Below are 56,001 nucleotides of genomic sequence, written 5' to 3'. Positions count from 1 at the left end.
CGGGGGCGGCCGTGGACGGGGACATCCGGCCGACCAGCAGCCGGCCGTCGTCGGTCGGTTGGAGGAGGATGACGGACAGCGAGGCCGGTCGGCGCGCGCCGGGCACCCACCGGAGCGCGTAGTGCCGGTACGTCACCCGTGACCAGGAGAGGACGGGTCGGCCGGGGGCGTCCCACGCGACGCCGTCGCACGCCACCACCGGTCCGTCGAACAGGGCGGGGTTCCTCCGGACGGCTTCGTCCCAGGCACGGTCCCTGGCCTCCCGTTCCCCGGGGGAGAGTCCGGGGGAGGGGACTTCGACCAGGCGCAGCCGGTGGACGTCCAGGACTTCGGCGGGGGTGGGTGGCAGCGGTTCGCCCATCGGCCCATCGTGCCAGGCGCGTCGCGGCCGCCGGTCCGCACGACACGTCGCGGGGCGCCGGCCCGGAGCTGCCGCCGACGGCAGCAGGCAGGCCCGGTGCGGGCCGGCCGGGGCGGCGGGGCCGGCCCGGGGCAGGAGGCGCCGCGGCCGGTGGGCCCGGCAACTGACCGGTCATCCGCTTGTGCTCTACTACCTCCTCGCCGCACCCGGCGCCCGGCCCGTACGCCCGAAGCGGCGGGCCCGCCCGTCCCGCACCAGGAGTGAACCGCCCGATGACTGCCACCTGCCCCCAGTGCACCGCCTCGGACGAGGCCGTGGCCGTGCCGGAAGCCCTGGCGGACGCCGGACGGCCGCTCGACGAGCCGGCCCGTGCGCTGCTCGCCGCGCCGCCCCTGCTGCCGCCGGAGCCGGAGGGGGCGGGCGGGGGTGCCATCACCTGCTACGTCCTGGCGGGGCTCGTCGGCCTGTTGCAACTGCGTTCCCTGGTGGCCGAGAAGAGTCAGGACGAGGAGGTGCGCGACGCCGCCTACCGGGCGGGTGCCGTGCTGGGCCCGTGGATCGTGGTGGCGCTGCTGCTCGGCATCGGTGTGACCGTGCATCTCGCGCGTCGCCGCGGCAGGGCGCCGAAGGCCCTGCCGGCGGGGTCGCCGGCGCAGGAGGGGTGGTCGCCGGAGCTGCGGGAGAAGCGGAAGCGGCAGCACCGGGTGTGGGAGGCGGCGTGGCTGTGCCGTCGTTGCCGGGTGGCGTTCTTCCCGGACGGGGTGGTGCGTCCGGACTTCCCGGCTTCGCCCGCGATACCGGTGGGGGAGTTCCCGCTGTGGGTGGTGACCGCCGCCGAACGCGCCTTCGGCCCGGAGGCGATGGCTCCCCGGGCCTGACGAGGGCCGTAGCCCGTCGCTCCTCCGGGCCGCGTCGCTCCTCCGGGCCGCGCTGCCCCTCTCGGTCAGGGCGCGGTGCCGAGTTCGCCGTTCCGGAGGGCGGTGACGAAGGCCTGCCAGGCTTCGGCGGGGAAGGCGAGCGCGGGTCCGTCGGGGTCCTTGGAGTCGCGGACGGGGACGGTGCCGGGGAGGTTGAGGGCAGCCTCGACGCAGTTCCCACCGTTGTTGCTGTGGGTGCTCTTGCGCCACCGGGCGGGGGTCGGGTCGACGGGCATGGTTCCGGGTTCCCTTCTCTGCAACGGGCGTGTGGTCGTCAGGAGTCGTGTGCGGCGGCCTGCCGTTCGGCGACGGCCGACCAGACCTGGCGCGCCAGCGCGTCCGGGTCCAGTGAGCCGTCGACGACGAGGTGGCAGGTGCGCCGCGCCGGTTCGATGTGGCGCTCGTGTGCGTCGCGCCGGTGGGCCAGGTAGTTGCGGAGCAGGATCTCGACGGGGAAGCCGTCCCGGACGCACTTGCGCTGGATCTTGCGCGCGAGCCGGAGGTCGGCCGGCAGGTCGACGAAGACGTCGAGTCGGTTGCCCGCCGTCCGGGGTGCCACCCGGTGGGCGAACAGGCCGTCGACGATGACGACGGCCGCGGCCGCGAGGGCGGTGTCCGTGTCGCGGGCGAGGCGTTCGGCGTCGATCGACCGGGGGTCGCCGACGTCCAGGCGCGGGATCCCGGACTCGTCGGGCTCCCAGACGCCGCGGTCCTGCGCGGTGACGTAGTAGTCGTCACCGTGCAGCACCTCGACCGGAGCGGCGGCGACGGCGGCGGTGGCGGCCAGGGCGGCGGCGAGGGTGGTCTTCCCCGCGCCGGCCCCTCCCGTCAGGGTGAGAAGCATCCGATCCCTTCCGGCCGCGCTCGGGCGACGAACTGACGATGCTTCATGGTGCCACGAGCGCAGCCGTGTTCGGGGTGTGCGGACGGCGCCGGGGTCGCCCCGGTGTCGCCCGGCAGCGCCCGCGCGACGATCAGCATCAGCGGGCCGGTCGCGAAGGCGGCCACGACCGACAGCACCGCGAACGCCGCGCCGCCGGCGTCAGCAGGTCGGGGGCTTCTCGACGCCGGTCCGGGGTGCGGAGGCGGGAGAATTCTGCGAGTTCTCCGGCGGAGGACGTCAAGACGGCGTCGGCGGCTCCGACCACCCGGTCGACGGGCCCCGCCGGGGCCCGCGAACCGCAGGGAGCACGCGATGAAGTTCCTGATCAGCATGCACATCAACCCGGCCGTGATGGACGCGCTCACCGACGAGGAGAAGGCGGCGATCGGCGCCGGTCACGGCAGGTTCATCGAGGAGTTGAAGGAGTCCGGTGAGCTGATCACCACGCAGGCGCTCGTCGATCCGTCGCAGGCGGCCGTGGTGTCGGTGCGCAACGGGCAGCCGGTGGTGACCGACGGGCCGTTCCTGGAGGCCAAGGAGCACCTGGGCGGCTTCTACCTCGTGGACTGCGAGGACAGGGCCCGGGCGATCGAGCTGGCGGCGCGGATCCCGGACGCCGCGCTCGACGGCTTCGGCATCGAGGTGCGGCAGGTGATGTTCGCCGACGGACACTTGGAGGCATGACGGCACCCGACTTCGAGGACCTGCTGCGCGAACTCGCGCCGCAGGTCCTCGGCACCCTCGTCCGCAGGTACGGCCGGTTCGAGGGGTGCGAGGACGCGGTGCAGGAGGCCGTGCTCGCCGCCACCCTGCAGTGGCCGGCCGAGGGCCTGCCGGACAGCCCCCGCGGCTGGCTGGTCACGGTCGCCCACCGGCGGCTCGTCGACCAGCTGCGCAGCGACCGGGCGCGCCGCGAGCGGGAGTGGGCGACGGCCGCCGAGGCGGTGCCCGGGGTCGTGCCCGAGGCGGTGCCGGACACCGACGACACCCTCGTCCTGCTGTTCCTGTGCTGCCATCCGGCGCTGACCGACGCCTCGCAGACGGCCCTGACGCTGCGGGCGGTCGGCGGCCTGACGACGGCCGAGATCGCCCGCGCGTTCCTGGTGCCGGAGGGCACCATGGCGGCCAGGATCAGCCGGGCCAAGCAGCGGATCAGGGCCGCCGGCAGTTCGTTCGCCCTGCCGGACGGTGCGGAGCGCGAGGAGCGGCTGAGGGTCGTGCTGCACGTGCTCTACCTGATCTTCAACGAGGGCTACACCGCCTCCTCGGGCAGCGAGTTGCACCGCGCCGACCTCGCGCGCGAGGCGATCCGGCTGACCAGGACGGTGCACGCGCAACTGCCGGGGGACGGCGAGGTGACCGGGCTGCTCGCGCTGATGCTGCTGACCCACGCCCGCCGGGAGGCGCGGACGACGCCGGGCGGTGACCTGGTGCCGCTGGACGAGCAGGACCGGACGGCGTGGGACCGCGCCCTGATCGACGAGGGCACCGCGCTGGTCAAGGCCGCGCTGGCCGGTCCGGTGCTGGGGCCGTACCAGCTGCAGGCGGCGATAGCGGCCACGCACGCCGACGCCGCGAAGGCGGAGGAGACGGACTGGCGGCAGGTGCACGCCCTGTACCTGATCCTGGAGCGGATCGCGCCCAACCCGGTGGTCACCCTGAACCGGGCGGTCGCGCTCGCCGAGACCGAGGGCCCGTCGGCGGGGCTGGCCCTGCTGGCCGCCCTGGACGGCGACGCGCGGATGGCCGGGCACCACCGGCTGCTGTCCGTGCGGGCGCACCTGCTGGAGCGGGCCGGCGACGCGGCGGGCGCGTACGAGCAGTACCGGCGCGCGGCGAGGGCGACCGCGAGCCTCGCCGAGCAGCGCCACCTGGAGTCCCGGGCCGCCCGGGTGCGGCCGCCGGCCCGGGAGGGCGCTCTCCGAGGCACCCTGGTGCCGCCGGAACGACTCTGACAGCATCTCAGCCGAGATGAACGGACAGTAGGCGAATGGTTCATCTCGGCTGCATCAACGTAGTCGTCGTAGAGCGTCGAGAAGATCTGAGGCCGACCATGAAGACCTTACGCAACAACGTCCCGAATCTGGTGACGGCCGTGCTGTTGCTGCTGGGCCTGATGACCGCCGCGACCGCGCAGGCGCAGGCGGCCCCGCAGAAGCTCGCCGGAAGCGCGACCGTATGCTCCAACTCGCCGATTCCCACAGGGTGGGTCATCACGAGCTCGTACAGCAGCAGCGGCTGTCCGGGTACCGGCGTCGCGTACACCATCGCCGACACGACCGGGCTGACCTACGCCACGGTGTGCTCCATGTCGCCGATCCCGGCGGGCTGGGCCGTGACGAGTTCGTACAGCAGCGGCGGGTGCATCGGCACCGGGTACGCCTACTCGATCGCCAATCTCGCCAACCAGAAGAACGCCACCGTGTGTTCGTTCTCGCCGATTCCGGCGGGCTGGGTGATCACGAGCTCGTACAGCAGCGGTGGGTGCGCGGGGACGGGCTATGCGTACTCGCTGGCCAACACCGCGGGCCAGAGCTACGCCACGGTGTGCTCGATGTCGCCGATTCCGGCGGGCTGGGTGATCACGAGCTCGTACAGCAGCGGCGGGTGCGCGGGCACCGGCTACGCGTACTCGCTGGCCAACACCGCCAACCTGACCAACGCCACGGTGTGCTCGATGTCGCCGATCCCGGCGGGCTGGGTGATCACGAGCTCGTACAGCAGCGGTGGCTGCGCCGGCACCGGCTACGCCTACACCATCGCCAAGCTCACCACGCAGACCTACGCCACCGTGTGCTCGTTCTCCCCGATCCCGGCGGGGTGGGTCGTCTCCGGGTCCACCAGCACCAGCGGTTGCGCCGGCAGCGGCATCGCCTACAACATCCGCAGGGTCTGACCGTCCGCCGCCTCTGACCGCGCACCGTCGACGTCCTGCGCCGAGCTGACGGCCCGCACCACGTGGTGCGGGCCGTCACCCTCTTCCGGATTCCGGGGTCCGCCGCTCGGAAGGTGCGGAAATGCGGGAGACAGGTGCTCGGGGCGCGGGGTAGAAAGGCCGCGTCCTCCGGAAGGGACCGGGGGCGGGAGCGTCGGAGGACGAATGCGGGCTGCGCGGTGAAGTTGAGGACCACGGTCCACCGGGTCAGGACGGGCCGGGGGGAGTACCGGGTGGTGTCCGTCAGCCCGCGGGAGGGCCGGGCCGCGCTGTACGAGAGCCGGTTCACGATGGAGATGTACGTCGACCGCGCGGGGGCCGGGGTCCTGGCCACGGCCTGGGCGCTGGCCGCACGCTCGCGGCGCTCGCTGGTCCACCTGCCGCTGCGGACCTGGGCCCGCGGACCGGCCGGGATGTCGGAGTGGGTGCACAACGGGCTCGGACTGGACCTCGTCCTGCTCCAGCGCGACCTGGGCTTCCCGCCCTCGCGGTGGAAGGAGGTCCGGGCCCGGCTGGGAGCGGGGGCGCCGCACACCGTCGACATCCCGGAGACGGACTTCCCGGCGGAGGACGGGATCGACTACGCGAGCCACCGGCACGCCGGGTGGCGGGACGGGCTGCGTTTCGCCCTCACCGCAAGGACGTTGTTCGTCTCGGGTACCGCCGAGGCGTTCCGCTGGTCGGGATCGCGGGTCAGGTCGTTCAGCACCGAGGCGCCCTCGGCGGCGGCCGGGTACTCGGCGGGCGTCCACTACTGCGTCGAGCTGGACCACGAGCCCGGTCAGGGCCGGGGCAAGGGGTTCTGGACGCCGGCGAAGACGGATCCCGGCATGCTCCACATCGAGTACGCCCCCGGCTGGCACACGGCCTGACGGCCTGACGGGGCGACGGCGACGGCCCCGACCGGTCACGCAGGTCGGGGCCGACGGGGGAGCGGGCGTCAGACGGTGCCGAACTCGCCGTCCTGGACGGCGGCGACGAAGGAGTGCCACGCGTCGGCGGGGAAGACGAGGGCCGGTCCCTGGGGATCCTTGGAGTCGCGCACGGGAACGGCGCCGGGGAAGCTCGCGGAGACCTCCACACATTGACCGCCGTTGTTGGAGTACGACGACTTGAACCAGGTCGCGCTGGACAGCTCGGGGTTCATGGGGCTAGCTCCTTTCGAGCCTTGTGGATCAGTGCCAGGGAAGCCGACTTGGGCAGGGCCTCCACCACCAGCTGATCGTACTCCCTCTCCCACGCCGTGACCGTTTCGCGAGCTCGTTCGAGGTAGCCGCGTGCATGTGATTCGGCGTAGCCGACAACCGATCCGTCCGGAAGGTCAAGCAGGGTCACTGGCATTGTGAACGGGAGGTTCTCTCCCAGGGCGAAAGGAGCCACCTGGATGGTGATATTCGGCCGGGAAGCCAGCTCCGCAATACGGTCGAGCTGCTTGAGCATGACGGTCCGTCCGCCGATCGGCCGCACCAGGCAGTCTTCGTCCAGAACCACGTGGATCAGCGGAGGGGTCTTCCTCTCCAGCACCCGCTGACGGGCCGCCACGAACTCGACCCGCTGCTCTGCCTCGGACTGCGTGATCGCACCGCGCTGGACGGCTGCGAACGCCAGGGCTTCGGCGTACTCCGGCACCTGGAACAGCCCCGTGACGATGGTCAGTGCGAACTCCCGCAGACGGCGGCACTTCGCCTCGGCGTCGGCGAACTCGGGGAAGCCCTCCAGCAGACTCGCCTTGGAGTGGCGGCACCACAACTCATAGAAGGTGCCGCCGGTTTCGAACACCTCATCGGCTTTAACCGCGAATTTAGAGGTTACTGCCTTCTTCGCTCGTTCTACGTACGAGACCATGGCGTTGGAGTAGCCCATTCGCCGCCCCAGCTCGGTCTGCGACCATCGCATGGCCCGCCTCGACCTGCGGAGTTCTATGCCGAAGCGGATGAGTGGAGTTGAAATTGCGTCAAGGTCGATGTGGTTCATGAGCATTGCCACCAGATAACCCGTCGGAACGGTCAAGGTTAGACCCTGGTCATCGTAAGCACAGTCGGGCCACCATGGCTACACCCCGTGAGAGATCCGGGACCCTGCGCTACCAATGGAGCCAACATGCCCAGCTGCCGCCGTATGCCCGTTTACACTCCCGTGGTTGGCGAGGTGGTGCGCGACCTCGGCCACCGGGCGCCGGCCGGTGGGACCGTCGAAGGGGTCTACATGGACACCCTCAACGGCCTCGCCTACCTCCGCCACGAGGCCGGCGGCTGCGAGTGGACCACCAAGCCCGAACACGTCCAGGCCCTGCCCGAGCCCCGCTACCTCACCGTCCAGCAGCCCAGTCGCCCGCGCGCCAACGACGCGGCGTGAACCGGGCGTTCAAGCTGGTCGCCACCGCCGTCGGCGTCCCCGCGCTCAGTGCCCTCGCCGCCGCCCTCGTCTGCTGGCCGATCCATGACGGCCCTCTCGGACCCCAGTTGCTGATCTTCGGCCTCATCCTCGCCACCGGCATCAGCGCCGGACTCCCCGCCTGCTTCGCCTGGCTCTCGCCCGACCGGTGGGACGGCCCCGACACCACCCCCTGAACTCCCGCGTGCCGGTGTGGTGCGCCACGCGGGAATCCCCGGCCCGGCGTACGCCCCCCAGCGCGAGCCGGGCCGGGACCACCCCACCCACCGAGCCTCAAGCCCCAGTCTCCAAGCCCCGATCCAGGAGCCCGCCTTGCTGAGCCAGCTGCCCGACATCCTGACGAACCCGCCCCGCCGCCGCCTCGACCACCAGGCCCTCGTCCTCAACCGCGACGGCGCCGTCCTCCTCGTCGCCACCGCCTACACCTCCGGCCTCCACCTCCCCGGCGGCAGCGCCGAGCGCAACGAGCTCCCGCACCTCGCCGCGCGCCGTCACACCGAGAGCGACACGGGCCTCGTCCTGTCCCTGCGCTCCGTGCTCGTCACCGACTACACCGAAGCCGCGCTCCTGCCCGAGGGCATCACCTTCGTCCACTGGGGCGGCCGCCTCACCTCGGCGCAGGAGGCCGTCGTCGCCCGCCACCGTCCGCCCCACACCGTCGCCGGTATCCACTGGCTCCACCGCGCCCAACTCCCCGACGCCATGGCCCCCGACCAGTGCCGCCGCGCCACCCAGGCCCTCGACGCCCTCGCCAGAGGCGCCCACCTCCCCTTCCTCCTCCGCGGCACCCCCGCCGACTGACACCGGACAGACCCTCAGGCCGTGGTGCGCAGCAGGACGGTGCAGCCAGTGCGGCGGGGGCTGTCGGCCGGGGCTGGTCACCTGGTCTCCGGACTTTGACCGGCTCCGCTGTCACGCTTCCCGCACCACATCGGATGTCCACCCGCGGGGGTCGGTGGGAAGTACTGTCGGCCCTGCGAACCCATGCGGTCGGAGCGCCGGGCGGTTTCGTTCGGATCGCCGACCGGAGCAGAGGAGGATGCCCGCAACGCGGAGGCCGGCGAGGTGGACGGTTGCGGTCTTCTCGTAGCGGGTGGCGATGCCTCGGCCGGTTGCAGGTGCGCCCTGCCGGTTGGCCTTCTCCGGCGGGCGGACCCGTCGCGGCCCGGTCCGGAACTCGAAGGCGATCGCGTAGGTCACCCAGGAGTGGTCGCGCCACCGGCCACCGCGCCTCGGCGTCCGGTCCGGCAGCAACGGCTCAATCCGTGCCCACCGCGCGTCAGTCAACGGCGCGCCAGGGCAGCGAGCGGCATGGTCCGGACGAAACCGCCCGGCCGGCTGGTCGCGCCCAGTTCATGATCATAAAATGGCCTGACCAAATGTCAGCCATTCAGGAGTTCACTCGTGCGCAAGCTCGTGTACTTCATCGCCGCCACCTTGGACGGCCACATCGCCGCCCCTGACGGCGGCGACCCGACCGGCCCGGACGGCTTCTGGCCGGTCAGCCCGGACTACCTGGAGCAGTTGGTCACCGAGTATCCGGAGACACTCCCCGGTCTGGCCCGTACCGCCCTGTCCGTCACCGCCGAGGGCACCCACTTCGACACCGTGCTCGAAGGCCGCCACACCTACGAGATCGGGGTCAAGGCCGGCATCGACGACGCCTACCCGCACCTCAGGCACGTGGTGTTCTCCCGCAGCCTGACCTCCGTGCCCGGCGCCGCCGTCGAGCTGGTCGGAACCGACCCGGTCGAGAAGGTCCGCGAACTCAAGCAGGAGGACGGCAAGGACATCTGGCTCTGCGGCGGCGGCGAACTGGCGGGCCTGCTGTACCCCGAGATCGACCGGCTGATCGTCAAGCTGTCCCCGCTCACCACCGGCGCCGGGATCCGGCTGCTCGGCCGTGACACCGGCTTCGACGTCCGGCGGTGGGAGCTGACCGCCCACACCGTCCTGCCGAGTGGCGTCCTCTTCCTCACCTATGACCGGCCCACCGCTGCGTGACGTGCCCCGCGGTCGACGGCGACCCGCTTGACGCTGGTCCTCGGCCCGTCACTCCGGACGGAGTGGCGGGCACCGTGCGGCTCGGCGCGCCGCCGTGAGCCGACCGCTGATTCGTCAGTCGTCGGCTTCGGCGTGCTCCTTGAGGAAGGCGCCCGCGTGGGCCGCGGCCTCCTCGGTGGTCGCGTACCGGGTGCCGTCCTCGGCCGCGCCCGGCGTGCCGTCGGCTCCCGTGCCGGTCCACCGCCAGCCGCCGGACGGATCCTGGACCAACTCGGCGGTTCCCCCGAAGAGTTCGAGGGTGCCCGGGGGTGCGGTGGTGGGTGTCGGGCGGCTGACGGCCTCGGGCCACTTCTTGCGGGCGCCCTGCCGGGTGATGCCCCAGACGGCGCCCAGCTGCTCGTAGCTCGCGCCGTACGAGCCGGCGGTCGCCGCCGCGTGGGCCGTCAGCCGCTTGACCTCCGCGTCCACCACCTTCCAGGCGGCGAGGACGGAGAGGGGTACGTCGACGGGCTCCGCCGCCGCCCACATGCGCTCCGGGGGGAGTCCGGTCTCCCGGGCACGGATGGCCGTGGCCAGCGGGTTCAGCGCGTCGTACAGGGCCTTGACGAGTTCGACCTGCTCTTCGGGCGTGATCTCGGGTGGCGTCATGCGACAACCATAGTTCACGGCGGCGTCGATGGAAACAAAAGTTACCGATGGAAATCTGGTTGTCACCCGCATCTCCACTGCCTCCGGTCTCAGGCCCGGCCCTCCCAGCCCGCGGCCCGCGGTCCGCTGCGCGCGGCGCCCGAGGGCGGGCCAGGCCCCGAAGACCGGCAGCGTCATGACAGCGGACGATTCGGCCCGAGGCCCCCGGTCCGCCCCCGGCCCGCGGGCGGGACCCTGCTCCCGGTCACGATCCCCTCCCCGAGGCTGGACCGGACCGGCAGCCGCCCTTGCCGGCGCTGCCGCACCGGACGGCTGTGCGAGTCTGTCCCGTGGCCGGGAGGCCGGACGCAAGGGGAACAGACATGGCCAGCAGCCGACAGACCGGACCGGACGACGCAGCGGAGTCGCCGCACATCGGCGACGCCGAGCCGCCGTGGTCCCGCAACGACGCACTCGTGACCGCCGGGGCCTGCGGGCTGAACCTGCTCAGCTACGCGTTCTTCCACGCCCCCGACGAGCCGCACGAGGTGAGCGTCGTCGGATTCGCCCTCGTCGCGCTGGCGGCGATGCCCCTGCTCGTCCGGCGCCGGTACCCGGTGGCGGCGCTCGCCGGCGTGCTGGTGCTCGACGCGGCGGCGTCCCTGGCGCTGTCGCTGCCCGTCCACTTCGGCGCCGTCCTGGTGGTCGCGCTGTACTCGGCGGCGAGGGCGTGTTCCGGCCGGGTGACGGCGGCCGCTGCCGTCGCGACCGCGTCGCTGACGCTGCTGAGCCAGAGCGGCGGCGGGGTCCCGTCCTGGGGAGAGGCCGTCAGCCCGCCCCTCTCCACCCTGATCGTGGTCGGCGCCGCCCTGGCGGTCAACCGCTGGCAGCAGGAGGTGGCGGCCAACCGCCGGCTCCTCGCCGACCGTGCCGTGGCCGAGGAACGGCGCCGCATCGCACGGGAGTTGCACGACATCGTTGCGCACCACATCACCACCATGCAGCTGATGGCCGGGGGAGCCCGGGCCAACATCGGCAGGCCGGAGGTGGTCCGGGAGGCCCTCGTCACGCTGGAGTCCTCCGGGCGGCTCGCGCTGCGCGAGATGCGCCAGCTCCTCGACGTGCTGCGGGCCGACGACGAACCGGAGGCCACCCCCTCGCTGCCCCAACCCGGCGTCGAGGACCTCGGCCGCCTGGTGGACGAGTCCCGCCTCGCCGGACTGCCGACCGAGTTCACCGTCCGAGGGCCGGAGCGCCCGCTGCCGCCGACCGCCGGCCTCACGGTGTTCCGGATCGTGCAGGAGGCCCTCACCAACGCCCGCAAGTACGCGGGGAACGCCAGGGCGTTCGTCCGGCTGACGTACCGGCAGGACCGGGTCACCGTCGAGGTGTGGGACGACGGCGGGGGCGCACCGCCGCGGACGGAGGCTCCGGCGGCCGGCTCCGGCGGCTCCGGTGGATACGGGCTGATCGGTATGCGCGAGCGCGTCGCCCTGCACGGCGGCACCCTCGCCGTCGGCCCGCAGGCCGGTGGGGGGTTCGCCGTGCTGGCCGAACTGCCGCTGGCGGCGGTCGAGCCGGTCGAAGCGGTCGAGGCAGCAGAGGCGGGCGAGCCGGTCGGGCCGGTGGAGACGGCTGGGCCGGTCGGGCCGACCGGGCCGGCCGTCCGGGGGGACGCTGCGCGCCTGTGACCGGGAGCCGTCCCCGGCCCGGCCGTCCCCGTACCCGTACCCGCGGAGCAGGAAGTCGGACTGGCCGACTTCCTGCTCCGCGGGTACACCGCTCGCGACCGCGGACCGGGACGCCGCGCCGCCTCAGCGCTGGGCGCGGACGTCCTCCGGCGGGGCGATGCCGAACTCGGACTCCAGCAGGTCCCTGATCCCGTCCGTGCCGTCGACCTCCTCTACGGTGGTCGTCCCGTCCGGCCCGGTCCGGGTGAGGGTCGTCGCGTCGAGGCTCAGGTGGCCCGTGGCGAGCGTGCGCTGGACGAACAGGCGGCGGAACGGCGAGCGCGGGTGGGTCGCCACGTGCCAGTTGGCGATCCCGATGTCGACGGCGGGGGCGCGGTCCAGCGTGAAGGAGACCAACTCCTCCCAGCCGTCGGCCGTGTCACCCGCCGCAGCCGCAGCCGCAGCCGCAGCCGCCGCGTCCGTCCGGGCCTGGAGCACCCAGACCGGCGCGGGGCCGTCCGCCTCCTCCAGGACCAGGCGGTTGAACCGCCCGAGGCCCTCCCGCACCAGGCCGGGGATCATCGGCAGCGGCTCCAGCAGGGAACGGGCGGAGCCGAAACCCACGTCGACCAGGTGACGGCCGCTCTCGCCCGGCACCCGGACCGCCAGCACCATGTGGGTCCGCGGGCGTACCTCCCCGGGGCGTGCGCCGAGCCGGACCCGGCCGGTCAGCCGGGTGACCTCGAAGCCCGACTGCTCCAGGACGGCGGCGAACAGGGTGTTGTGCTCGAAGCAGTAACCGCCGCGGGAGCCTTCGACGAGTTTGGCCTGCAGGTCGGCGAGGTCCAGGGACGGGACCGTGCCGACGACCACGTCGATGTTCTCGAACGGGATGCCGAGGACGTGCGCGTGGTGCAGGGACCGGAGGGTCGCGACGGTGGGCGCCTGCTCCCCGTCCCATCCGATGCGTGCGAAGTACTTCTCCAGATCTACGGTCATAGGGCCACGGTACGGACCGGGCCGGGCCCCCGGCTTCCGCCTCCGGTAGCGATCTTGGTGGACCCCGCGACCTAGGACCTGCCCACCCGCCCGCCGGACCTACGGGCCGGTCCCCGAACGGCCGTTACACAGACGATGGACGGCCGTGACACGACCGGCCGGGGACCGCGACACGGCCCTCCTACCGTCACTCGGGACGCACCGGCCGCACCGGCCGGGACCCGCGTCATGACGAAGGAGAGAACCGCATGACCAGCCGTATCCGCCGGTCCCCCGCCCGCCGCGTGCTCGCCGTCTGCGCCATGACCGGGGCCGCCCTGCTGGCCTCCGTCTCCGGCGGGCAGGCGTGGGCCGACGGCGCCCCGGCCCCGGCCCCGGCCACGCCCACCGCGGTCGCCCCGGCGGCCCCGGGTGCTCCGGCCACGCCGACCGCCGTCCCCTCGGCGAAGGCCGGCTCCGGCGGGCCGGCCGTCGCCCCGGCCACGCCCACCGCCGTCCCCTCGGCGAAGCCGGGTGAGGACCGTCCGGCCGTCGCCCCGGCCACCCCGCCCCACCCGGCCCCGGCTCCGGCCAAGGAAGGGGCCCCGGCCGGCGGCGCGCCGCAGGTCCGCGAGGTGCCGAAGGGCGCCGCCCAGGCCGGTGACGGGTCCGGCTCGACCGGCTCCTCCGGCCTCATGCTGGCCGGCGGCGGCACCGTCGCGGCCGTCGGCGCCGCCGCACTGGGCTTCGCCGTCCTGCGCCGCCGGTCCGGTGCGCGCGGCTGACCACGGCCCCGGGCCCTCCGGGCGTCCCGTCGTCCCCGCTCCCGACACGACTGTTCGGGGCGGGGACGACGGGGCCCCGTCCCGGAGCGGGTGGCCCGGGGTCGACGAAGCGGCCGACGGCGGCCGGCACGCCGACCGGGCCGCCGCCCGTCACCGCGGACGCGGCCGCAGCCACGGCGGACACCGCCGCGCCCGGACCGACGGGCCCGGTGCGGCCGGGCTCCGCCGGACCGCCTTCGGCGCGGCGGGCCTGATCTGCGTGGTCCTCGGCACCTCCATCGCGTTCAACAGCACCCGCACCCCGGTGGTGCGGGTGGAGACCTCGGCCCGCGAGGCCACCGGCCCGGCGGCCGGCTCCGGGAGCGCCGGGACCCTCGGGACCGGGACCGCCACCGGGGCGGCGGCCACCTCCCCGGCCGCCGCCCCGGGCACCTCCTCGTCCGCCGCGCCCCGGAAGCCCTTCACGGCGTCCGCGCCGACCCGCCTCGTCGTTCCGGCGGCGGGCGTCGACGCCCCGGTGACCGGTCTCGGCCTGAACCCGGACGGGACGGTCGAGGTGCCGGCGGCCGACCGGGCCGACGAGACCGGCTGGTACCGCAACGGACCGACACCGGGGGAGACCGGCCCGGCCGTCCTGATCGGGCACTACGACACCGCGCACGGCCCGGCGGTCTTCCACGGCCTGCCGAAGCTGCGGCCCGGCGACCTGATCCAGGTGCGGCGGGAGGACGGCAGCACGGTGGACTTCCGGGTCCGTTCGATGCGCCAGGCCGCCAAGGACCGGTTCCCGACGGAGGAGGTCTACGGCGACACGGCGGCCCCCGAGCTGCGGTTGATCACCTGCGGCGGCCGGATCGGCGCGGACGGCCACTGGACGGACAACATCATCGTCATGGCGGACCTGGCCGACCCGGCGGGTCCCGCCGGCTGACGGCGCCGTCCGGGACGCCGGTGGCACCCGCGACAATGATCACCACGACGGACCGGGACGGCCGGAACGACCGGCACACCCGGCACGACCGGCAGGACCGGGACGACCGGGACGCCGGCAGTCGTCGGTACCCCGCCCGGCGGCCCGCGAGCCGCCGGGCGGAACCGCCGACCGCCGTCGCGGCGACCTACCACCGGGGACGAACCGGCGCGTCGCCGCAGACCGGAGCAGGCCGCCGCCGACCGGAGCAGACCGCCACCGACCGGCGCCGACCGCCGCAGACCGCACGAGACAAGACCGGACCGGACCGGACCGGACCAGGAGGACGAGAACCGACCGTGGCAGCACCTCCTCCACCCCGTCGCGGCCGGTCCGGCGCCGCACCACGGGCGGCCCTGGCCGCCCTCCTCGCCGTTCTCGCACTCACCCTGCCGGTCGGCTGCGCCGCCCCCGGCGGCCTGCGCGACCACGGCGCGGCCCAGCCGGTGACGCCGCCCCCGGTGCCGCAGCCGCTCTGGCCCGGCCTGGCCACCGTGCCGCCGCCGACCGCGCCCGCGGCCGGCACGGGCCAGGCCTCGGAGCCGCCGCCCCAGCCCGTCCCGGGCGTCACCGCCCCCGGGCAGGACATCACCGCCGTCGACGTCCACGGCCTGCTCGCGAAGGACCCCGGGGTGAGCCAGGACGAGCGGCGGGCCCTCGACGCCTGTCCGGCCTGCGAGCTCCGCAGCCCCGAGTACCGCGACCTCACCGGCGACGGACGCCCCGAGCTGATCCTCGCCGTCGGCACGGCGGGCACCGCCGGACCGGTCGTCCTGCACGTCTACACCCTGACCGCCGACGGCCTCGTGCCCGTCCTGAGGGTGCAGGCGTTGGCGAGGTTCAGCGCGGAGACCGTCGGTACGGACCTGCGGCTGCACGAGTCGACCAGCGTGTGGGTCCGGACCACCAGCCACTACCGCTGGGACGGTGTCCGTCTCGGCCTGGTGGAACAGACGAGCCAGGACCTCGGTCCCGTGCCGCCCAAGCAGCCCACCCCGGAACCGGAGGCGCCCCCGACCCCGACGAAGGGGCCGGTCGTCAAGCCGCCCGTGACGCCCTCCGCCCCGGGCCCGGCCCCCGCGGCGCCCACCCCGACCGCGCGGCCCACGGCGGACTCCGGTGCGGCGGTCTCCCCGCGCGCCGGTGCCTCGCAGGCCGCCCCGCCGCCCGCCCAGCCCGTCCGTCCGACCACCGCGGCTCCCCCGGAGGCCAAGCCTTGACCCGCGCAGCGCCCACCCACCCGCACATCCTGATCGTCGAGGACGACGAGGTGATCCGGGAGGCGACCCGGATGGCCCTGGAGCGCTACGGCTTCACCGTCTCCACGGCCGCGGACGGCCTGGAGGGGCTGGAGGTGTTCCAGGCCGTCCGCCCCGACCTGCTGCTGCTGGACGTGATGCTGCCGCTGCTCGACGGCGTCGGCCTCTGCCGGCGGATCCGCGAGGAGAGCCAGCTGCCGATCCTGATGATGTCGGCGCGCACCGACCCGGTGGACGTGGTGTCCGGCCTGGAGGCGGGCGCGGACGACTACGTGGTCAAGCCGTTCGAGAGTGCCGTGCTGGTGGCGCGGATCCGTACCGTGCTGCGCCGGATCCGGGTCGTCCCGGCGGCGGAGGCCCCGGTCGCAGAAGCCCCGGCGACGGAGGCCCCGGCGGCGCCCCTCACCGGGTCCCCTGCCCTCCCCGCCGCCGCCCCCGTCCCCGCGCCCGCCGCCGTGCCCGCCGCCCCCGTCGCCGCGCCGTCGCCGAGGGCGGTCGTCCGCAGCTTCGACGGCATGGAGGTGGACACCGACTCCATGGAGGTCCGGGTGAACGGCCGACTGGTCCCGCTGACCCCGACCGAACTGCGGCTGCTGCTGGAGTTCACCGCCGCGCCCGGCATCGTGCTGGAGCGGTCGAGCCTGCTGGAGCGGGTGTGGGACTACGAGTGGGGCGCCGACACCCGCGTGGTCGACGTCCACGTGCAGCGGCTGCGCGCCAAGATCGGCGGCGGGCGGATCGAGACGGTCCGCGGTTTCGGCTACAAGTTCCGGCGTCCCGAATGACACTGCGCCGCCAGATCGCGACCGCCGTCGCCGCCATCTCCGTGCTGGTCGCGGTGGCGGTCGGGCTGCTGGTCCACCAGGCGATGGTCCGCCAGCACGTCGACCAGGCCCGCCGTTCGGCGCTCACCGCGCTCGACTCGGCCCTCGCGTCCTACAAGCGGGGCGAGGCGGTCGGGGGCGGCACCGCGCTGGACGACCCCGCGATGCCGGACCGGCTGCGCACCCTCGCGGCGTCCGGGCGGCACGGCTCGCTGCTGGCGACCGGACCGCGGGGCGGCGAGGAGATGTGGGCGGCGGGCGGCGTCCACGACGGGGTGCTCTCCGTCCGGGTCGACTTCACGCAGGACCGGGAGGCGATCGCCGACCTGGACCGGATCATCCTGATCGCCGTCGTCGCCTCGGTCTTCACGACGGTGCTGGTCGGGGTGCTGGTCGCGGACCGGATCAGCCGGCGGCTGCGGACGGCGGCGACGGCCGCCCGGGGGATCGCCGCCGGGCGCACGGACACCCGGATCGGCGAACTGGTCGACGGCCGGGACGAGGTCGCCGACCTCGCGGCGGCCGTCGACCTGATGTCCCGGGCCCTGCACCGCCGGCTGGAGGACGAGCAGCGGTTCACCGCCGACGTCGCCCACGAACTGCGGACCCCGCTGACCGGGCTGGTCACCGCGGCCGAACTGCTGCCGCCCGGCCGCCCCACCCAGCTGGTGCAGAACCGGGTGCAGGCACTGCGCTCGCTGGTCGAGGACCTGCTGGAGGTGTCCCGGCTGGACGCCGACGCCGAGACGCCGGACCTCGCGGCCGTGCCGCTGGAACGGGCGGTGCGCCGCACCGTCACGCTCACCGGCCTGGACGTGGCGGTCGAGCTGAGCGACACGGCGGCCGCCGCGTCGGTGCGCACCGACCTGCGCCGGCTGGACCGCATCCTGGGCAACCTGCTCGTCAACGCCGACCGGCACGGCGGCGGCACGGTCCGGCTGCACGTCGACGACGCGCGGATCACCGTCCGGGACCACGGCCCGGGCTTCCCGGACGAACTGCTCCGGGACGGGCCCCAGCGCTTCCGCACCAGCGTGCGCGAGCGGGGGAAGGGGCACGGCCTCGGCCTGACCATCGCCCGGGGCCACGCCCGGGTGATCGGCGCGGAGCTGACCTTCGCCAACCACCCCGACGGCGGCGCGGTCGCCACCCTCCTGCTGCCGCCCGCGGCGACACCCGGCGGCACGGGCGACGCCGGGCGCGGCACGGCGGAGCCGGAGGGGGCCTGAGCCCGCGCGCCCGGGCCGTCGGGTGCGGGCAGGGCCCGACCGCCCCGGAACGGGCCGGAGAAAAAATTCTCTGTACCCCCTGCAACCACTCCGGGCCCCATGCGTCTGTATGGATGTGAGGCCGGAAGGGCGGCCCTCCGCAAGGCGGGGGCGTGCCGCTCGTGGGCGAATCAGTCCACGGGGGTCGGTCGAGCGACTCATCCACCAGTGACGTGCGGGCGCGCCGACGCATTCCTCGGCATGCCCGCAGACCGTGTGTTCCAGGGGGGAACCATGTCCAGCACCACCACCAGCACCACCAGCACCACCCGGGTCCGGCGTTCGCGCCGCACCCTGTCCGCCGCTGCCGCCGTCGGTGCCGCCGCCCTCGTCGGCTCGCTCGCGCTCCCGGCACAGGCCGCGCACGCCGAGAGCCCCGCGTACGTCAAGGCCGCCGAGCTGTCCGTCCAGGCTCCGGCGGTCATCGGGTTCGCGGGGCAGCCGGTGACGTTCACCGAGACCCTCACCAACACCGGCGAGGAGACCACCGCCTTCAAGATCCGCCTCTCCCTGACGAGCGGGGTGGGCACGCCGGCGAACTCCATCACGATCGACTACAAGGACCCTGCGAGCGGCGCCTGGAAGTCGGTTCCGCTGGAGTACTACGGCACGGACGGCGGCGTCTCCCACGAGGGGATGGTGGAGGGCATCGTCGTGCCGGTCGGCAAGACGGTCAAGGTCGCCATGCGCATCGGCGCCCCCATGGGCCGGCCGCACGACGGCGCGAGCAACGGCGGCTTCGACTCCGTCAAGCTGCGGTCCGTCGTGGGCTGGGGGGCTTCGGGGGTCAAGCTGGCCGAGCAGACCAGCACGATCAAGGTCGCCTCCATCGACACCTCGCTCGCCCGCGTGCCGGGCACCGCGGTGGCGGGCGGCGCCCCGATCGAGTTCGACGCGGTCCTGTCCAACCCCACGCCGTCCGGCTACGTCAACCTCGGCAACGTGCTCTTCGTCGACGATCACGCCACCGTGCAGGTGCGCAAGGCGGACGGGACGTGGACCACGCTGAAGAAGGTGGCCGGCGGCGAGCCGACCGACACGCGCGGGGTCTACCTGCAGGGCCGGGACTCCAGCATCGGTGCCAAGAAGACCACGGTCACCAGGGTGCGCATCTCGTACGACAAGAACACGCCGCTGGGCACGACGAAGATCAACCCGTGCGTCTTCGTCAACGAGCCCGCCAATGCCCCGTTCCGCGGGACGACCCACTGCGTGAAGGGGGCCACCGTCAAGATCGTCGCCCCGGGCACGGGTTCGTCCGGCGCCGGGACCGCCAAGCCCGCCACCCCGGCACCGACCAAGGCGCCGACGAAGGCACCCGCCAAGCCCGCCACCCCGGCCCCCGGCAAGGAGGCCCCTGGCAAGGAGGCCCCCGGCAAGGAGGTCGTGGGCAAGGAGGTCGTGGGCAAGGACGTCTCGGTGAAGAGCCCGGCCCCGGTTGCGGCGCCGACCGTCTCCGCCGCTCCCTCCGCGGGCGCCGGTGCGCCGGCGGCCACCGCTCCGTCCGCGCCCGTCACCGGCGAACTCGCCTCCACCGGCGCCGGGTCCACCGTGTTCCCGGCCACCGTCGCCGCGGTCCTCGCCGGCCTCGGCGCCGGTGCGCTGCTCCTCGCCCGCCGTCTGCGCCGCCGGTCCTGACGCGTCGGCGCAACCAGTGCCCGCCCGGCCGCCGACCGGGCGGGCACTGCTCGTCGGCGGGCCTGTCCCCGGGTCCGTCCCCGGGTTCCGTCCGCGTGTGTCAGGCGGTGGTCAGGGCCGGGGGCCGCCAGTCGTAGACCGGGGCGGCGCGGCGGAGCACGGCGCGGTCGGGGAGGAGGCCGGCGGCGGTCAGGGCGAGGTCGCGGGCCAGGACGGCGAACGGCGAGCGCCGGGCGACCAGCGCGCCGATGCCGCGCGAGCCGTCGACGACGGCGGTGGCGCGGGGGAGGCGGGCGGCGGTGTAGGCGGGGAGTCCGGCGGCGGGGTCGCCGCCGGGCCGGACGCCTGCGGCGAGGACCACCGCGTCCTCGACGGCCTGGCAGGCGCCCTGGCCCTGGAACGGGCACATGGCGTGGGCGGCGTCGCCGAGCAGGGCGACGCGGCCGCGGTGGTAGGCGGGCAGCGGGTCGGCGATCTCCCAGACGTCGTGGCGGAGCACCTCGGCCGGGTCGGCGGAGGCGAGCAGCTCCGGGATAGGTGCGCACCAGTCGCCGTAGCGGCGCAGGAGTTCGGCGCGCTCGTCGCCGTCGGCGGCCCGGCCGCCGGCCGGGGCGAGCGCGGCGCCGTAGACGTAGACCCGGCCGTCGGCGAGCGGGACGACGCCGGCGAGCCGGCCGCGGCCCCAGACCTCGCCGGCGGCGAACGGCGGGCGCGGGGGCTCGGCGACGACGGTCCGCCAGGTGGTGAAGCCGGAGTAGCGCGGGCCCGGGTGGTGGGGGAAGAGCAGGGCGCGGGTGGCGGAGCGGATGCCGTCGGCGCCGACGACCAGCTCGGCGGGGTGCTCCCCGTCGGCGGTGCGGACGAGGGCGGGCCGGTCGGCGGCGCCGGGGTCGACGAGTTCGGCGCGTGAGCCGGTGCGGACGGTGCCGGCGGGCAGGGCGTCGACGAGGGCGTCGATGACGGCGGCGCGGGCGACGGCGATCAGCTTGTCGCCGAAGACGGCCTCGACGGCGTCGGTGCCGGTGCGGGCGAGCCAGCGGCCGGAGGGGCGGCGCACGCCGACGGCGGGGTGCGGGGCGGCGAGGGCGCGGAGGCGGTCGGCGACGCCGAGCCGGTCGAGGGCGCGCAGGGCGTTCGGGGCGAGGGTGACGCCGGCGCCGACGGGTTCGAGCGAGGCGGCGCGTTCGTGGACGGTCACGGCGACGCCCCGGTGGTGGAGGGCGAGGGCGGCGGCGAGTCCGCCGATTCCGCCGCCGATCACGACGGCGCGCGGCCCGGCGGGCGCCTCGGCTCGTGACTCGGTGTGCGCCTCGTCCTGCGGCTCGGTGTTCGGCTCGGTGTTCGGCTCGTTGCGCGGCGCTGCGTCCCGGTCCATGGGGATCCCCTCTCGAACTACACCTGTAGTTTCGGCGTCGCGCACCACCGTACTACAGCTGTAGTTTGATTGGGTGCAGGCGTCGAAACCCGCGATGATCGGGGCCATGACCAGCCCCGCCCCAGCCCCCGCGCCCCAGCGGCAGACCCTGATCGCCGACACCGCCGTCGCCCTGATCGCCGAACGCGGCCTGCGCGGGCTGACCCATCGCGCGGTCGACGAGGCGGCCGGCCTGCCGACCGGCTCCACCTCCAACCTCGCCCGCACCCGGGCGGCCCTGCTGGAGCTGGCGATCACCCGGATCGCGGAGCTGGAGTCGCCGGGCTTCCTGGCCGCGGCGGCCGAGGTGCCGGGCTCCGGTCCGCGCGAGCTGCTCGTCCGGGTCGCGGCCGACGCCGTCCACCAAGCGCTCACCGCCGGACGCGCCCTCACCGTGGCCCGCTTCGAACTGGCCCTGGAGGCCACCCGGCGCCCGGAACTGCGGGCCGTCTACGACCGGTTGGGCGCGGGCTTCACCGACTTCGCGGCCACCGTGCTGACCCGCTGCGGCTCCCGGGCCCCCGAGGCGGACGCCCGCCGGCTGGTCCGCTGGACCGAGGGCGTGCTCTTCGGTGCGACGGCCGGCAGCGGGCACGGCCACGTCCCCGAACCGGCCGAGCTGCGCGAGGAGTTGACGGCCTACCTCGCAGCCCTGCTCGACAGGGAGTAGCGGGCGCGGAGGGGCGGGTGGGCGGCGCGGAGCAGCCGGGGATCGGGGTCGGGGCCGGGGCCGTCAGACCGTGTCGAGTGCCGGGGCGAGGACGGCGAAGGCCTGCTCGGTCAGCGCGGTCGGATCCGCCGTCCCGTCGCTCTCGCTCCAGCGCTCCAGCACCGCACTGAAGGCGGTGAGCGCCATGCCGGCGGCGAGCCGCGGGTAGAGGTCGGTACGGGCGTCGAGCCCCAGTCGGTCCGCCAGCTCCTCCGTCAGTTCGTCGCGCCACTGCGCCTGGTGCCCCAGGAAGCGGGCGTTCAGCGGTGGCGTGCGCAGGATCAGCTGCACGATCCGCAGTGGCCGGTCCCCGTGGTCGCCGCAGGCGGCGAGCGGGGCGCGGACGGCCTCGCGCAGTGCCGCCGAGGGCCGTTCGTCGGCCGGCCGGGCCGCCAGCCCCGCGCGGATGCCGGTGCCGAGCTCCGCCAGGAACTGCACCACCACGTCCTCCTTGGACGCGAAGTAGCGGAAGAACGTCCGCTTGGACACGCCGGCGGTGGCCGCGATCTCGTCCACGGTGACCGCGTCGAACCCCTGGGTCGTCAGCAGCTGGAACGCGGCCTCGGTGAGCTCGTCCACGACGAGCTGCCGCTTGCGCTGGGCCAGGCTGACTGCGGGTGCGGAGCTCATGCGGCGATGGTATGCCATGTCGCCGACGGCACCAAGGGGTGTCATGGCACTTGGGATCTCTATGACATCAAGGGGCATCTTGACACCGAGTGACACAGGCGCCAGCATGTGGCGCATGACAGTGGAACCGGAACGGCAGCCGGAGTCAGGGCCGGAGCGGCCGACGCCCCGGCGGCAGGGGCACGGACAGGGGCAGGGGCGGCGGGGGCGGACGCGGTGGGGGAGCGGTGACATCCCGGACCAGACCGGTCGGGTCTTCGTGGTCACCGGAGCCAACAGCGGTCTCGGGCTGGCGACCACCAGGGCGCTGGTCCGTCGGGGCGGGCACGTCGTCCTCGCCGTGCGCGACGAGGAGAAGGGGCGCCGGGCGGCGGCCGACATCGTCGCCGCACTCCTCCCCGACACCGCCTGGTCCGCCGCCCCCGCAGGCCCGACCCCCGCAGGCCCGACCCCCGCAGGCCCCGCCCCCGCAGCTCCCGCCGCCGAGAGCCTGGCGGCGCGCCTGGAGGTCCGCCGGCTGGACCTGGCCGACCTGGACTCCGTCCGCGCCTTCGCCGAACGGCTGCGCGCCGACCACCCGCGGCTGGACGCGCTCGTCAACAACGCGGGCGTGATGGCCCCGCCCCGGACGCTCAGCCCGCAGGGCCACGAGCTCCAGTTCGCCGCCAACCACCTCGGCCACTTCGCGCTCACCGGGCTGCTGCTCGACGCGCTCGCGGCCGCGCCCGATCCGCGCGTGGTCACCGTCAGCTCGGTCAACCACCGCAAGGGGCGCATCCGCTTCGACGACCTCACCGGTGCGCGCGACTACGCCCCGATGGCGTTCTACGACCGGTCGAAGTTCGCCAACGCCGTCCACGGCCACGAGCTGCACCGGCGGCTGACCGCCGCCGGCAGCCCGGTGCGCAGCCTGCTCGCCCACCCCGGCTACGCCGCGACCGGCCTCCAGACCGCGGCACCGACCGGCCTGGTCCGCCTGCTCTTCGGCCGCGTCCTCCGGCCGCTCGCCCAGACGGCGGACGACGGCGCGCTGCCGCAGCTGTACGCGGCGACCGCCCCGGACGCGCGGGGCGGCGAGTTCATCGGACCGGACGGGCGCGGCGAACTGCGCGGCGCGCCGACCCGCGTGCCGCTCGCCCCGGCGGCGGCCGATCCGGGCACCGGCCGCCGACTCTGGGAGGTGTCGGAGGAGCTGACCGGCGTGCGGTACGGGCTGCCGGCCGCACCGTCCTGACGGCCCTGACCGTCCTGACGGTTCCGACGGTCCTGAGAGCCCCGGCCCCCGACCGGCGGTTCCCGCCGCCCGCCGGGCGGGTCGTCAGGCGGGCTGCGCCACCGTCACCACGGGCTCGTGGCGGACCGGGAAGTTCACCGAAGAGGCGATGAAGCAGGCCCGGTGCGCGTCGGCGTGCAGGGCGAGCGCCCGCTCCGTCATCCCCGCTTCGGTGACCTCGACCTGAGGGTGCAGCACCGCCTCGGTGAAGTGGCCGCCCTCGGCGGTCTCGGCCATCGTGCCGGTCGGGCGGTCGGTGTACGAGGTGACCACGACGCCGTTCACCGCGCACAGGTGCAGGTACCAGAGCAGGTGGCACTGGGAGATCGAGGCGAGGAGGAGCTGTTCGGGGTTCCACCGGGTCGGGTCGCCGCGGAAGGCGGGGTCGGAGGAGCCGGGGATGGCCGGGCGGCCCTCCGCCGCGACCTCGTGGTCCCGGCGGTACGAGCGGTAGTCGCTGGTGCCGGTGCCCTGGTTGCCGGTCCAGGTGATCTCGGTGGTGTAGGTGTGCAGCTTGGCCATCGGGTGCCTCTCCGCGCGGGGCCGGTGGGGGAGTTCGGACACCCAGTCAACAGCAGCCGCCGACGGTCCGGTTCACCCGGGCCGCAGCCGAACCCCCGCCCGGCGCGCACCCCACCTCCCGCACCCCACCCCCCCGCGCACCCCACCCCCCCGCGCACCCCACCTCCCGCGCCCCACCCCCCGGGCACCCCCGCTGTGCACGCGGAGCCGGGGCCCGGCGGGCCGTGTTTCGCCGGGCCCCGGCCGTGGTCGCCGCCACTGCCCGGTCCGGCCTCACCCGCGCCGGGGCGGCCCCGGCGGAGCCACCGTCGGAGCCGCGTCGGGCGCGTCGGGCGGGGCGGCGGTCACCTGCGCTGCGGTCCTTCGGGTCCGTGCCCGGAGGCCGGGGGCCGGCCCCCGGGGCGCACGTCCCGGAAACCTCGCGCAGGTGGTCTCATTCGATGGTGACGTCCACCTGCATCTCGCTCTCCCCGGGCGTGCCGGCGATGTCGAGGGTGACGCCGCTCCAGACGCCGTTGGGCTCGTTCAGCGGCGGCTTGGTGTGCTCTCCGATGCTGGTGTTGCCGTCCGACGGGTAGAGGTCGTCCGGGTCGCCGCGTTCGTCGGCCCCGAAGATCTTCGCGAGGTCGCGCTCGCCGTCGGCCTGCATGAGCTCGATGGCGAGGCGCCGTTCGTCGTTGACGTTGTCGATGGCCTCGTCCACCACGTAGGCGGCGATGCCCTCGTCGGGCAGGAACTCGTCCTGGCCGCTCCGGCGGCGGTACTCGACGACGATGTACTGGCTCTCGCTCATCCGCCCCGGGTCCGGGTTGCGGACGAACAGCGGGCTGCCGCCGTCGGCGACGGGCCTCATGGCGATGCCGCTGGTGGTGCTGTCGACCTGCTGCGGGCTGGTCCAGCCGTGGAACATCCGGAGCATGCTGTTCGGGAAGACCGGAGTGGTGCCCTTGTTGCCCCAGGAACCGCCCGCCATCAGGCAGTAGTTGCCGAGGCCGTTGGAGACGGTGGTCTCCACCCGGCCGGTGTCGTAGAAGTCCGCCCAGCGGGCGGCCAGGTGGCCCCACTCGTGGGCGCAGACGCCGACCTTGCAGTCCTCGGGGACGGTCAGGAAGGTCTGCACCCGCAGGTTCGGCGCGACCTCGACCCCGTTGGGGTCGGGCGGGTTCCACTTGAGGCTCCACAGGCTGGTCGGCTGCGCGAACTCCGGGAGTTCCTCGGCCCCGCGGCCCGCGTGGACGATGAACAGCGCGGTGACCAGGCCCTCGCCGAGGGCGTCGAGGCCGCCGGTGAAGTCGATGCCCTCCCTGAGCGCGATGTCCAGCGTGTCGGCGGCCATGCCCTGGGAGTTGCGGGGCGGCCTGCCGGTGCCGGACCGGTTGTCGGCGTAGAAGGAGATCGGGTGCGGCAGGCGGAACCAGCCGTGGACCTCGCCCACGATGTCGATGCCGTGCGAGTCGGGCCGCTCCGGGTCGAAGCCGCTGATCCGGTGGTAGTAGTCGCGCATCGAGCCGGTGGCGAAGGTGCCCGAGCTGAACAGCAGTCGCTCGAAGTGCTCGACGGTGTGGGAGGGGTCGTGCGGCTGGTCGGGGAAGTCGACCAGCAGGACCAGGGTGCGGACCGTGCCCTTGAGCTTCCTGGGCGGACGGGTGATCAGCTGGGCCCCGTCGCTGGGGCCCGGGCGGACGGCGCCGTCGTCGAGGCCGACGACGTTCTCGCCCCGGTGGTTGGCGCGCCAGACGAAGTAGTACTGCTCGAAGCTGACGCTGCTCGGCAGCCGCCGGCTCTCGATCAGGTCCAGGTAGTGGGCGCGGAGGGCGGCGAGGGCGTCGGGCGACATCGGCACCGGGCAGGGGTGGTGGTCGTCGAGGGGATGGTGGGGGCGGTGATGCAGCGGGGTTAAGGTGTGACGCATCGTGACGGCTCCTTAGAGCCTGTTCACCCCGCGGGGGCGTCTGCGGCGCCCCGCCGAGTGGGCGGTCGCCGGCAATCGGTCGGCTCGCCGAGGACGGTCGGGTCTGGCCGGTACCGGTCGCGAAACGGACGATATGTGGTTGTCTGTCCCTATTTTGACGCCGAGGACGGTGAAAGCACCAGGGTCGGAGGGGTACCGGTTCCGTTCAGTCCGCCCGGTACGCCGCCGCGGCCGCCGCGAACGAGGCGGCGAGCTGCGGGGATCCCGCCCAGTGCAGGTGCAGATACGAAGCGTGAACGTTTCCGGCCGCGAACCCCTCGGTGCGCGGGCCGGTCGGCAACCGCCAGCCCCAGGCGGGCCGTTCGCCGGCCCCGGGTTCGCAGACCGTCCGGTGGAACTCGTGCCCGCGCAGCCGGGTGCCGGTGGGCGCCAGCGGAGAGTCGTGCAGGGCCACCGCCTCCCGGTACCCGAGGGTCAGCCGCTCGGTCATCCGGGCCGAGGTGTCCAGTACGCCGCACATCGGCAGGCCGTCCAACTCCCGTCCGAGGTAAAGCAGTCCGGCGCACTCGGCGGAGACCGGACCGCCGGAGGTGGCGAACGCGGCGATCGCCGAACGGAGTTGCCCGTTCGCGCTGAGTTCCCGTACGTACAGCTCGGGGAACCCGCCGCCGATCACCAGGCCCGCCGTGCCCTCCGGCAGCCCGTCGGCGTGCAGCGGGTCGAACGGGACCACCTCGGCGCCGGCGGCGGTCAGCAGCTCCGCGTTCTCGGCGTACGAGAACGAGAAGGCGGCGCCGCCGGCCACCGCGATCCTGGGCGCCCCCGCGATCCTGGGTGCCCCCGCGATCCTGGGCGCCACCGCGGCACCCGGCGCCGGGGCGGCCCCGGCGCCCGCGAGCGAGGCGATCTCCGCGGCCGGGTCCCACGGTTCGGCGTCCAGCGGCGGCGCGGTCCGCGCCAGCGCCAGCACCGCGTCCAGGTCCACCGAGGCCGCGACCAGCTCACCCATGTCGGCGACCGCCCGCAGGGCCTCCGCCGAGCGCTCCACGGCCGGGATCAGGCCGAGGTGGCGGGACGGCGTGGCGACCGCCGCCGAGCGCCGGACCGAGCCCAGCACCGGCACGCCCGAGCCCTCCTCCAGGGCCTCGCGGAGCAGCAGCTCGTGCCGGTCCGAGGCGACCCGGTTGAGGATCACCCCGGCCAGCCGGACCTCCGGGTCCCAGGACGCGAAGCCGTGCACCAGCGCGGCCACCGACCGGGACTGCGAGGAGGCGTCCACCACCAGCACCACCGGTGCCCGCAGCAGCTTGGCGACGTGCGCGGTGGACGCCAGCTCGCCGCGCCCCGAGGCGCCGTCGTACAGGCCCATCACGCCCTCGACCACCGCCACGTCCGCCCCGGCCGCGCCGTGCAGGAAGAGCGGTGCGATCCGCTCCGGCCCGCACATGAACGCGTCCAGGTTGCGGCCCGGCCGGCCGGCGGCCAGCCCGTGGTAGCCCGGGTCGATGTAGTCCGGGCCCACCTTGTGCGGCGAGACGGCCAGCCCGCGCGCGGCGAGCGCCGCGATCAGGCCGGTGGCGACGGTGGTCTTGCCGGCGCCGGAGGACGGCGCCGCGACGACGAGACGGGGGATGTTCACGTTCAGGTCTTCCGGTCTACCACTCGATACCGCGCTGGCCCTTGCGGCCGGCGTCCATGGGGTGCTTGACCTTGGTCATCTCGGTGACCAGGTCGGCGAACTCGGTGAGCGCCTCGGGCGCGTACCGGCCGGTGACGACGACGTGCTGGCTGCCCGGACGGTCCTTCAGGACGGCCACCACCTCCTCCGGGTCGACCCAGCCCCAGTGCATCGGGTAGGTGAACTCGTCCAGCACGTAGAAGCGGTAGGTCTCGGCGGCGAGGTCGCGCTTGACCTGCTCCCAGCCCTCCTTGGCCGCCGCCTCGCTGTCCATCTCCATCTCGGAGGAGCGCTGGATCCAGGACCAGCCGGAGCCCATCTTGTGCCAGTCGACCGTGCCGCCCTCGCCGGAGGCGCCGAGCACGCGCAGCGCGTTCTCCTCGCCGACCTTCCACTTGGCGGACTTCACGAACTGGAACACCCCGACCGGCCAGCCCTGGTTCCAGGCGCGCAGCGCCATGCCGAAGGCCGCGGTGGACTTGCCCTTGCCGGGGCCGGTGTGCACGGCCGTGATCGGCATCGTGCGTCGCTGGCGGGTCGTCAGTCCGTCGTCGGGGACACTCTCGGGAACACCCTTGGGCATGTCGGCTCAGGCCGCCTTTCGCGTCGTGGTGGTGGGGCGTCCGCCGGTGGGGCGGTTCGCAGCGGTGCGGTTCGGGGTGGGGCGGCTGTCGCGGACGAGCGAGGCCACGCCCTCGGGCCGCAGCTCGTCCAGCGTCACGGCGGTGGCGCGCAGCCGGCCGGCCAGGGTGCGGGCCAGGCCGAGCCGGACCGGGCCGGACTCGCAGTCCAGCACCACGCTCGCCACGCCCTGCCCGGCCAGCAGCCCGGCCGCCCGGTGCGACTGCGCCACGGCGTCGCGGGCGCCGGTGGCCCGGCCGTCCGTCACCACGACGAGCAGCGGGCGGCGGTCCGGGTCGCGCAGCCGCTCGATCCGCAGCACCTCGTGGGCGCGCAGCAGTCCGGCGGCCAGCGGGGTCCGGCCGCCGGTGGGCAGCGACTCCAGCCGGGCCGCGCCGACCTCGACCGAGGACGTCGGCGGCAGCGCCAGTTCGGCCGAGGCGCCCCGGAAGGTGATCATGCCGATCTTGTCCCGGCGCTGGTAGGCGTCCATCAGCAGGGACAGCACCGCGCCCTTGACGGCGGTCATCCGCTGCCGGGCCGCCATCGAACCGGAGGCGTCCACCACGAACAGCACCAGGTTGGACTCCCGCCCCTGGCGCACCTGTTCGCGGAAGTCGTCCTTGTGCAGCACCAGCGCGCGGGACGCCCGCCCGCGGGCCACCTGGTGCGGAGCGGCGGCCCGCAGGGTGGCGCTCAGGTGCAGCCGGGCGAGCCGGCCCTGCGGGCGGCGGGCCCGCACGGTGTGGCCGCCGTCGGTCTCGGCGGGGGAGCGGCGGCCCTGCGCGCCGCGCCCGGTGCCGTCGACCGCGAACAGCCTGGTCCGGTACGGGTCGCCGGCCGCCACCGGCGCCGACTCCCGCGCGGGGGCGGGGTGCTGGGCCGGGACGGGCTGCGGGCCGGCGGGCTCCTCCTCGGCGGCCGGGCTCTCGGCTCCGGCGGGCGGGCCCTCCGGGCCGGCCGGCTCGGGAGCCCCGCCACCGCCGCCGTCGGGGCCTCCGCCGTCGGGGCCGTCGCCCTCGGGGCCGTCCGGGCCGTCCTCCTGGTCCGGGTCCTCGTCCGGCTCCTGCGCCCGGCCCTCCTCCGGGGCCTGCTCCTCGCGGGCCTGCTCCGCCAGGGCCTCTTCCTCCTCCTGGCGGGCCTGCTCCTCCAGCGTGCGGTCCAGCAGGTCCTCGTCCAGCCCGGGCGCGTCGAAGGGGTTGCGCCGGCGGCGGTGCGGCAGTGCCAGCTGGGCGGCCTTGCGGACGTCCTCCTCCAGCACCCCGGTGCGGCCCGCCCAGGCGGCCAGCGCGACGGCGGTGCGCGCCATCACGATGTCCGCGCGCAGCCCGTCCACCTCGAAGGCGGCGCAGACGGCGGTGATCCGGCGCAGCGCCGCGTCGTCCAGCTCCACCTTCGGCAGCAGCTCCCGGGCGGCGGTGATGCGCTGCGCGAGCGCCCGCTCGTCCGCGGCGAACCGGTCGGCGAAGCCCGCCGGGTCGGCGTCGTAGGCGAGCCGGCGGCGGACCACCTCGGCCCGCTCCACCGGCTCCCGGGTGGCGGCGATCTCGACGGTCAGGCCGAACCGGTCGAGCAGCTGCGGGCGCAGCTCGCCCTCCTCCGGGTTCATCGTGCCGACCAGCAGGAACCGCGCCGCGTGCCGCACCGAGACGCCCTCGCGCTCGACGTACGAGCGGCCCATCGCGGCGGCGTCCAGCAGCAGGTCCACCACGTGGTCCTGGAGCAGGTTCACCTCGTCGATGTAGAGCACGCCGCGGTGCGCCTGCGCCAGCAGCCCGGGCTCGTACGCCTTGACGCCCTCCGCGAGCGCCCGCTCCAGGTCCAGCGAGCCGACGATCCGGTCCTCGGAGACGCCGACCGGCAGCTCGACCAGCCGGGCCGGGCGCTCGGACGCGCCGGCGCCGGCGTGCGCGCCGTCCGGGCACTGCGGGTCGGGCGACTCCGGGTCGCAGGCGAAGCGGCAGCCGTCGACGGCGGCGATGGACGGCAGCAGGCCGGCCAGCGCGCGCACCATGGTCGACTTGGCGGTGCCCTTCTCCCCGCGCACCAGCACCCCGCCGACCGCCGGGGAGACCGCGTTGAGCAGCAGCCCGAGCCGCAGGTCGGCCATGCCGACGATCGCGGTGAACGGGTATCGGGCGTCACTCATGGTTCTCACTCACGATTCTCCCTTGGGGGCCTGTCCGGTCGGTCTTGGCGGATCAGCGCGCGGCGTTGGGCGCCCGGCTGGGCGTGCGGCCGGATCGTCCTCGTACTGGACGTACTTGGGTGATCCGGGCGTGCGTCCAGGCGGGATGCCCGGCGTCGCGCGCCCGTCAAGATCGGCCGGACAGGCCCCAGGGGCCCCGGGCGGCAGGAACGGCAGCGATCCGGCCGCCGGCACCCCGCCCTCGATCAGCTTCCACAGCGCGTCGGTGTCCGCGTGCTCCTCGATCAGTTCTCCCAGCCGGTCCAGCCGGGCCTCGCGCGCCTCGGCGAACGAGACGTCCGGCGCGGGGACGAACGCCCGGCCCGCCAGCGCGGCGACGTCGCGCAGCAGTTCGCGCCGGAAGCCGTCGTTCTCCAGCGCGCCGTGCCAGGTCGTCCCCCAGACCGGGCCCACCCGGCAGCCGTCCAGGAACGGCTCCCCGCCCTCGACGGCGACCACGCCGTGGTGGATCTCGTAGCCCTCGACGCGCTGCCCGTAGGCCTCGCCGACCGGTCGGCCGAGCACCTTCTCCACGCCGAACCGGACGTGCGTCGGCAGCAGGCCGAGCCCCTCCACGGCCCCGGCCTTCGACTCGACCTCGTCCACGATCGTCCGCGCCAGCATCTGGTAGCCGCCGCAGACGCCGAGGACCGGCCGCCCGGCGGCGGCCCGCGCCTTCAGCGCCGGCTCCAGGCCGCGCTCGCGCAGCCAGGCCAGGTCGGCGACGGTGGCCCGGGTGCCGGGCAGGACGACGAGGTCGGCGTCGGCCAGCTCCTCGGGCCGGGTGGCCCAGCGGACCAGCACCCCGGGCTCCTGGGACAGCGCGTCCAGGTCGGTGAAGTTGGACAGCCGGGGGAAGCGCAGCACGGCGACCCGCAGCACGTCCGCGCCGAGCGGGCCGCGCCCGGCCGTGCGGTCGACCACGGTGGACAGGTCCAGCGAGTCCTCGGCGTCCAGCCAGAGGTCCGGCAGCATCGGCAGGGTGCCGAGCACCGGGCGGCCGGTCAGCTCGCGCAGCATCTCCAGCCCGGGCGCCAGCAGCCGGGCGTCACCGCGGAACTTGTTGACGAACCAGCCGGCCACGTGCCGTTGGTCCTCGGCCGAGAGCAGCGCCAGCGTCCCGTACATCGCGGCGAACACGCCGCCCCGGTCGATGTCCCCGACCACGACGACCGGCAGCCCGGCGGCGGTGGCCAGGCCCATGTTGGCGATGTCCCGGTCCCGCAGGTTGATCTCGGCGGGCGAGCCGGCGCCCTCGCAGACCACCACGTCGTACCGGCGGCGCAGGTCCGCCAGGCACTCCAGGGCCCGTTCCAGCAGCAGCGGCTTGCGCTCGCGGTAGTCCAGCGCGCCGACCTCGGCGACCGGCCGGCCGAGCAGCACCACCTGGCTGCGGCCGTCCGCCCCGGGCTTGAGCAGCACCGGGTTCATGGCCGCCTCGGGCTCCACCCGGGCCGCCTGCGCCTGCATCGCCTGCGCGCGGCCGATCTCGGCGCCGTCCGCCGTCACGAAGGAGTTCAGCGACATGTTCTGCGCCTTGAACGGCGCGACGCTCACGCCCTGACGGGCCAGCCAGCGGCAGATGCCCGCGGTGACCACGCTCTTCCCGGCGTCCGAGGTCGTCCCGGCGACCAGCAGTGCGTTGCTCATGCCCTACCCCTCCTCCTGCCCGTGGCCGCCCGGAGCAGCAGGTGCCCGGCGACCGTCGTACCCAGCGCCAGCGCGCCCACCCGCCGGGAGAGCACGCAGGCCCGCTCGATGTCGTCCACCCCGACCGGCCGCAGCCCCTCGCCGAGCACCGGCCGGTGCTCGGTGCGCTCGCCGTACCGCAGCGTCCCGCCCAGCCGGACGCCGACCGCGCCGGCGAAGGCCGACTCGGCCTGGCCCGCGTTCGGGCTGGGGTGCGCGGAGCCGTCCCGCCGCCAGACCCGCCAGGCGGTGCGCGGCTCGGGCGCGGCGGCCACCGTCAGCAGCGCGGTCAGCCGGGCGCCCGGCCAGCCCGCCACGTCGTCCAGCCGGGCCGAGGCCCAGCCGAACCGGGCGTACCGGGGCGAGCGGTGGCCGACCATCGCGTCCAGGGTGTTGACGGCGCGGAACGCGAGCAGACCCGGCGTGCCCGCCAGCCCGCCCCAGACCAGCGCGTTGACCACGGCGTCGGCGGTGTTCTCGGCGACCGACTCGACCACCGCGCGGGCCAGCTGCTGCTCGTCCAGCCCGCTCGGGTCGCGCCCGCACAGGTGCGGCAGCCGTTCCCGGGCCGCCGTCAGGTCGCCCGCCGCGAGCGAGCGGCCGACGGTCCTGGCCTCCCGGGTGAGCGAGGTGCCGCCGAGTACCGTCCAGGTCGCGGCGGCGGCCAGCGCGGCCCGGCCGAGCGGACGGCGGCCGAGCAGCCGGTCGGCGGCCAGCGCGCCCGCCGCGACGGTGCCCACGCAGAGCGCCGTGTACGCGGTGCCGGCGGCGCGGTCGTCGCGCCAGATCAGCCGCTCCAGCCGGTTCGCGGCGGAGCCGAAGACGGCCACGGGGTGGCCGCGGCGCGGATCGCCGAACCGGGCGTCGGCGAGGTACCCGGCGGCGGCGCCCGCGGCGAACGCGGCGGCGCGGGTCAGCGGGCGCACGGCAGGGGGCGGTGGCGGGTCGTCGAGGCCGGGGCAGCCTGCATCGCGTGCGTGTCCTCACTCAGGGTCCGCGCCCTGGATCGACGTACCGGCGGCGAGAGTCTCCTGGCTTCCGGGTCGGACGCACCTCCGGGCCTTCCAGCGGCTTCTGACGGCTCGCCGTGACCTTCGTTCGGACGTGCTCCCCGGTGACAGTGGCGGGACCGCGCCGGACTCGCACCGGCTTCCTCTGCTTGCCTCCGTATTGGCTGAAGGATCCCATCACGCCCCCGAAGGGGGAGTCAACCGAGGTCACGGAGCGTTTGGTCACACCGCCGGGCTCCGCTCCGGCGCCCGCTCCCGGCGGCTCCGGAGCGTCCCGCCCCGGTGTGACCTTGCTCCCGAAGTGACCCGGACGGCCGTGTCCTACTGGCCACCGGCCGTCCCCGCTAGTGGACTGGGGCCAGAACACCGTCCGGCACCGGGACTTAACTGCGGGGAGCGAGTATGCGTTGGGGAATCGCGGCCACCGTGGCCGCAGCCGCCGTCGGTACCGGGGCGGCCGTGCTGGTGATCGGCCGGCGGGCGTCCGAGCGGATGGTCCACCCGGCCGCCGCCGTCCGGACGAGGTCGGGCCCGGTGCAGGTGCTGGCCCTCGGCGCCGGGCGGGTCACCTTCACCCCCGGGCCGGCGGCCGAACGCCCCGGCCGCTGGGCCGTCGAGTGGGGCGACGACGGGCACGCGGTGGTCGGCGAGGTCCTGCACCGCGACGACAAGGGCGTCACCCGCCGGCTGCTCCGCGCCGACCGGGGCACCCTGGCGCCCGGCACCGAGGTCCGCTTCACCCCGCGGGTGCACGTCGGCGACCCGACCACCGCACTCGGCCTGCCGTTCACCGACACCGCCGTCGAGGGCGAGCTGGGCACGCTGCCCGCCTGGCGGCTGGACGGCAAGCGGGGCACCTGGGTGATCCTGGTGCACGGCCCCGGCACCGACCGGCAGCAGGGCCTCGCGGTGCTCCCGCTGCTGCAGCGCCTCGGCCTGCCGGTGCTGGTCGTCAGCTACCGCGGCGACGCGGGCACCCCGGCCTCCCCGGACGGCCTGGGCCACTTCGGCGAGACGGAGTGGCGGGACGTCGAGGCGGCGATCCGGCGCGCCCTGGACAGCGGCGCGGGCCAGGTCGTCCTGTACGGCTGGTCGCTCGGCGCCACGACGGCCCTGCAGACCGCCGCCCGGTCCGGCTGGGCGTCCTCGATCAGCAGCCTGGTCCTGGACTCGCCCGTGCTGGACTGGCCGGCCGGCGCGCGGCGCGGCGCGGCACGGGCCGGCTACCGGGGCGCGGCCGCCGAACTGGGCGCGCTCGCCGCCGAGGGGCGGACCGGCGTGGATCTGGCCGACTTCGCCCGCCTCGCCGAGGGCACCGACCTGCGCGTCCCCACCCTGGTGCTGCACGGCCCGGACGACCCGGTGGCCCCGTTCCGCGCGGCCGAGCGCCTCGCCGGGCACCGCCCGGACGTGGTCAACCTCCAGGCCTTCCCCGGCGGTGACCACGCGGCTCTCTGGAACACCGACCCGGACCGCTACGAGGAGACCCTCCGCCGCTGGCTCACCCCTTTCCTCTGAGCCGACCCCGCCCGGGCCGCGGCGTCCCGCCGGTCGCCGCGGCCGGTCCCCTTCCCCTTTCCTCCCCGTTTCCCCTCCCTCCCCTCCCCGCCGCTCACCTGGCATGGACCCGCCACTAAGATCAAGCCAGTCGGTTTGGCCTCTGTTGCCCGATCTTGTGGAGGCCCCGCGCCCGCCGCCCGGCCCGCGTGTGCAACCGGATGTGACAGATGGCCGGTACAAGGGGAAGACTGCTCGACGTGACGTCTCGGAACCCGCGCGACCGTGATGCCCCGCTCCCGCCGACGATCGGTACCGGTGCGACGGTGACCCGTCTCCCGGGAACCGCCCACCGCCCCGCCGGCGCCAGGCCGGGCACCCCGGGCGTACCCCGCCGACGAGGCCCCGCACCCGCACCCGGCCGCGGCCGGGTCCCCGTTCCGGAGGGCTTCCCCGCCCCCGCCGAACTCGCCCCGCTGGCCCGCCGCATGTTGGTCGACGCCGTCCGGATCGCCCGCTGGGCCGGTGATCTCGACGAGGTCGACAAGCGCGGCGAGCTGCTTCCCGACGACGCCCGCGCCGCCGGCCTCGCCCTCGCCATGACGGTGGGCGCCGCCGCCAAGGCGTGGGGCCAGGCCCTGCTGGTCGGCCTGGTCGAGGCCCGCGACGGCGGTGCCGTGCCGGGCTGGCGCCTGCACGCCTGGGAGCACGACGACGAGGCGGTGGTCCGCGGCTGGTCGGCACTGTTCGACGCCTGGACCCTGCTCGCCCCGGTGCCGCCCGCCGCCCTGCGCGGCGTCTTCGCCCTGCTCGCCGGGCAGGCCGTCGACCAGGCCCCGCAACTGCTCTCCTTCCTGCACCTGGTGGACGGCCCGGTCGCCGACGTGGAGCTGCTGGAGCTGCTCCGGCGCGGCCTGGACGAGCGCCGGGTCGGCGGCGGCGAGGGCACCTTCGGCCTCTCGCCCGTCCCGCACGCGGCCTCGGCGATCTCGGCGGTCCGCGGCACCTGCCGCGAGCCCCAGATCGACACCCCGGCCTCGCCCGCCGACGTGGCCGCCGTCCTCGACTGGATGCTGGACGGACTGGCCGCCGTCGGCGCCCTGGTCCGCCGCGACAACGCCGCCGAGCTGTCGCCGCTCGGGCACTGGGCGGTGCGGGCCAAGCTGGAGGAGATCTGCACCGTCGCGCAGACCGCCGCCGGCCACATCGAGCAGAGCGCGCCGGAGCTGCTGGGCGCCTGCGCCGACTACTCGCCGGGCCCGGCCCGCGCCGAGTACCGGGCCTGGGTGGCCGCCCGCCCGGCCGACCGCGCGGTGGCCGAACTGCTGGAGGCCGCGCAGGGGGAGGACGCGCTGCTGCGCGGTCTGGCCTTCGAGGCGCTGCGGGTGGCGGGATCCACCGCCGAGCAGGCCGTCCGGGCCGCCGTCGACGAGCCGGTGCTGCGCCCCTACGCGCTGCTCTGGCTGGCCGAGCGCTCGGACGAGGGGGTCTCCCCGGCCGACGTGCTGGGCGCGGAGGACGCCGCCTGGCTCTGGGTGGACACCGCCGCCGCCGTCCTGGACCACGGGGAGACGGAGCTGCTGGTCGGCCACGTCGAGGGGGCCTCGGCCGGCGACCCGGTGCGGCTGTTCGCCCGCGCCCGGCAGTCCGGACACCCCCGGGCGGCCTCGGTGCTGACCGCCGTGTCCGGCGTCCACCCGGACCCGGGCGTGGCCCGGGCGGCCCGCCGCTCGGCCTTCAGCGTCCACCGCGGCGGCGCCTGAACGGCTCCCGCGACTCCCGCGCGGCACGGCAACGGCACGCCGCCACGGCATGCGGAAGGGCCCGGATCCCCCAGGGGGTCCGGGCCCTTCGCCGTGTGCCGTGCCGCTCCGCGGGGCGGTCAGCCGATCCGGGACTCCGCGCGGCGTGCCCGCACGTCCCCGACCTTCTGGCCCACCTTGCGGCGGATGACCAGCAGCGGGGCCATCGCGGCCAGCGCGATCTGGCCGTAGGCGCCGATGTGCAGCAGGTAGTCGCCGCCCTTCAGACCGGTCGCCCAGGCCGCCAGGCAGCCGATCGAGAGCACGATCCAGCAGAGCGTCGCGGTGGCGAGCAGCCCCTGCGGCTTCGGGTACTCGATCCGGCTCATCATCAGGTACGCGGTGCCCGCGATGGCCAGCAGACCCGGCAGGAACGGCGGGTCGAGCAGCACGATGGCGATCACCGTCATGGCGCCCATCGGGCAGGGCATGCCCTGGAACACCCCCGGCCGCATCTTCACGGCCGAGAAGCGGGCCAGCCGCAGCACCACGGACAGCAGCACCGTCAGCGCGATCAGGGCCGAGAGCCGGCTGTCCGAGCCCGGCGAGACCATGCCCCAGACCGCGACGAAGTAGGCCGGCGCGATGCCGAAGCTGATCAGGTCGGCGAGGTTGTCGAGTTCCGCCCCGAGTGCGGAGGAGCGCAGCTTGCGCGCCACCAGCCCGTCGAAGAGGTCGCACATCGAGCCGATCAGCAGCAGCGTCACCGCGGTGGCGGCGCTGTGCTTGTCCGGCGCGGCGTCCGGGTTGGTGATGTGCGGGACGAGCACCCCGGTGGTGATCGAGTAGATCGCCAGGAAGCCGCAGACGGCGTTCCCCAGGGTCAGGAAGTCGGCGGTGGAGAGGTGCTGCGGCGAACGCGGAGCACGCAGCTCGCGGTCGCGCGCCCAGCGGCGGCGGCGCAGTGCCGTCTCCTCGTCCTCCAGGCCGACGATGGTCTCAGGATCAGTCACGGTCAAGGCGCGTCACCCCGGCTGTGGTCTTCTGGCCGACCTCGACGCCGACCTCGACGCCGGCCGGCAGGTAGGTGTCGACCCGGGACCCGAAGCGGATCAGACCGATCCGCTCGCCCTGCTCGACCTTGGTACCGGCGTCGACGTACGGCACGATGCGACGGGCCACGGCCCCCGCGATCTGCACCATCTCGATGTCGCCGAGCTCGGTGTCGAAGTGCCAGACGACCCGCTCGTTCTGGTCGCTGTCCTTGTTGAAGGCGGGGACGAAGCCGCCGGGCACGTGCTCCACGGAGGTCACCGTGCCGGGCAGCGGCGCGCGGTTGACGTGGACGTTGAGCGGGCTCATGAAGATCGCGACGCGGGTGCGGCCGTCCGGCCACGCGTCGATGCTCTGGACCACGCCGTCGGCGGGGGAGATCACTCTGCCCGTGCCGATCTCACGCTCGGGGTCGCGGAAGAACCACAGCATGCCGGCGCCGAGCGCACAGGCGGGTACCGCCGCCAGGGCCCACTTGCCGCTGCGCCGGGTGAGGGCGGTGGTCACGGCGGCCGTGGCGAGGGTGGGGACGAACCAGGGGGTGGCTCCGCGCGCGATGGTCACGCGGGGTCGCCGACCGGCCGCCGGAGCTGCGAGGGCATCGCGGTCCGTGACGGAGGTGTGAGGGGACGGGCTGATGGGCATCGAAGACCTTTGTCGCGGGGGATCATGGCCGCTGGACGGGGGCCACCGCGGGATCGGGTAAGAGAGGGACGTCTGCTGTCCCGGTGGATGCTATCGGGAGCACACGGTGGGTGGGCAACCCGCCTGCTCGTTCATGTGTCCTGCCAGCGGCGCCGGTGCGCCTCTGTGTATACGACCGTAGCTCGCCCTCGTCCGGTTCCCAAGGGACCTGGCAGAGCTGGTGACACTTGTCTCAGCGCGTTTCCCGGCAGCGCATGCCGAAGCGGCCGCGGGGCGCGTGACAACACCTGTACGCCCTGCGGCCGCTCCGGGGGCCGTGCCTGCCCCAGGCGGACCAGGCGTGGGGCCGGTGCACGGCACGGTGCCGGGACGGGCCCGCACGCCCGTCGACCGGCCGTCACCGGACCGTCGGCCCGTCGTGCCGCAGGTCACGCGGCACGGGTCGGGCACGACGGGATCGGACGGTCTCACTCCGCGATGCGGTACTCCTCCAGCAGCCGGCGTCCGACGATCATCTTCTGGATCTCCGCAGTACCTTCACCGATCAGCAGCATCGGGGCCTCCCGGTAGAGCCGCTCGATCTCGTACTCCTTGGAGAAGCCGTAGCCGCCGTGGATCCGGAAGGCGTCCTCGACGACCTCCTTGCAGTACTCGGAGGCGAGGTACTTGGCCATGCCGGCCTCCAGGTCGTTGCGCTCGCCGCCGTCCTTCTTGCGGGCGGCCATCACCATCATCTGGTGCGCGGCCTCGACCTTGGTGGCCATCTCGGCGAGCTTGAACTGGATCGCCTGGTGCTCGGCGATCTTCTTGCCGAAGGTGGTCCGCTGCTGGGCGTAGGAGATGCCCAGCTCGAAGGCGCGGCGGGCGACGCCGCACCCGCGCGCGGCCACGTTGACCCGGCCGACCTCGACGCCGTCCATCATCTGGTAGAAGCCCTTGCCGGGGACGCCGCCGAGGACCCGGTCGGCCGGGATCCGGACGTCCTGGAGCACCAGCTCGGTGGTGTCGACGCCCTTGTAGCCCATCTTCTCGATCTTCCCGGGCACGGTGAGGCCGGGGACGGTCGGGTTCGGGCCGAAACCCGCCGTCTTCTCGATCAGGAAGGTGGTCATGTTCTTGTACGGGGTGGAGCCGCCCTCGTCGGTCTTGCAGAGCACCGCGACCAGGGTGGAGGTGCCGCCGTTGGTCAGCCACATCTTCTGGCCGTTGAGGACGTAGTGCTCGCCGTCCTTCACGCCCTTGGTGGAGATCGCGGCGACGTCGGAGCCGAGGCCCGGCTCGGACATCGAGAAGGCGCCGCGGATCTCGCCGGCCGCCATCCTCGGCAGGAAGTGGTCCTTCTGCTCCTGGGTGCCGTGCGCGTTGATCATGTGCGCCACGATGAAGTGGGTGTTGACGATGCCGGACACCGACATCCAGCCGCGGGCGATCTCCTCGACCACCAGGGCGTAGGTGAGCAGCGACTCCCCGAGGCCCCCGTACTCCTCGGGGATGGTCAGGCCGAAGAGCCCGAGCTGCTTCATGCCCTCGACGATGGCGGTCGGGTACTCGTCCTTGTGCTCCAGCTCGGTCGCGACCGGAATGATCTCCTTGTCGACGAATTCCCGCACGGTGGCGAGGATGTCCCGCTGGATCTCGGTGAGGCCGTCGGTCTGTGCGAGGCGTCCCATCGTGCGGCTCCTGTCATGCCTGAGGAAGAAGGGGGTGGGGGTGGACGGGGGCTCCGCGGGCGTGGCTTCCGCGGAGCCCCCGTGTACCGGGTGGGGCAACGGCCGATGACGGCGGCCGGCCCGTCCGGGGTCCGGTGGGGTCAGGCCAGGGGGGTGGGGCGGCCGGGCTGCTCGCCGCCGCGCGCCTCGGTGTACGTCGCGGTCGGCACCATCACCTTGCGGCGGAAGATGCAGACGACCGTGCCGTCCTGCTTGTAGCCCTTGGTCTCGACGTACACGATGCCGCGGTCGTCCTTGGACTTGGACGGCCACTTGTCGAGCACGGTGGTCTCGCCGTAGATCGTGTCGCCGTGGAAGGTCGGCGCGACGTGCCGCAGCGACTCGATCTCCAGGTTGGCGATCGCCTTGCCGGAGACGTCCGGGACGGACATGCCCAGCAGCAGGGAGTAGACGTAGTTGCCCACCACGACGTTCCGGCCGAAGTCGGTCGTCCGCTCCGCGTAGTTGCTGTCCATGTGGAGCGGGTGGTGGTTCATGGTGAGGAGGCAGAACAGGTGGTCGTCGTACTCGGTGACCGTCTTGCCGGGCCAGTGCTTGTAGACCGCGCCGACCTCGAACTCCTCGTAGGTGCGTCCGAACTGCATGATCGATGGTTCCTTACCGGCCTCAGGCCTGCGGGGGCTCGAACTTGGAGGTGCGCTGGAAGCCGGCGGCGCGGCCCTTGCCGGAGATGACCAGCGCCATCTTGCGGCTGGCCTCGTCGATCATCTCGTCGCCGAGCATCGCGGAGCCCTTGGCGCCGCCCGCCTCGGAGGTGCACCAGTCGTAGGCGTCGAGGATCAGCTCGGCGTGGTCGTAGTCCTCCTGGGAGGGCGAGAAGATCTCGTTGGCGGCGGCGACCTGGTCCGGGTGGAGCACCCACTTGCCGTCGAAGCCCAGCGCGGCGGCGCGGCCGGCCACCTCGCGGTAGCCCTCCTGGTTGCGGATCTGCAGGTACGGGCCGTCGATCGCCTGGAGGTCGTTGGCGCGCGCGGCCATCAGGATGCGCATCAGGATGTAGTGGTAGGCGTCGGCCGGGTAGCCGGGCGGCTGCTCGCCGACCACCAGGGACTTCATGTTGATCGAGGCCATGAAGTCGGCCGGGCCGAAGATGATGGTCTCCAGCCGGGGCGAGGCCTGGGCGATCGTGTCGACGTTGATCAGGCCCTTGGCGTTCTCGATCTGCGCCTCGATGCCGATCCTGCCGACCTCGAAGCCCATGGTCTTCTCGATCTGGGTGAGCAGCAGGTCGAGCGCCCTGACCTGCTCGGCGTCCTGGACCTTCGGCAGCATGATGCAGTCGAGGTTCGGGCCGGCGCCCTCGACCACGGTGATCACGTCGCGGTAGGTCCAGTGGGTGGTCCAGTCGTTGACCCGGACGACCTTGGTCTTCTTGCCCCAGTCGCCGTTGTTCAGGGCGTCGACGATGGAGTGCCGCGCGCTCTCCTTGACCAGCGGGGCGCAGGCGTCCTCCAGGTCGAGGAAGACCTGGTCGGCGTCGAGGCCCTGGGCCTTCTCCAGGAACCGCGGGTTGGAGCCGGGCACGGCCAGGCAGGAGCGGCGGGGGCGCAGCCGGTCGAGGGGCGCGGCGGGAGTCGGGTGGGAGTTGCTCATGACGGGTGGTCGGTTCCTTCCGGGTCAGCTGCTGGACGCGGCGGTGCAGGACGTCCAGGGCTGGAGCCTGTTGGCCAGCCGGATCTCGTCCACGATCCGGCCGATGATGGTCGTGATGCCGAAGTCCTTCGGGGTGAACACGGCGGCGACGCCGGCGGCCTTGAGGGCCTCGCCGTCCGCTGCCGGGATGATGCCACCCACGATCACCGGGACATCCTCCACCCCGGCCCGGCGGAGCCGGTGCAGGACGTCGGGCACCAGCTCGGAGTGGGCGCCGGAGAGGATCGACAGGCCCACGCAGTGCACGTCCTCGGCGACGGCCGCCGAGACGATCTGCTCCGGGGTGAGCCGGATGCCCTGGTAGACCACCTCGAACCCGGCGTCGCGGGCCCGGACGGCGATCTGCTCGGCGCCGTTGGAGTGCCCGTCCAGGCCGGGCTTGCCGACCAGCAGGCGCAGCTTGCCGGCGCCCAGTTCGGTGGCGGTCGCGGCGACCGCCTCGCGGACCGCGGCCAGCTCGCCGCCGGGTTCGGCGGCCACCGCGACCGGGGCGCCGCCGACGCCGGTGGGCGCGCGGTACTCGCCGAAGACCTCGCGCAGGGCGAAGGCCCACTCGCCGGTGGTGACCCCGGCGCGGGCGCAGGCCAGGGTGGCCGGCATCAGGTTGTCGCTGGTCGCGGCGACCGTCTTGAGCTCCTCCAGCGCGCGCAGCGCCGCGGGCTCGTCGCGCTGCCCGCGCCAGGCCTCCAGGGCGTTCAGCACGGACTGCTCGGAGGCCGGGTCGACGACCATGATCGCGGTGTCGAGGTCGGCCGTGAGCGGGCTCTCCTCGGTGGTGTCGAAGCAGTTCACGCCGATGATCTTGTCGTCGCCGGACTCGATCCGGGCCCGGCGGGCGGCGTGCGAGGCGACCAGGTTGGACTTCAGGTAGCCGGACTCGACGGCCGGGATGACCCCGCCCATCTCCTGCACCTTGGCGATCTCCGCCTCGGCGCCGGCCAGCAGCTCGGCGGTCTTGGCCTCGATCACCGCGGAGCCGTTGAAGATGTCCCCGTACTCCAGCAGGTCGGACTCGTAGGCGAGCACCTGCTGGATCCGCAGCGACCACTGCTGGTCCCAGGGGCGGGGCAGGCCGAGCGCCTCGTTCCAGGCGGGCAGCTGGACGGCGCGGGCGCGGGCGTCCTTGGAGAGCGTGACGGCGAGCATCTCCAGCACGATCCGCTGGACGTTGTTCTCCGGCTGGGCCTCGGTCAGGCCGAGCGAGTTGACCTGGACGCCGTAGCGGAACCGGCGCTGCTTGGCGTCCTCGATCCCGTACCGCTCCCGGGTGACCTTCTCCCAGAGCCGGCCGAAGGCGCGCATCTTGCACATCTCCTCGACGAACCGCACGCCGGCGTTCACGAAGAAGGAGATCCGGGCGACCACCTCGCCCATCCGCTCGGCCGGCACCTGGCCGGAGTCGCGGACGGCGTCCAGCACCTCGATCGCCGTGCACATCGCGTAGGCGATCTCCTGGACCGGGGTGGCCCCGGCCTCCTGGAGGTGGTAGCTGCAGATGTTGATCGGGTTCCACTTCGGGATGTTCCCGACCGTGTAGGCGATCATGTCGGTGATCAGGCGCACCGAGGGCCCGGGCGGGAAGACGTGCGTCCCGCGCGACAGGTACTCCTTGACGATGTCGTTCTGGGTGGTGCCGGTGAGCTTGGCGATGTCGGCGCCCTGCTCCTCGGCGACCACCTGGTAGAGCGCCAGCAGCCACATCGCGGTGGCGTTGATCGTCATCGAGGTGTTGGTCTGTTCGAGCGGGATGCCGTCGAACAGGGTGCGCATGTCGCCGACGTGGCCCACCGGCACGCCGACCCGGCCGACCTCGCCGCGGGCGAGGATGTGGTCGGAGTCGTAGCCGGTCTGGGTCGGCAGGTCGAAGGCGACCGAGAGGCCGGTCTGCCCCTTGGCGAGGTTCTTCCGGTAGAGCGCGTTGGAGTCGCTCGCGGTCGAGTGCCCGGCGTAGGTGCGCATCAGCCAGGGCCGGTCGCGCTTGACGCGCTCGTCCGCCGCGGGCGGGCCGGTGCGGTCCGTCATCAGATGTTCCGGAAGCGGTTGATGGCGGGCAGGTGCTTCTCGCGCAGTTCGGCGTCGCGCACGCCCAGGCCCTCCTGCGGGGCCAGGCAGAGCACGCCGACCTTGCCCTGGTGCTTGTTCTGGTGGACGTCGAGGGCGGCCTGGCCGGTCTGGTCGAGCGCGTACACCTTGGAGACGGTCGGGTGGATCCTGCCCTTGGCGACCAGGCGGTTGGCCTCCCAGGCCTCGCGGTAGTTGGCGAAGTGCGAGCCGACGATCCGCTTGAGCGACATCCACAGGTAGCGGTTGTCGTACTGGTGCATGTAGCCGGAGGTGGAGGCGCAGGTGACGATGGTGCCGCCCTTGCGGGTGACGTAGACCGAGGCGCCGAAGGTCTCGCGGCCCGGGTGCTCGAAGACGATGTCCACGTCCTCGCCGCCGGTCAGCTCGCGGATCCGCGCGCCCAGGCGCTTCCACTCGCGCTGGTCCTGGGTGTGCTCGTCCTTCCAGAACCGGTAGCCCTCGGCGGAGCGGTCGATGATCGCCTCGGCGCCCATCGACCGGCAGATCTCGGCCTTCTGGTCGTTGGAGACCACGCAGATCGGGGTGGCGCCGCCGGCCAGCGCGTACTGGGTGGCGTACGAGCCGAGGCCGCCGCTGGCGCCCCAGATCAGCACGTTGTCGCCCTGCTTCATGCCCGCGCCGTTCTGCGAGACCAGCTGGCGGTACGCGGTGGAGTTGACCAGGCCGGGGGAGGCGGCCTCCTCCCAGGTCAGGTGGGCGGGCTTGGGCATCAGCTGGTTGGTCTTCACCAGGGCCAGCTGGGCCAGGCCGCCGAAGTTGGTCTCGAAGCCCCAGATCCGCTGCTCCGGGTCCATCATCGTGTCGTTGTGGCCGTCCGAGGACTCCAGCTCGACCGAGAGGCAGTGCGCGACGACCTCGTCGCCCGGCTTCCAGGCGTTGACCCCGGCGCCGGTGCGCAGCACCACGCCGGCGAGGTCCGAACCGAGCACGTGGTACGGCAGGTCGTGGCGCTTGGTGAGCGGCGACAGCCGGCCGTAGCGCTCCAGGAAGCCGAAGGTGGAGACCGGCTCGAAGATCGAGCTCCACACCGTGTTGTAGTTCACGGCGCTCGCCATGACGGCGACCAGCGCCTCGCCCGGACCGAGCTCGGGCAGGGCGACGTCGTCGAGGTGGAGGGACTTGCGGGGGTCCTTGTCGCGGCTGTCGAGGCCGGCGAACATCTGCTCCTCGTCCTTGTGGAGCGTCACGGCCCGGTAGGACTCCGGCAGCTTCAGGGCGGCGAAGTCCGCCGAGGTGCTGTCGGAGCTGAGGATCGCGTCGAGGATTTCCTTCATGGCTGCCTCCGAAGGCGTACCTGTGTGAGGGGCACAGGGCGTCTGGGGGAGCCGGGAGCGGACACCGGCTTCGCTGGGATGGGTGGTGGGTGGTACGTGGCTGACGGGCCTGGCACGCAGGGCGTCGCTCCCGGGGTGTGGGAGCGCCGGTACGACGGCGCGCCGAGGTGGGGAGCCGCGGCGCCGCGACTGGTGGGTAACAAGGTAGTGGCACCCTGTGCCACTCGTAAAGACACCGGGTGTCATCAATTCCGGCGGGCCGGACCCACGCCCGGGCGGCGTCGCGCAGGCATGGAAAGGGCCCGCACCGGCAATCCGGTGCGGGCCCTCAAATCCCTTGTGACCTGCGGAAACCAGTGCCCTCAGGACTGCCGGGCGGCCTCCAGGGCGGCCCTGATCGAGTCCACCACCACGTCCAGCGGGGCGTCGGTGCGGGCCACTGTGATGAGTACCTCACCTCCCGGGCTGGCACTCAGTGCGCTTGCGGCCATCGCCTCCGGCCCCGCCCCACTGGCACCGGGTGCCACCAGAGTCCCGCGCCGGCGCGCACCCGGCTCGTTGGACGCCCAGAAGGTCCGCCGGATCACCTCGAAGGAGTGGTCCAGCTGCGCCTCGACGTCCCCCCGGCCGCCGGCCCGCAGCCAGCGCCGCAGCACGTGGTTGTGCGCCGCGACGACCGCCGCCGCCGACACCTCGGCCAGCATCGAGTCGTCCTCGCCGCCGCGCTGCCAGCCCGTCGGGATCTCCTGGCCGGTGTCGAACCGGCCCAGCAGGTAACGGGTGAACAGCCGCTCGTACCGGGCCACCACCGCGATCTCCCGCTCGCGCAGCGCCGGCACCTGGCGGATCAGCTGGTACCGGGCCACCGACACCGCGGGCGTGGAGGCGTACATCCGCAGCACCTCGTTGATGCCCCGGCAGACCACGTCCAGCGGGTGCTCCTCGGGCTCGGCGCTGGCCAGCAGGTCGGCCACCCGGACCAGGGTGTCGTCGTGGTCCGGGAAGATCGCCTCCTCCTTGGACCGGAAGTAGCGGAAGAAGGTCCGCCGGGCCACCCCGGCGGCCGCGGCGATCTGGTCGACCGTGGTCTCCTCGTAGCCCTGCGAGGCGAACAGCTCCATGGCGGCGGTGGCCAGGTCCTGGCGCATCTGCTGCCGCTGGGCCGCCGCGCGGCGGCTGCCCGGGCCGCCCTCCTGGCCCGCCTGACCGGCCGACCGGGCGTCGCGCGGGAGGACGGACTGCTGCGGGGAGACTGACTGAACCCGATCCATGGCCGGAACGCTACACGTCCCGGGGGCCGGGGCAGCGGGCCTTCCCCGGCGCACCGGCGCGACCGGGCCGGTCACCGCCGGTCTGGGCCAGCGGGCGGACACCGCGCCCGGGCCCCAGGCCGACCGGTCCGCTCCGGGCGGCGGCTGGCCCGGCTGCCCGTAGGACGGCTGCGTGGTCACCGGCGCGCGTGGTCGCGGAAGCCGCGGCCGGTCTTGCGGCCCAGGCACCCGGCCGCCACGAGGTGCTCCAGCAGCGGCGCCGCCGCCAGGCCCGGCTCGCGGAACTCCTGGTGCAGCACCTGCTCGATGGTCAGCGACACGTCCAGACCGACCACGTCCAGCAGCTCGAACGGGCCCATCGGGTAGCCGCAGCCCAGCTTCATCGCGGTGTCGATGTCGTCCACCGTCGCGTAGTGCTCCTGCAGCATCCGCACCGCGTCGTTCAGGTACGGGAAGAGCAGCGCGTTCACGATGAACCCGGCCCGGTCCCCGCACTCCACCGGGTGCTTGCGCACCTTCGCGCACAGCTCCAGCACGGTCGCCGTGACGTCCGGCGCGGTCAGCACCGTCGACACCACCTCGACCAGCTTCATGGCCGGCGCCGGGTTGAAGAAGTGCATCCCGACCACGTCCTGCGGCCGCGAGGTGGCCGAGGCGCAGCTGATCACCGGCAGCGAGGAGGTGGTGGTGGCGAGCACCGCGCCCGGCCTGACGACCTTGTCCAGGGTGGCGAACAGCTCGCGCTTGACCGCCAGGTCCTCGGCCACCGCCTCGACCACCAGGTCGACCTCGGCCAGCTCGCCGTACTGACCGACCGGCGTGACGAGCGCGAGCGCCGCGTCCCGCTGCTCCGTGCTCAGCCGGCCCCGGGTCACCGAGCGCTCCAGCGACCGCGCCAGCTGCGCCTTGGCCTTCTCCGCCTTCTCCTGGCTGCGGGCGGCCAGCAGCACCGGGTACCCGGCCTTGGCGAACACCTCGACGATGCCGGTGGCCATGGTGCCCGAGCCGCAGACGCCGACCGTGCGCACCTCCCGGCCCGGCACCGCGGGCTGCGCCGGTCCGGTGGCCGCGTCGACCGCCCGGGACGAACCGGGGGCCTCGTAGGTGTAGAAGCCGCGGCCGCTCTTGCGGCCCAGCAGCCCGGCCGCGACCAGCTGGCCGAGGATCGGCGCGGGCGCGTGCAGCCGGTCCCGGGACTGCTCGTACATGGCCTCCAGGACGGTCCGGGCGGTGTCCACGCCGATCAGGTCGAGCAGCGCCAGCGGGCCCATCGGCAGGCCGCAGCCGAGCCGCATCGCGGCGTCGATGTCCTCCCGGGTGGCGTACTTGGACTCGTACATCGCGGCGGCCTGGTTCAGGTACGCGAAGAGCAGTCCGTTGACCACGAAGCCGGCCCGGTCCCCGGCGGCCACCGGCTCCTTGCCGAGCTCCCGGGCGAAGGCGGCGGCGTCCTCGGCCACCTGCGGGTCGGTCAGCACGGTGCGGACCACCTCGACCAGCTTCATGGTGTGCACCGGGTTGAAGAAGTGCAGGCCGAGCACCCGCTCCGGGCGGGAGGTGGCGGCGGCGATCCGGGTCACCGAGAGCGCGGTGGTGCCGGTGGCCAGCACCGTCTCCGGCGGGCAGATCCGGTCCAGTTCGGCGAAGACCTCCCGCTTCAGCTCCAGCTGCTCGGGCACCTCCTCGATCACCAGGTCGGCCCCGGCGGCCGCCTCCAGCGCGTGGCCCACCGAGATCAGGGCGAGCAGCCCGGTGCGCTCCTCGGCGGTGAGCCGCTCACGGGTCACCGCGTACGCGGTGGCCTCCTCGATCCGGGCCAGGGCCCGGGCGGCCTGCTCCTCGCCCGCCTCGATGCCGATCACCCGGCGGCCGCTCCTGGCGACCGCCACCGCGACGCCGGCACCCATCGTGCCGAGGCCGACCACGGCGACCGTGGGAAAGGGACGCTCCATCTGTCCTGACTCCTTGTCATGGGTGGCCCGCGCGCGCTCCGGCGGACGCGCCGGCGGAGGAGGGTCCGTGCGCGGGGAGGGGGAGAAGACGGTTGCGGCCACCGCGCAGCCGCCGGTCCGCTCCGGCGGTGCTGCGGGTGTGCCGTGGTACTCAGGCGCTCGGGGTGAAGGAAGCGACTCTGAAGCAGAGAAGAGAAGAAGAGAGAAACCCCGGTCTTCGTCCGCGATCCGCGGAAACGACCGGTGGGTGAACACACCGTCCCGGCGCCGCCCGCCCCGTGCGGACCCGCACGACGGTCGGCGCTCCCCGCCGGTGCGGCTCCCGAAGCCCGGCGGTGGTGCGTGCCGACACTGTAGCGAAGCTACCGACCGGTAGGAAGGGGGTGGCGGCGGGCAATTCGGGGCCGGCCGGCCGTGCGCCGGGTGCGCCCCCCATGTCGCCGGAACGGGTGACGGAGTGGACGGACGTCCGTTCGGACCACTCGATAGGGGAGTTACGCGAGGTGGCGGGGCCGGGCAGCATGGGGGCATGAGCACCGGAACCGTGGCCACGGGTCGTGGCGAGCCCGCCGCCGAGCAGACGGCCGAAGAGGAGGCCGGCCGCCCGGCGGGCGTCGCGCTGCCGCCGCGGGCCGATCGCGCGGAGCGCGGGGAGCGGGCCCGGGCCGCGGTCGGGCGGCTGCGGGACGCCGGGGTCGAGGCGGTGGCCGTCACCTGGGTGGACAACGCGGGCATCGCACGGGTCAAGGCCGTGCCGCTGACCGGGCTGGTGCACGCGGCGCAGTGGGGCGTCGGCACGGCACCCTGCTTCGACGTCTTCCTGGCCGACGACACCATCGTCTCCAGCCGGCTGATCGGCGGCCCCACCGGAGACCTGCGGCTCTACCCCGACGTCGACCGCCTCGTCCCGCTGGCCGCCCAGCCCGGCTGGGCCTGGGCGCCGGGCGACCGGTACACCCAGGGCGGCGCCCCGCACCCGGGCTGCCAGCGGCTCTTCGCCCGCCGGATGGTCGCGGCGGCGGCCGAGCGCGGGCTGGGCCTGAAGGCCGGGATCGAGGTCGAGTGGGTGGTCGCGCTGGCCGGCCCGCCGGAGGAGGAGCCCCGGTTCCCGACGGCCGGCCCCGCCTACGGCATGCAGCGGCTCACCGACCTCTCCGAGTACCTGCGCGACCTGCTCCGCGCCCTCGCCGAGCAGGGGCTGGCCGTGCTCCAGATCCACCCCGAGTACGCGGCCGGCCAGTTCGAGGTCTCGGTCGCCCCCGAGGGCCCCGTCGAGGCCGCCGACACCTCGGTGCTGGTCCGGCAGACCGTCCGCGCCGTCTCCGCCCGGCACGGGCTGCGGGCCTCCTTCGCCCCGGTGGTCGTGGCCGGCTCGGTCGGCAACGGCGGCCACCTCCACCTCAGCCTCTGGCGCGACGGGCGGAACCTCGCCCGCGGCGGCCCCGGCCCGCACGGGCTGACCGCCGAGGCCGAGGGCTTCCTGGCCGGGGTGCTCGGCGCGCTGCCCGAGCTGCTGGTGCTCGGCTCCTCCAGCCCGGCCGGCTACCTCCGGCTGGTCCCCTCGCACTGGGCCGGCGCCTACCAGTGCTGGGGCCTGGAGAACCGGGAGGCCGCGCTCCGGCTGGTCACCGGCTCCACCGGCGAGCGCTCCACCGCCGCCAACGCCGAGATCAAGTGCTTCGACGCCACCGCCAACCCCTACCTGGCGCTCGGCGGGGTGCTCGCCGCCGGTCTCGCCGGGCTCGACCAAAGGCTCGCGCTGCCACCGGAGTTCACCGGGGACCCGGCGGAGGCCGAGCCCGGTGCGGTCCCCCGGCTGCCCGCCGGCCCGGCCGAGGCGCTCGCCGCCTACCAGCGGTCGGCGCTGCTCCGCGAGGCGCTCGGCGAGCCGCTGTACGAGGCGGTGCTGGCCGTCCGCCGGGCCGAGGTCGAGCAGTACGCCGGTGCCGCCCCCGAACAGCTGGTGGCGGCCACCCGCTGGCGGTACTGACCCGTGCCCCCGCCGGACGTCCCCGCGCTGGTCGACCACCACTGCCACAGCGTGCTGGCGGCCGACCTCGCCGACGACGAGCTGGCGGGGCTGCTCACCGAGTCCGACCGCCCGCCCGCACCCGGCACCTCGCCGTTCGACAGCGCGCTGGGCCTCGCCGTCCGCCGCTGGTGCCCGCCCGCGCTCGGCCTGCCCGCGCACGCGCCGGCCGAGGAGTACCTGGCCCGGCGGCGCGAGCTCGGCGCGCCGGAGGCGACCCGCCTGCTGCTGGCGGCGGCCGGGCTGGACACCTGCCTGGTGGACACCGGCCTGACCGCCGCCGCCGGCCGTCCGCTGCTGCCGCTCGGAGGGTTCGCCGCGGCGTCCGGTGCCCGGGTGCGCGAGGTGGTCCGGCTGGAGCGGGTCGCCGAGGCGGTCGCGGCCCCGGCGGGCGACTGGGCGCGGGCGGTGCACGAGGCGCTGGCCGCCGCGGCCGCCGGGGCCGTGGCGGTCAAGTCGGTGGTGGCCTACCGGACCGGGCTGGCGGTGCCCGCCGAACGCCCCGGTCCGGCCGCGGTGACGGCCGCCGCGGGGGAGTGGCTGCGCGCCGGGGGCGGCCGGCTGACCGACCGGGTGCTGCTGCACCACCTGCTCCGGACGGCGCTGGACGTCTGCGCCGACCTCGGCCTGCCGCTCCAGCTGCACACCGGCTTCGGCGATCCGGACCTCACCCTGCACCGCGCCGACCCCTCGCTGCTGACGGACTTCGTCCGGGCCGCCGAGCCGACGGGGGTCCCGCTGGTCCTGCTGCACGGCTATCCGTACCACCGGCAGGCGGCCTGGCTGGCGCACGCCTTCCCGCTGGTCCACGCCGACCTCGGGCTGACCGCCTCCTACGTCGGGCCCCGGGTGGCGGCGGTGCTCGGCGAGATGCTGGAGCTGGTGCCGTTCGGCAAGCTGCTCTTCTCCACCGACGCCTACGGCCTGCCGGAGCTGTACCTGGTCGGCGCGGCGCAGTTCCGGCACGGCCTGGGCACCCTGCTGGACGGCTGGCGGGCCGACGGCGCCTGCACCGCGGCCGACGCCGGGCGCCTCGCCCGGATGGTCGCCGCCGGCAACGCCAGGCGGCTGTACGCGCTCTGACGGGCCACCCGTCCGGCCCCCCGCCCCTAAGTCCACCCGTCCCCCTGCCCGAAGGCCCACCGCTCCCCCTGCCCGTCCGTCTGCCCGATCGGTCCCGCGCCCGCGTTCCCGCCCGCCCCGCCCCGCTCGCCCACGTCCCCGTCCCGCTCGTCCCCGCCCCCGCGCCGCCCGCCCCGGCTGGCCACATCCCGCCACCCGGCCGGGCGTTCCGGTGTGGCCGCTACCGGCCGCCCCGGACCCCTGTATCCATTCTGCGCGACGCCGATAGGATCGCGCGCCGACGGCCCGTGTGCTCCGCCGTCGTCCGATCGTCCGTCCGGCCCCCGGAAGCGGAGTCCTACCCTCCACGAGTGGCCGACTTGTGACGATTAGATGACTACCTCTTGCGGATTGCAACACTTGTTCACTAGCGTCCCGATCATTCCAATGCACCTGCCGACCGCAGTTGCATGACGACTCGGGAGGGCCAACCCCTATGAGTGTTCCTCGGATCAGCCGGACCCGGTTCGCGGCGGTGGGCGTCGTCCTCGCCACCGCCGGCGCCCTCGCGCTGCCGGCCGGCACCGCCTTCGCCGCCGGGGCGGAGTCGACGACCGGTCCGCTGCTCAGCTACGTCGTCAACACCAAGGCCAACCACGGCCAGGTGCAGAAGGTCGAGAGCGCCGTCAAGGGCCTCGGCGGTACCGTGGTGTACTCCTACGAGCAGATCGGCGTGGTGATCGCCCGCTCGACCGACACCCAGTTCGCCGCCAAGCTGCGCAAGGCCAAGGGCGTCGAGTCGGTCGGTGCGAGCCGCACCAAGGGCATCACGGCCTCCGAGGACCGGACCGCCGAGGTCGCCGCCGCGCCGGCCGCCGCCCCCGCCGCCGGTGAGGAGCCCTACTGGGCCAACCAGTGGGACATGCGTCAGATCGGCGTCGACAAGGCCCACAAGCTGTCGCTCGGCAGCCGCAACGTGACCGTCGGCGTGCTGGACTCGGGCATCGACGGCAGCCACGAGGACCTCGCGGCCAACGTGGACGCCTCCAAGTCGGTCTCCTGCATCGACGGCGGCAAGCCGAACACCGCCTGGGACGCCTGGCAGCCCGGCGTGGACGGTGCCCACGGCACCCACGTGGCCGGCACCATCGCCGCCGCCAAGAACGGCAAGGGCATCGAGGGCGTCGCCCCGAACGTCAAGCTGGCCGCGGTCAAGGTCGTCGACGACGGCGGCTTCATCTACCCGGAGTACGCCATCTGCGGCTTCGTCTGGGCCGGTGAGCACAAGTTCGAGGTCACGAACAACAGCTACTTCGTCGACCCGTGGATGTTCAACTGCCAGGAGGACGCCGACCAGGCGGCGATCACCACCGCCGTCCGCCGCGCCGTCGAGTTCTCGCAGCGCAAGGGCGTCCTCAACGTCGCCGCCGCGGGCAACGAGAACATCGACCTCGCCCACAAGACGAAGGACGTCGCCAGCCCGGACGACACCACGCCGGGTGAGCGCCCGATCAACCAGAACTGCCTCAACCTGCCGACCGAGCTGGACGGCGTCGTCTCGGTGTCCTCGGTGGGCGTCAACGGCGACAAGTCGTACTACTCCAGCTACGGCAAGAACAAGGTCACGGTGGCCGCCCCCGGTGGCGACCGCCGCTACCAGATCCCGGACACCCCGGACAAGAACGGCCGCGTGCTGTCCACCATCCCGGGTGGCGGGTACGGCTACATGCAGGGCACCTCGATGGCTTCCCCGCACGCGGCCGGTGTCCTCGCGCTGCTGGCGGGCACCTTCCCGTGGGCCAGCCCGGAGGAGCTGACCGAGCTGCTCACCAACCAGGCCGAGTCGCACGCCTGCCCGTCCGGCCCGTACAACCCGGGCGGCGCCGGTGAGTTCCCCGCCACCTGTGAGGGCGGCGTGGACGACAACGGCTTCTACGGCGCCGGCATCATCAACGCCGAGAAGGCGGTCCAGTGGTGGCGCTGAGCAGCTGACACGCTGATCGGCATCTGAACCCACGACGGGGGCGGGACACGAGTCCTGCCCCCGTTCCGCGTGCCCGGCCGGCCTCCGCGGGCCCGCGCCGTCCGACCGCCCGGCACCGGGGGCTCGTCACCGACCGCCCGGCACCGGCGGCCCGGCGGCGACGGCCGGGCAGCGGGCCGCTCACTCGAAGTGGTGCTCCCAGACCGTCTCCACCGACGGCTTGCCGTGCAGGTCGGGGACGTCCTGGAGCCAGGCGGGCCGGCCGGCCCTGGTCCGGGCCGCCCGCCGGCGCTCGGCCTCGTGCAGCTGCTCGGGGGTGGAGAACCCCTCCGGCAGCCACTCGGGGGAGAGCACCGCCCGGGCGGCCAGGTGCGTGACGTAGGCGTGGCGCACCGCCGCCACCGAGTCGAAGCCGGGCTCGTCGGCCAGCCACTCGTCCGGGACGAGCGCCAGCACCTCCTCCAGCAGCCCGGTGGTGACCAGCGGCCCGAGGTCCTCGTCGGCGAGCCGGACGTCCGGCCGGTACCCGCCGAGGGCGTGGGCGCTCAGGTCGTACCGCTTGCCGACGGCCGCCCCGGCGGCGGACCAGCGGTGGTGGAAGATCAGCGCGGCGCCGTTGTCGATCAGCCAGAGCCCGCCGTGCCAGACCATCAGGTTGGGGTTGTGCACGGTCCGGTCGACGTTCCCGGTCAGCGCGTCCAGCCAGACGACCCGACCGGCCAGGGCGGGGTCGACGTCGATCATGCCGGGCTTGAAGTCGCGGGCGCCGGGCAGCAGGTCCATGCCGAGGTTGAGTCCGCCGCTGGACCGCAGGATGTCCTGGACCTCGGGGTCCGGCTCCCCGTCGGCCACCGCCGGGTCGAAGTCGACCAGCCGCAGCTCGGGCACCGGCAGGCCGAGCCGCCGGGCCAGCTCGCCGACGATCACCTCGGCCACGACCGCCTTGCGGCCCTGCGCGGCCCCGGTGAACTTGACCACGTAGGTGCCCAGGTCGTCGGTCTCCACGACGCCGGGAACGGACCCGCCGGACCGCAGCGGGTCGACGTAGCGCACTGCTGTCACCTGATCGAGCACGTCTGCCACCCTAATGCCCGCCCCCGGCACGGAGGGCGCCGGGCGGTGCGCCCGGCTTCCTGTGGTTGGCTTGCCGGTGGCCCCGACGATCGCGCGCCACCGGAGACCGTCCACGCCGGACGGCCGCGGGACGCCGGGGCGACTCCACCACACCGGACGACCTGACGAGGAGAGCACGACCATGGGACAGGTGCAGGCCACCACCGAGCGGGTCTACGACGCCGCGCCCGAGCGGGTGTACGAGGCGCTGGCCGACTACCAGGTGACCCGCCCCAAGCTGCTGCCCGAGCAGTACAGCGAGTACGAGGTCCGGGTCGGCGGCACGGGCGCGGGCACCCAGGTGCACTGGAAGCTGCAGGCCACCGAGAAGCGGATCCGCGACTGCCTGTTCACCGTCTCGGCGCCGCAGCCGGACCAGCTGGTGGAGCGGGACGCCAACTCCAGCATGGTGATCACCTGGAGGGTCTCGGCGGTCGGCGAGGGCCGGTCGAAGGTCACCGTCTCGGCCGCCTGGCAGGGCGCGACCGGCATCGGCGGCTTCTTCGAGCGGACCTTCGCCCCCAAGGGCCTGAACCGGATCCACGACCAGGTGCTGGCCAACCTGGCCGCCGAGGTCCGCTGACCCCCGGGGTCCGCTGACCCCGACGTCCGCGGACCCCCGGCGCGACGCCGCGGAGGGGCGCCCCCGGTCCGCCGGAACCGTCCTTCCGCTCGCTCGGGGATTCGACGGATCCGTCCACCCGTGCGAGCCGGAAGCCGTACGGGTGGACGGCCGCCACGTGCGGGTGACGAGGGCCCCGCGGCACGGTGCGGCCACCCTAGGCTCGCCGCCGTGCATATGACGATCCTTCACATTTCGCAGCCCGTCGACGGCGGGGTCGCCCGCGTCGTGGTCGACCTCGTCCGGGGTCAGCGCGAGGCCGGCCACCGGGTGCTGGTCGCCTGCCCGCGCGGCGGCCGGCTGGCCGAGGAGGCCGCCGCCGTCGGCGCGCTGGTCCAGGACTGGCCGGCCCGGCGCTCGCCGGGCCCGGCCACCGCCGCCGAGGCGTGGCGACTGCGCCGGATCGTCCGGGCGGCCGCGCCCGACATCGTCCACCTGCACAGCGCCAAGGCCGGGTTGGCCGGCCGGCTGGCCGTCCGGGGCGCCGTGCCGACCGTCTTCCAGCCGCACGCCTGGTCCTTCGCCGCCGTGGACGGCGCGCTGGCCGCCGCCACCCTGCGCTGGGAGCGCTACGCGACGCGCTGGGCGCACCGGCTGCTCTGCGTCTCCGTCCAGGAGCGGGCCGACGGTGTCACGGCGGGCCTGCACGCCGACTGGGCGGTGGTGCCCAACGGCGTCGACGTCCGCCACTACGCGCCGGCCGAGCGCCGGGCCGCCCGGATCGCGCTCGGCCTGGAGCCGGACGGCCCGCTCGCGGTCTGCGTGGGCCGGCTCTGCCGCCAGAAGGGGCAGGACGTGCTGCTCGACGCGTGGCCCGAGGTGCGGCGCCGGGTGCCGTCGGCCCGGCTGGCGCTGGTCGGCGGGGGCCCGGAGGAGGCCAGGCTGGCCGCCGTCGTCCGGGAGTCGGCCGAGCCGGCCCGGGTCCGGCTGGTCGGGGACGTCGCGGACCCGCGGCCGTGGCTGGCCGCGGCCGACCTGGTGGTGCTGCCCTCGCGCTGGGAGGGCATGGCGCTGGCCCCGCTGGAGGCGATGGCCTCCGGCCGCCCGGTGCTGCTGACCGACGTCCCCGGGGCCCGGGAATGCCTGCCGCCGGTCGAACGGAAATCCGCGGTGGTGCCGCCGGAGGACGT

Annotated in this window: 51 protein-coding genes and 1 riboswitch (2 of these 52 running past the window's edge); of the genes, 25 read left to right on the top strand and 26 right to left on the bottom strand. The window is 74.4% G+C overall.

Annotated features, from left to right (window positions below; translation table 11 throughout):
* Positions 1-361, bottom strand: the beginning of a protein-coding gene (locus AC067J_RS30240) for an NUDIX hydrolase (protein ID WP_478304512.1). Its footprint begins 365 nt before the window's first position; only the first 361 of its 726 coding nucleotides appear in the window; it begins with the start codon at positions 359-361; its stop codon lies off the left edge, out of view.
* A 272-nt stretch (positions 362-633) separates the two neighbouring features.
* Here AC067J_RS30240 and AC067J_RS30235 point away from each other — a divergent pair, with 272 nt between their 5' ends.
* A complete protein-coding gene (locus AC067J_RS30235; protein WP_478304510.1) occupies positions 634-1,239 on the top strand; it encodes a hypothetical protein in 606 nt (201 codons plus the stop codon).
* Between the two features lie 65 nt (positions 1,240-1,304).
* On the opposite strand, the gene AC067J_RS30230 is transcribed toward AC067J_RS30235, so the two are convergent.
* Together AC067J_RS30230 and AC067J_RS30225 are read right to left on the bottom strand one after the other, a co-directional pair.
* A complete protein-coding gene (locus tag AC067J_RS30230; protein ID WP_478304508.1) occupies positions 1,305-1,514 on the bottom strand; it encodes a DUF397 domain-containing protein in 210 nt (69 codons plus the stop codon).
* A gap of 38 nt (positions 1,515-1,552) precedes the next feature.
* Entirely contained in the window at positions 1,553-2,122 is a 570-nt protein-coding gene (locus AC067J_RS30225) for an AAA family ATPase (protein ID WP_478304506.1), read from the bottom strand.
* 351 nt (positions 2,123-2,473) lie between these two features.
* Here AC067J_RS30225 and AC067J_RS30220 point away from each other — a divergent pair, with 351 nt between their 5' ends.
* From AC067J_RS30220 to AC067J_RS30205, 4 genes are all read left to right on the top strand, one after another.
* Positions 2,474-2,845 (top strand): YciI family protein, encoded by a 372-nt coding sequence (locus AC067J_RS30220; protein ID WP_478304504.1) that lies wholly within the window; start codon positions 2,474-2,476, stop codon positions 2,843-2,845.
* On the top strand, positions 2,842-4,116 hold the full coding sequence (locus tag AC067J_RS30215) for an RNA polymerase sigma factor (RefSeq protein WP_478304503.1): 1,275 nt from the start codon (positions 2,842-2,844) through the stop codon (positions 4,114-4,116). Before AC067J_RS30220 ends, AC067J_RS30215 begins: the two co-directional genes overlap by 4 nt.
* Positions 4,117-4,214: 98 nt before the next feature.
* The gene (locus AC067J_RS30210) at positions 4,215-5,057 is read left to right on the top strand and encodes a hypothetical protein (protein ID WP_478304501.1); all 843 of its coding nucleotides are present in this window, start codon (positions 4,215-4,217) and stop codon (positions 5,055-5,057) included.
* 275 nt (positions 5,058-5,332) lie between these two features.
* Positions 5,333-5,968, top strand: coding sequence for a hypothetical protein (locus AC067J_RS30205; RefSeq protein WP_478304499.1), 636 nt, complete (start codon positions 5,333-5,335; stop codon positions 5,966-5,968).
* Between the two features lie 68 nt (positions 5,969-6,036).
* On the opposite strand, the gene AC067J_RS30200 is transcribed toward AC067J_RS30205, so the two are convergent.
* The gene (locus tag AC067J_RS30200; protein ID WP_478304498.1) at positions 6,037-6,243 is read right to left on the bottom strand and encodes a DUF397 domain-containing protein; all 207 of its coding nucleotides are present in this window, start codon (positions 6,241-6,243) and stop codon (positions 6,037-6,039) included.
* Entirely contained in the window at positions 6,240-7,106 is an 867-nt protein-coding gene (locus AC067J_RS30195) for a helix-turn-helix domain-containing protein (RefSeq protein ID WP_478304496.1), read from the bottom strand. Before AC067J_RS30195 ends, AC067J_RS30200 begins: the two co-directional genes overlap by 4 nt.
* Positions 7,107-7,232: 126 nt before the next feature.
* Here AC067J_RS30195 and AC067J_RS30190 point away from each other — a divergent pair, with 126 nt between their 5' ends.
* The 4 genes from AC067J_RS30190 to AC067J_RS30175 all read left to right on the top strand — a co-directional run bounded on the left by AC067J_RS30190 (position 7,233) and on the right by AC067J_RS30175 (position 9,494).
* Complete coding sequence (locus AC067J_RS30190) at positions 7,233-7,451, top strand: hypothetical protein (RefSeq protein WP_478304494.1); 219 nt, start codon at positions 7,233-7,235, stop codon at positions 7,449-7,451.
* Positions 7,448-7,666, top strand: a complete 219-nt coding sequence (locus AC067J_RS30185) for a hypothetical protein (RefSeq protein ID WP_478304492.1) — start codon at positions 7,448-7,450, stop codon at positions 7,664-7,666. Before AC067J_RS30190 ends, AC067J_RS30185 begins: the two co-directional genes overlap by 4 nt.
* 136 nt (positions 7,667-7,802) lie before the next feature.
* Positions 7,803-8,291, top strand: a complete 489-nt coding sequence (locus AC067J_RS30180; protein ID WP_478304491.1) for an NUDIX domain-containing protein — start codon at positions 7,803-7,805, stop codon at positions 8,289-8,291.
* 603 nt (positions 8,292-8,894) lie between these two features.
* On the top strand, positions 8,895-9,494 hold the full coding sequence (locus tag AC067J_RS30175) for a dihydrofolate reductase family protein (RefSeq protein ID WP_478304489.1): 600 nt from the start codon (positions 8,895-8,897) through the stop codon (positions 9,492-9,494).
* A gap of 114 nt (positions 9,495-9,608) precedes the next feature.
* Here AC067J_RS30175 and AC067J_RS30170 read toward each other — a convergent pair whose 3' ends face one another.
* Positions 9,609-10,142, bottom strand: a complete 534-nt coding sequence (locus AC067J_RS30170; protein ID WP_478304488.1) for a hypothetical protein — start codon at positions 10,140-10,142, stop codon at positions 9,609-9,611.
* Between the two features lie 362 nt (positions 10,143-10,504).
* On the opposite strand from AC067J_RS30170, the gene AC067J_RS30165 reads away from it, so the two are divergent.
* Positions 10,505-11,812 (top strand): sensor histidine kinase, encoded by a 1,308-nt coding sequence (locus tag AC067J_RS30165; RefSeq protein WP_478304486.1) that lies wholly within the window; start codon positions 10,505-10,507, stop codon positions 11,810-11,812.
* A gap of 123 nt (positions 11,813-11,935) precedes the next feature.
* On the opposite strand, the gene AC067J_RS30160 is transcribed toward AC067J_RS30165, so the two are convergent.
* Positions 11,936-12,790 carry an arylamine N-acetyltransferase family protein gene (locus AC067J_RS30160; protein ID WP_478304484.1) on the bottom strand — a complete coding sequence of 285 codons (855 nt, stop codon included), beginning with the start codon at positions 12,788-12,790 and terminating at the stop codon, positions 11,936-11,938.
* A gap of 248 nt (positions 12,791-13,038) precedes the next feature.
* On the opposite strand from AC067J_RS30160, the gene AC067J_RS30155 reads away from it, so the two are divergent.
* From AC067J_RS30155 to AC067J_RS30130, 6 genes are all read left to right on the top strand, one after another.
* Positions 13,039-13,554 (top strand): hypothetical protein, encoded by a 516-nt coding sequence (locus tag AC067J_RS30155; RefSeq protein WP_478304482.1) that lies wholly within the window; start codon positions 13,039-13,041, stop codon positions 13,552-13,554.
* Complete coding sequence (locus AC067J_RS30150; RefSeq protein WP_478304480.1) at positions 13,541-14,485, top strand: class F sortase; 945 nt, start codon at positions 13,541-13,543, stop codon at positions 14,483-14,485. Before AC067J_RS30155 ends, AC067J_RS30150 begins: the two co-directional genes overlap by 14 nt.
* 338 nt (positions 14,486-14,823) lie before the next feature.
* Positions 14,824-15,744 (top strand): hypothetical protein, encoded by a 921-nt coding sequence (locus AC067J_RS30145; protein WP_478304479.1) that lies wholly within the window; start codon positions 14,824-14,826, stop codon positions 15,742-15,744.
* A 71-nt stretch (positions 15,745-15,815) separates the two neighbouring features.
* A complete protein-coding gene (locus AC067J_RS30140) occupies positions 15,816-16,568 on the top strand; it encodes a response regulator (RefSeq protein WP_478304620.1) in 753 nt (250 codons plus the stop codon).
* The gene (locus AC067J_RS30135; RefSeq protein ID WP_478304477.1) at positions 16,565-17,836 is read left to right on the top strand and encodes a sensor histidine kinase; all 1,272 of its coding nucleotides are present in this window, start codon (positions 16,565-16,567) and stop codon (positions 17,834-17,836) included. Before AC067J_RS30140 ends, AC067J_RS30135 begins: the two co-directional genes overlap by 4 nt.
* Before the next feature lie 273 nt (positions 17,837-18,109).
* Positions 18,110-19,513, top strand: coding sequence for a hypothetical protein (locus AC067J_RS30130; protein ID WP_478304475.1), 1,404 nt, complete (start codon positions 18,110-18,112; stop codon positions 19,511-19,513).
* A 100-nt stretch (positions 19,514-19,613) separates the two neighbouring features.
* Here AC067J_RS30130 and AC067J_RS30125 read toward each other — a convergent pair whose 3' ends face one another.
* A complete protein-coding gene (locus AC067J_RS30125) occupies positions 19,614-20,888 on the bottom strand; it encodes an FAD-dependent monooxygenase (RefSeq protein WP_478304473.1) in 1,275 nt (424 codons plus the stop codon).
* A gap of 106 nt (positions 20,889-20,994) precedes the next feature.
* Here AC067J_RS30125 and AC067J_RS30120 point away from each other — a divergent pair, with 106 nt between their 5' ends.
* Positions 20,995-21,597 carry a TetR/AcrR family transcriptional regulator gene (locus AC067J_RS30120; protein ID WP_478304472.1) on the top strand — a complete coding sequence of 201 codons (603 nt, stop codon included), beginning with the start codon at positions 20,995-20,997 and terminating at the stop codon, positions 21,595-21,597.
* Between the two features lie 63 nt (positions 21,598-21,660).
* Here the strand turns inward: AC067J_RS30120 and AC067J_RS30115 are convergent, their stop codons facing one another.
* Positions 21,661-22,266 (bottom strand): TetR family transcriptional regulator, encoded by a 606-nt coding sequence (locus AC067J_RS30115; RefSeq protein WP_478304471.1) that lies wholly within the window; start codon positions 22,264-22,266, stop codon positions 21,661-21,663.
* Positions 22,267-22,381: 115 nt separating this feature from the next.
* Here AC067J_RS30115 and AC067J_RS30110 point away from each other — a divergent pair, with 115 nt between their 5' ends.
* Positions 22,382-23,500, top strand: coding sequence for an oxidoreductase (locus tag AC067J_RS30110; protein ID WP_478304470.1), 1,119 nt, complete (start codon positions 22,382-22,384; stop codon positions 23,498-23,500).
* An 84-nt stretch (positions 23,501-23,584) separates the two neighbouring features.
* Here the strand turns inward: AC067J_RS30110 and AC067J_RS30105 are convergent, their stop codons facing one another.
* The 7 genes from AC067J_RS30105 to AC067J_RS30075 form a co-directional block, all read right to left on the bottom strand.
* On the bottom strand, positions 23,585-24,061 hold the full coding sequence (locus AC067J_RS30105) for an OsmC family protein (protein ID WP_478304468.1): 477 nt from the start codon (positions 24,059-24,061) through the stop codon (positions 23,585-23,587).
* Positions 24,062-24,494: 433 nt separating this feature from the next.
* Positions 24,495-25,973 (bottom strand): M6 family metalloprotease domain-containing protein, encoded by a 1,479-nt coding sequence (locus AC067J_RS30100; RefSeq protein ID WP_478304466.1) that lies wholly within the window; start codon positions 25,971-25,973, stop codon positions 24,495-24,497.
* 205 nt (positions 25,974-26,178) lie between these two features.
* Positions 26,179-27,612 (bottom strand): cobyrinate a,c-diamide synthase, encoded by a 1,434-nt coding sequence (locus tag AC067J_RS30095; RefSeq protein WP_478304465.1) that lies wholly within the window; start codon positions 27,610-27,612, stop codon positions 26,179-26,181.
* Between the two features lie 16 nt (positions 27,613-27,628).
* Entirely contained in the window at positions 27,629-28,234 is a 606-nt protein-coding gene (cobO, locus tag AC067J_RS30090; RefSeq protein ID WP_327681878.1) for a cob(I)yrinic acid a,c-diamide adenosyltransferase, read from the bottom strand.
* Positions 28,235-28,240: 6 nt separating this feature from the next.
* Positions 28,241-30,421 (bottom strand): putative cobaltochelatase, encoded by a 2,181-nt coding sequence (locus tag AC067J_RS30085; protein WP_478304463.1) that lies wholly within the window; start codon positions 30,419-30,421, stop codon positions 28,241-28,243.
* A 9-nt stretch (positions 30,422-30,430) separates the two neighbouring features.
* Positions 30,431-32,110: a cobyric acid synthase gene (locus AC067J_RS30080; RefSeq protein WP_478304461.1), complete on the bottom strand. Its 1,680-nt coding sequence runs from the start codon at positions 32,108-32,110 to the stop codon at positions 30,431-30,433.
* Complete coding sequence (locus AC067J_RS30075; protein WP_478304459.1) at positions 32,107-33,075, bottom strand: cobalamin biosynthesis protein; 969 nt, start codon at positions 33,073-33,075, stop codon at positions 32,107-32,109. The genes AC067J_RS30080 and AC067J_RS30075 overlap by 4 nt, the downstream gene beginning before the upstream one ends.
* 78 nt (positions 33,076-33,153) lie before the next feature.
* Positions 33,154-33,352: riboswitch (cobalamin riboswitch) on the bottom strand.
* 209 nt (positions 33,353-33,561) lie between these two features.
* Between AC067J_RS30075 and AC067J_RS30070 the strand changes: the two genes are divergently transcribed.
* Positions 33,562-34,677 (top strand): alpha/beta hydrolase family protein, encoded by a 1,116-nt coding sequence (locus AC067J_RS30070; RefSeq protein WP_478304457.1) that lies wholly within the window; start codon positions 33,562-33,564, stop codon positions 34,675-34,677.
* A gap of 305 nt (positions 34,678-34,982) precedes the next feature.
* Entirely contained in the window at positions 34,983-36,419 is a 1,437-nt protein-coding gene (locus AC067J_RS30065; RefSeq protein WP_478304455.1) for a hypothetical protein, read from the top strand.
* Positions 36,420-36,538: 119 nt separating this feature from the next.
* Here AC067J_RS30065 and AC067J_RS30060 read toward each other — a convergent pair whose 3' ends face one another.
* The 9 genes from AC067J_RS30060 to AC067J_RS30020 form a co-directional block, all read right to left on the bottom strand.
* Positions 36,539-37,417 (bottom strand): CDP-alcohol phosphatidyltransferase family protein, encoded by an 879-nt coding sequence (locus tag AC067J_RS30060; protein WP_442906081.1) that lies wholly within the window; start codon positions 37,415-37,417, stop codon positions 36,539-36,541.
* Positions 37,404-38,096 carry a phosphatidylserine decarboxylase gene (locus AC067J_RS30055; RefSeq protein WP_478304454.1) on the bottom strand — a complete coding sequence of 231 codons (693 nt, stop codon included), beginning with the start codon at positions 38,094-38,096 and terminating at the stop codon, positions 37,404-37,406. The genes AC067J_RS30060 and AC067J_RS30055 overlap by 14 nt, the downstream gene beginning before the upstream one ends.
* A gap of 467 nt (positions 38,097-38,563) precedes the next feature.
* Positions 38,564-39,766 carry an acyl-CoA dehydrogenase family protein gene (locus tag AC067J_RS30050; protein ID WP_478304452.1) on the bottom strand — a complete coding sequence of 401 codons (1,203 nt, stop codon included), beginning with the start codon at positions 39,764-39,766 and terminating at the stop codon, positions 38,564-38,566.
* Positions 39,767-39,906: 140 nt separating this feature from the next.
* Positions 39,907-40,410, bottom strand: a complete 504-nt coding sequence (locus AC067J_RS30045) for a MaoC family dehydratase (RefSeq protein WP_478304450.1) — start codon at positions 40,408-40,410, stop codon at positions 39,907-39,909.
* A gap of 22 nt (positions 40,411-40,432) precedes the next feature.
* Positions 40,433-41,419, bottom strand: a complete 987-nt coding sequence (locus AC067J_RS30040; protein WP_478304448.1) for an HpcH/HpaI aldolase/citrate lyase family protein — start codon at positions 41,417-41,419, stop codon at positions 40,433-40,435.
* A 24-nt stretch (positions 41,420-41,443) separates the two neighbouring features.
* Positions 41,444-43,501 (bottom strand): protein meaA, encoded by a 2,058-nt coding sequence (locus tag AC067J_RS30035; protein WP_478304446.1) that lies wholly within the window; start codon positions 43,499-43,501, stop codon positions 41,444-41,446.
* Positions 43,501-44,838: a crotonyl-CoA carboxylase/reductase gene (ccrA, locus tag AC067J_RS30030; protein WP_478304444.1), complete on the bottom strand. Its 1,338-nt coding sequence runs from the start codon at positions 44,836-44,838 to the stop codon at positions 43,501-43,503. The genes AC067J_RS30035 and ccrA overlap by 1 nt, the downstream gene beginning before the upstream one ends.
* A gap of 362 nt (positions 44,839-45,200) precedes the next feature.
* On the bottom strand, positions 45,201-46,109 hold the full coding sequence (locus AC067J_RS30025) for a TetR family transcriptional regulator (RefSeq protein WP_478304442.1): 909 nt from the start codon (positions 46,107-46,109) through the stop codon (positions 45,201-45,203).
* A 176-nt stretch (positions 46,110-46,285) separates the two neighbouring features.
* Positions 46,286-48,061: a 3-hydroxyacyl-CoA dehydrogenase family protein gene (locus AC067J_RS30020; RefSeq protein WP_478304440.1), complete on the bottom strand. Its 1,776-nt coding sequence runs from the start codon at positions 48,059-48,061 to the stop codon at positions 46,286-46,288.
* Between the two features lie 529 nt (positions 48,062-48,590).
* On the opposite strand from AC067J_RS30020, the gene AC067J_RS30015 reads away from it, so the two are divergent.
* From AC067J_RS30015 to AC067J_RS30005, 3 genes are all read left to right on the top strand, one after another.
* Complete coding sequence (locus AC067J_RS30015) at positions 48,591-50,051, top strand: type I glutamate--ammonia ligase (protein WP_478304438.1); 1,461 nt, start codon at positions 48,591-48,593, stop codon at positions 50,049-50,051.
* A gap of 3 nt (positions 50,052-50,054) precedes the next feature.
* Positions 50,055-51,173: an amidohydrolase family protein gene (locus AC067J_RS30010; RefSeq protein WP_478304436.1), complete on the top strand. Its 1,119-nt coding sequence runs from the start codon at positions 50,055-50,057 to the stop codon at positions 51,171-51,173.
* Positions 51,174-51,648: 475 nt separating this feature from the next.
* Positions 51,649-53,136 (top strand): S8 family peptidase, encoded by a 1,488-nt coding sequence (locus tag AC067J_RS30005; RefSeq protein WP_478304434.1) that lies wholly within the window; start codon positions 51,649-51,651, stop codon positions 53,134-53,136.
* Positions 53,137-53,316: 180 nt separating this feature from the next.
* Here the strand turns inward: AC067J_RS30005 and AC067J_RS30000 are convergent, their stop codons facing one another.
* A complete protein-coding gene (locus tag AC067J_RS30000; RefSeq protein WP_478304432.1) occupies positions 53,317-54,210 on the bottom strand; it encodes a HipA family kinase in 894 nt (297 codons plus the stop codon).
* A gap of 181 nt (positions 54,211-54,391) precedes the next feature.
* Between AC067J_RS30000 and AC067J_RS29995 the strand changes: the two genes are divergently transcribed.
* Positions 54,392-54,832: an SRPBCC family protein gene (locus AC067J_RS29995; RefSeq protein ID WP_478304430.1), complete on the top strand. Its 441-nt coding sequence runs from the start codon at positions 54,392-54,394 to the stop codon at positions 54,830-54,832.
* 216 nt (positions 54,833-55,048) lie between these two features.
* A protein-coding gene (locus tag AC067J_RS29990) for a glycosyltransferase (protein ID WP_478304428.1) crosses the window boundary here: on the top strand, positions 55,049-56,001 show its 5' portion. 202 nt of this gene lie beyond the right edge of the window; the window shows 953 of its 1,155 coding nt (coding positions 1-953); the start codon lies at positions 55,049-55,051; its stop codon lies off the right edge, out of view.

The sequence above is a fragment of the Kitasatospora sp. NPDC042419 genome (genome assembly GCF_056437345.1).
Note: the sequence above shows the minus strand (reverse complement) of the source record. Positions and strands in the feature narration are given on the sequence as shown.

Bases quoted from the DNA above. Each gene is read 5' to 3' on its own strand.
- AC067J_RS30235 (WP_478304510.1), top strand. From the start codon at position 634: ATGACTGCCACCTGCCCCCAGTGCACCGCCTCGGACGAGGCCGTGGCC.
- AC067J_RS30230 (WP_478304508.1), bottom strand. From the start codon at position 1,514: ATGCCCGTCGACCCGACCCCCGCCCGGTGGCGCAAGAGCACCCACAGC.
- AC067J_RS30225 (WP_478304506.1), bottom strand. From the start codon at position 2,122: ATGCTTCTCACCCTGACGGGAGGGGCCGGCGCGGGGAAGACCACCCTC.
- AC067J_RS30220 (WP_478304504.1), top strand. From the start codon at position 2,474: ATGAAGTTCCTGATCAGCATGCACATCAACCCGGCCGTGATGGACGCG.
- AC067J_RS30215 (WP_478304503.1), top strand. From the start codon at position 2,842: ATGACGGCACCCGACTTCGAGGACCTGCTGCGCGAACTCGCGCCGCAG.
- AC067J_RS30210 (WP_478304501.1), top strand. From the start codon at position 4,215: ATGAAGACCTTACGCAACAACGTCCCGAATCTGGTGACGGCCGTGCTG.
- AC067J_RS30200 (WP_478304498.1), bottom strand. From the start codon at position 6,243: ATGAACCCCGAGCTGTCCAGCGCGACCTGGTTCAAGTCGTCGTACTCC.
- AC067J_RS30170 (WP_478304488.1), bottom strand. From the start codon at position 10,142: ATGACGCCACCCGAGATCACGCCCGAAGAGCAGGTCGAACTCGTCAAG.
- AC067J_RS30165 (WP_478304486.1), top strand. From the start codon at position 10,505: ATGGCCAGCAGCCGACAGACCGGACCGGACGACGCAGCGGAGTCGCCG.
- AC067J_RS30160 (WP_478304484.1), bottom strand. From the start codon at position 12,790: ATGACCGTAGATCTGGAGAAGTACTTCGCACGCATCGGATGGGACGGG.
- AC067J_RS30155 (WP_478304482.1), top strand. From the start codon at position 13,039: ATGACCAGCCGTATCCGCCGGTCCCCCGCCCGCCGCGTGCTCGCCGTC.
- AC067J_RS30140 (WP_478304620.1), top strand. From the start codon at position 15,816: ATGGCCCTGGAGCGCTACGGCTTCACCGTCTCCACGGCCGCGGACGGC.
- AC067J_RS30135 (WP_478304477.1), top strand. From the start codon at position 16,565: ATGACACTGCGCCGCCAGATCGCGACCGCCGTCGCCGCCATCTCCGTG.
- AC067J_RS30130 (WP_478304475.1), top strand. From the start codon at position 18,110: ATGTCCAGCACCACCACCAGCACCACCAGCACCACCCGGGTCCGGCGT.
- AC067J_RS30125 (WP_478304473.1), bottom strand. From the start codon at position 20,888: ATGGACCGGGACGCAGCGCCGCGCAACGAGCCGAACACCGAGCCGAAC.
- AC067J_RS30120 (WP_478304472.1), top strand. From the start codon at position 20,995: ATGACCAGCCCCGCCCCAGCCCCCGCGCCCCAGCGGCAGACCCTGATC.
- AC067J_RS30115 (WP_478304471.1), bottom strand. From the start codon at position 22,266: ATGAGCTCCGCACCCGCAGTCAGCCTGGCCCAGCGCAAGCGGCAGCTC.
- AC067J_RS30110 (WP_478304470.1), top strand. From the start codon at position 22,382: ATGACAGTGGAACCGGAACGGCAGCCGGAGTCAGGGCCGGAGCGGCCG.
- AC067J_RS30105 (WP_478304468.1), bottom strand. From the start codon at position 24,061: ATGGCCAAGCTGCACACCTACACCACCGAGATCACCTGGACCGGCAAC.
- AC067J_RS30100 (WP_478304466.1), bottom strand. From the start codon at position 25,973: ATGCGTCACACCTTAACCCCGCTGCATCACCGCCCCCACCATCCCCTC.
- cobO (WP_327681878.1), bottom strand. From the start codon at position 28,234: ATGCCCAAGGGTGTTCCCGAGAGTGTCCCCGACGACGGACTGACGACC.
- AC067J_RS30085 (WP_478304463.1), bottom strand. From the start codon at position 30,421: ATGAGTGACGCCCGATACCCGTTCACCGCGATCGTCGGCATGGCCGAC.
- AC067J_RS30080 (WP_478304461.1), bottom strand. From the start codon at position 32,110: ATGAGCAACGCACTGCTGGTCGCCGGGACGACCTCGGACGCCGGGAAG.
- AC067J_RS30070 (WP_478304457.1), top strand. From the start codon at position 33,562: ATGCGTTGGGGAATCGCGGCCACCGTGGCCGCAGCCGCCGTCGGTACC.
- AC067J_RS30055 (WP_478304454.1), bottom strand. From the start codon at position 38,096: ATGCCCATCAGCCCGTCCCCTCACACCTCCGTCACGGACCGCGATGCC.
- AC067J_RS30050 (WP_478304452.1), bottom strand. From the start codon at position 39,766: ATGGGACGCCTCGCACAGACCGACGGCCTCACCGAGATCCAGCGGGAC.
- AC067J_RS30045 (WP_478304450.1), bottom strand. From the start codon at position 40,410: ATGCAGTTCGGACGCACCTACGAGGAGTTCGAGGTCGGCGCGGTCTAC.
- AC067J_RS30040 (WP_478304448.1), bottom strand. From the start codon at position 41,419: ATGAGCAACTCCCACCCGACTCCCGCCGCGCCCCTCGACCGGCTGCGC.
- AC067J_RS30035 (WP_478304446.1), bottom strand. From the start codon at position 43,501: ATGACGGACCGCACCGGCCCGCCCGCGGCGGACGAGCGCGTCAAGCGC.
- ccrA (WP_478304444.1), bottom strand. From the start codon at position 44,838: ATGAAGGAAATCCTCGACGCGATCCTCAGCTCCGACAGCACCTCGGCG.
- AC067J_RS30025 (WP_478304442.1), bottom strand. From the start codon at position 46,109: ATGGATCGGGTTCAGTCAGTCTCCCCGCAGCAGTCCGTCCTCCCGCGC.
- AC067J_RS30020 (WP_478304440.1), bottom strand. From the start codon at position 48,061: ATGGAGCGTCCCTTTCCCACGGTCGCCGTGGTCGGCCTCGGCACGATG.
- AC067J_RS30015 (WP_478304438.1), top strand. From the start codon at position 48,591: ATGAGCACCGGAACCGTGGCCACGGGTCGTGGCGAGCCCGCCGCCGAG.
- AC067J_RS30005 (WP_478304434.1), top strand. From the start codon at position 51,649: ATGAGTGTTCCTCGGATCAGCCGGACCCGGTTCGCGGCGGTGGGCGTC.
- AC067J_RS29995 (WP_478304430.1), top strand. From the start codon at position 54,392: ATGGGACAGGTGCAGGCCACCACCGAGCGGGTCTACGACGCCGCGCCC.